Origin of the sequence: Megasphaera coli (genome assembly GCF_900095855.1) — a bacterium.
In the GTDB taxonomy this organism is placed as follows: domain Bacteria; phylum Bacillota; class Negativicutes; order Veillonellales; family Megasphaeraceae; genus Megasphaera; species Megasphaera massiliensis_A.
On sequence record NZ_FMIY01000002.1, the window covers coordinates 230,687 to 288,357 of the forward strand.

At 51.9% G+C, this 57,671-nt stretch carries 50 protein-coding genes and 5 tRNA genes (2 of these 55 running past the window's edge); 49 read left to right on the forward strand and 6 right to left on the reverse strand.

Annotated elements, in window-relative coordinates; translation table 11 throughout:
* Positions 1 to 4,307, forward strand: the 3' portion of a protein-coding gene (locus tag BQ2674_RS01520; protein WP_075572111.1) for an ESPR-type extended signal peptide-containing protein. Its footprint begins 88 nt before the window's first position; only the last 4,307 of its 4,395 coding nucleotides appear in the window; its start codon lies beyond the left edge, outside the window; the stop codon is at positions 4,305 to 4,307.
* A 701-nt stretch (positions 4,308 to 5,008) separates the two neighbouring features.
* Positions 5,009 to 10,054, forward strand: coding sequence for an ESPR-type extended signal peptide-containing protein (locus BQ2674_RS08560; RefSeq protein WP_075572112.1), 5,046 nt, complete (start codon positions 5,009 to 5,011; stop codon positions 10,052 to 10,054).
* 72 nt (positions 10,055 to 10,126) lie between these two features.
* Here BQ2674_RS08560 and BQ2674_RS01530 read toward each other — a convergent pair whose 3' ends face one another.
* A complete protein-coding gene (locus tag BQ2674_RS01530) occupies positions 10,127 to 11,311 on the reverse strand; it encodes an acetyl-CoA C-acetyltransferase (RefSeq protein WP_075572113.1) in 1,185 nt (394 codons plus the stop codon).
* Positions 11,312 to 12,079: 768 nt separating this feature from the next.
* On the opposite strand from BQ2674_RS01530, the gene BQ2674_RS01535 reads away from it, so the two are divergent.
* The 14 genes from BQ2674_RS01535 to fumC all read left to right on the forward strand — a co-directional run bounded on the left by BQ2674_RS01535 (position 12,080) and on the right by fumC (position 24,480).
* On the forward strand, positions 12,080 to 12,691 hold the full coding sequence (locus BQ2674_RS01535; protein ID WP_143696388.1) for a hypothetical protein: 612 nt from the start codon (positions 12,080 to 12,082) through the stop codon (positions 12,689 to 12,691).
* Complete coding sequence (locus tag BQ2674_RS01540) at positions 12,688 to 13,920, forward strand: deoxyguanosinetriphosphate triphosphohydrolase family protein (protein WP_075572115.1); 1,233 nt, start codon at positions 12,688 to 12,690, stop codon at positions 13,918 to 13,920. The genes BQ2674_RS01535 and BQ2674_RS01540 overlap by 4 nt, the downstream gene beginning before the upstream one ends.
* A gap of 459 nt (positions 13,921 to 14,379) precedes the next feature.
* A complete protein-coding gene (gene infC, locus BQ2674_RS01545) occupies positions 14,380 to 14,883 on the forward strand; it encodes a translation initiation factor IF-3 (protein ID WP_075572116.1) in 504 nt (167 codons plus the stop codon).
* A 15-nt stretch (positions 14,884 to 14,898) separates the two neighbouring features.
* Positions 14,899 to 15,096 (forward strand): 50S ribosomal protein L35, encoded by a 198-nt coding sequence (gene rpmI, locus BQ2674_RS01550; RefSeq protein WP_075572117.1) that lies wholly within the window; start codon positions 14,899 to 14,901, stop codon positions 15,094 to 15,096.
* A 44-nt stretch (positions 15,097 to 15,140) separates the two neighbouring features.
* Positions 15,141 to 15,491 (forward strand): 50S ribosomal protein L20, encoded by a 351-nt coding sequence (gene rplT / locus BQ2674_RS01555; RefSeq protein WP_075572118.1) that lies wholly within the window; start codon positions 15,141 to 15,143, stop codon positions 15,489 to 15,491.
* A 71-nt stretch (positions 15,492 to 15,562) separates the two neighbouring features.
* Complete coding sequence (locus BQ2674_RS01560) at positions 15,563 to 16,822, forward strand: diaminopimelate decarboxylase family protein (protein ID WP_075572119.1); 1,260 nt, start codon at positions 15,563 to 15,565, stop codon at positions 16,820 to 16,822.
* Positions 16,823 to 16,859: 37 nt separating this feature from the next.
* A complete protein-coding gene (locus BQ2674_RS01565) occupies positions 16,860 to 17,321 on the forward strand; it encodes a hypothetical protein (protein ID WP_075572120.1) in 462 nt (153 codons plus the stop codon).
* Between the two features lie 210 nt (positions 17,322 to 17,531).
* Positions 17,532 to 18,026 carry a 5-(carboxyamino)imidazole ribonucleotide mutase gene (gene purE, locus BQ2674_RS01570; RefSeq protein ID WP_075572121.1) on the forward strand — a complete coding sequence of 165 codons (495 nt, stop codon included), beginning with the start codon at positions 17,532 to 17,534 and terminating at the stop codon, positions 18,024 to 18,026.
* Positions 18,027 to 18,046: 20 nt separating this feature from the next.
* A complete protein-coding gene (gene purF, locus BQ2674_RS01575) occupies positions 18,047 to 19,474 on the forward strand; it encodes an amidophosphoribosyltransferase (protein ID WP_075572122.1) in 1,428 nt (475 codons plus the stop codon).
* Positions 19,452 to 20,525: a phosphoribosylformylglycinamidine cyclo-ligase gene (gene purM, locus BQ2674_RS01580; protein ID WP_075572123.1), complete on the forward strand. Its 1,074-nt coding sequence runs from the start codon at positions 19,452 to 19,454 to the stop codon at positions 20,523 to 20,525. Before purF ends, purM begins: the two co-directional genes overlap by 23 nt.
* Complete coding sequence (gene purN / locus BQ2674_RS01585) at positions 20,518 to 21,129, forward strand: phosphoribosylglycinamide formyltransferase (protein ID WP_075572124.1); 612 nt, start codon at positions 20,518 to 20,520, stop codon at positions 21,127 to 21,129. Before purM ends, purN begins: the two co-directional genes overlap by 8 nt.
* 15 nt (positions 21,130 to 21,144) lie before the next feature.
* Entirely contained in the window at positions 21,145 to 21,750 is a 606-nt protein-coding gene (locus BQ2674_RS01590) for an IMP cyclohydrolase (RefSeq protein WP_075572125.1), read from the forward strand.
* Complete coding sequence (purD, locus tag BQ2674_RS01595; RefSeq protein ID WP_075572126.1) at positions 21,750 to 23,027, forward strand: phosphoribosylamine--glycine ligase; 1,278 nt, start codon at positions 21,750 to 21,752, stop codon at positions 23,025 to 23,027. The genes BQ2674_RS01590 and purD overlap by 1 nt, the downstream gene beginning before the upstream one ends.
* Positions 23,028 to 23,088: 61 nt before the next feature.
* Positions 23,089 to 24,480, forward strand: a complete 1,392-nt coding sequence (fumC, locus tag BQ2674_RS01600) for a class II fumarate hydratase (protein ID WP_075572127.1) — start codon at positions 23,089 to 23,091, stop codon at positions 24,478 to 24,480.
* 29 nt (positions 24,481 to 24,509) lie between these two features.
* On the opposite strand, the gene BQ2674_RS01605 is transcribed toward fumC, so the two are convergent.
* Positions 24,510 to 24,908: a thioesterase family protein gene (locus tag BQ2674_RS01605; protein WP_075572128.1), complete on the reverse strand. Its 399-nt coding sequence runs from the start codon at positions 24,906 to 24,908 to the stop codon at positions 24,510 to 24,512.
* 155 nt (positions 24,909 to 25,063) lie between these two features.
* On the opposite strand from BQ2674_RS01605, the gene pgeF reads away from it, so the two are divergent.
* Positions 25,064 to 25,876: a peptidoglycan editing factor PgeF gene (gene pgeF / locus BQ2674_RS01610; RefSeq protein WP_075572129.1), complete on the forward strand. Its 813-nt coding sequence runs from the start codon at positions 25,064 to 25,066 to the stop codon at positions 25,874 to 25,876.
* 152 nt (positions 25,877 to 26,028) lie between these two features.
* Positions 26,029 to 27,963, forward strand: coding sequence for a heavy metal translocating P-type ATPase (locus BQ2674_RS01615; protein ID WP_075572130.1), 1,935 nt, complete (start codon positions 26,029 to 26,031; stop codon positions 27,961 to 27,963).
* On the opposite strand, the gene BQ2674_RS01620 is transcribed toward BQ2674_RS01615, so the two are convergent.
* A complete protein-coding gene (locus BQ2674_RS01620; RefSeq protein ID WP_075572131.1) occupies positions 27,893 to 28,588 on the reverse strand; it encodes a DUF4405 domain-containing protein in 696 nt (231 codons plus the stop codon). The genes BQ2674_RS01615 and BQ2674_RS01620 overlap by 71 nt on opposite strands.
* A 148-nt stretch (positions 28,589 to 28,736) precedes the next feature.
* Between BQ2674_RS01620 and typA the strand changes: the two genes are divergently transcribed.
* The 7 genes from typA to BQ2674_RS01655 all read left to right on the forward strand — a co-directional run bounded on the left by typA (position 28,737) and on the right by BQ2674_RS01655 (position 37,021).
* Entirely contained in the window at positions 28,737 to 30,545 is a 1,809-nt protein-coding gene (typA, locus tag BQ2674_RS01625; RefSeq protein ID WP_075572132.1) for a translational GTPase TypA, read from the forward strand.
* Positions 30,546 to 30,650: 105 nt separating this feature from the next.
* Entirely contained in the window at positions 30,651 to 31,604 is a 954-nt protein-coding gene (locus BQ2674_RS01630) for an L-lactate dehydrogenase (RefSeq protein WP_075572133.1), read from the forward strand.
* Between the two features lie 29 nt (positions 31,605 to 31,633).
* The gene (locus BQ2674_RS01635; RefSeq protein ID WP_075572134.1) at positions 31,634 to 32,587 is read left to right on the forward strand and encodes a lactate/malate family dehydrogenase; all 954 of its coding nucleotides are present in this window, start codon (positions 31,634 to 31,636) and stop codon (positions 32,585 to 32,587) included.
* Between the two features lie 224 nt (positions 32,588 to 32,811).
* Positions 32,812 to 34,185 (forward strand): short-chain fatty acid transporter, encoded by a 1,374-nt coding sequence (locus tag BQ2674_RS01640; protein WP_235828784.1) that lies wholly within the window; start codon positions 32,812 to 32,814, stop codon positions 34,183 to 34,185.
* A gap of 26 nt (positions 34,186 to 34,211) precedes the next feature.
* Positions 34,212 to 35,171, forward strand: a complete 960-nt coding sequence (locus BQ2674_RS01645) for a 3-hydroxyacyl-CoA dehydrogenase family protein (RefSeq protein ID WP_075572136.1) — start codon at positions 34,212 to 34,214, stop codon at positions 35,169 to 35,171.
* A gap of 217 nt (positions 35,172 to 35,388) precedes the next feature.
* Positions 35,389 to 36,501 (forward strand): OmpA family protein, encoded by a 1,113-nt coding sequence (locus BQ2674_RS01650; protein ID WP_075572137.1) that lies wholly within the window; start codon positions 35,389 to 35,391, stop codon positions 36,499 to 36,501.
* Between the two features lie 196 nt (positions 36,502 to 36,697).
* Complete coding sequence (locus BQ2674_RS01655) at positions 36,698 to 37,021, forward strand: hypothetical protein (protein WP_075572138.1); 324 nt, start codon at positions 36,698 to 36,700, stop codon at positions 37,019 to 37,021.
* 51 nt (positions 37,022 to 37,072) lie between these two features.
* Here BQ2674_RS01655 and BQ2674_RS01660 read toward each other — a convergent pair whose 3' ends face one another.
* Genes BQ2674_RS01660 through BQ2674_RS01670 form a run of 3 tightly spaced genes read right to left on the reverse strand, consistent with a single transcriptional unit; the run spans position 37,073 to position 41,304 of the window.
* Positions 37,073 to 39,622: a homocysteine S-methyltransferase family protein gene (locus BQ2674_RS01660; protein WP_075572139.1), complete on the reverse strand. Its 2,550-nt coding sequence runs from the start codon at positions 39,620 to 39,622 to the stop codon at positions 37,073 to 37,075.
* Positions 39,623 to 39,668: 46 nt separating this feature from the next.
* Positions 39,669 to 40,415, reverse strand: coding sequence for a vitamin B12 dependent-methionine synthase activation domain-containing protein (locus BQ2674_RS01665; protein ID WP_075572140.1), 747 nt, complete (start codon positions 40,413 to 40,415; stop codon positions 39,669 to 39,671).
* Positions 40,416 to 40,425: 10 nt separating this feature from the next.
* Positions 40,426 to 41,304, reverse strand: coding sequence for a methylenetetrahydrofolate reductase (locus BQ2674_RS01670; RefSeq protein WP_075572141.1), 879 nt, complete (start codon positions 41,302 to 41,304; stop codon positions 40,426 to 40,428).
* A gap of 217 nt (positions 41,305 to 41,521) precedes the next feature.
* Between BQ2674_RS01670 and BQ2674_RS01675 the strand changes: the two genes are divergently transcribed.
* The 24 genes from BQ2674_RS01675 to BQ2674_RS01790 form a co-directional block, all read left to right on the forward strand.
* A tRNA-Asp gene (locus tag BQ2674_RS01675) sits at positions 41,522 to 41,597 on the forward strand.
* A 5-nt stretch (positions 41,598 to 41,602) separates the two neighbouring features.
* Positions 41,603 to 41,678, forward strand: a tRNA-Phe gene (locus BQ2674_RS01680).
* Between the two features lie 5 nt (positions 41,679 to 41,683).
* A tRNA-Gly gene (locus BQ2674_RS01685) sits at positions 41,684 to 41,758 on the forward strand.
* Between the two features lie 5 nt (positions 41,759 to 41,763).
* Positions 41,764 to 41,837 (forward strand) — tRNA-Cys (locus tag BQ2674_RS01690).
* Between the two features lie 20 nt (positions 41,838 to 41,857).
* Positions 41,858 to 41,946: transfer RNA gene (locus BQ2674_RS01695), tRNA-Leu, on the forward strand.
* Between the two features lie 139 nt (positions 41,947 to 42,085).
* Positions 42,086 to 42,805 (forward strand): segregation and condensation protein A, encoded by a 720-nt coding sequence (locus tag BQ2674_RS01700; protein WP_075572142.1) that lies wholly within the window; start codon positions 42,086 to 42,088, stop codon positions 42,803 to 42,805.
* Positions 42,783 to 43,361 carry an SMC-Scp complex subunit ScpB gene (gene scpB / locus BQ2674_RS01705; protein WP_235828785.1) on the forward strand — a complete coding sequence of 193 codons (579 nt, stop codon included), beginning with the start codon at positions 42,783 to 42,785 and terminating at the stop codon, positions 43,359 to 43,361. The genes BQ2674_RS01700 and scpB overlap by 23 nt, the downstream gene beginning before the upstream one ends.
* A complete protein-coding gene (locus tag BQ2674_RS01710; protein ID WP_075572144.1) occupies positions 43,330 to 44,061 on the forward strand; it encodes a pseudouridine synthase in 732 nt (243 codons plus the stop codon). The genes scpB and BQ2674_RS01710 overlap by 32 nt, the downstream gene beginning before the upstream one ends.
* The gene (locus BQ2674_RS01715; RefSeq protein WP_075572145.1) at positions 44,058 to 45,299 is read left to right on the forward strand and encodes a BaiN/RdsA family NAD(P)/FAD-dependent oxidoreductase; all 1,242 of its coding nucleotides are present in this window, start codon (positions 44,058 to 44,060) and stop codon (positions 45,297 to 45,299) included. Before BQ2674_RS01710 ends, BQ2674_RS01715 begins: the two co-directional genes overlap by 4 nt.
* Position 45,300: 1 nt before the next feature.
* On the forward strand, positions 45,301 to 45,972 hold the full coding sequence (gene cmk, locus BQ2674_RS01720) for a (d)CMP kinase (protein WP_075572146.1): 672 nt from the start codon (positions 45,301 to 45,303) through the stop codon (positions 45,970 to 45,972).
* Positions 45,969 to 46,577 carry a lysophospholipid acyltransferase family protein gene (locus BQ2674_RS01725; RefSeq protein WP_075572147.1) on the forward strand — a complete coding sequence of 203 codons (609 nt, stop codon included), beginning with the start codon at positions 45,969 to 45,971 and terminating at the stop codon, positions 46,575 to 46,577. The genes cmk and BQ2674_RS01725 overlap by 4 nt, the downstream gene beginning before the upstream one ends.
* Positions 46,577 to 48,559, forward strand: coding sequence for a bifunctional 4-hydroxy-3-methylbut-2-enyl diphosphate reductase/30S ribosomal protein S1 (locus BQ2674_RS01730; protein WP_075572148.1), 1,983 nt, complete (start codon positions 46,577 to 46,579; stop codon positions 48,557 to 48,559). The genes BQ2674_RS01725 and BQ2674_RS01730 overlap by 1 nt, the downstream gene beginning before the upstream one ends.
* A gap of 65 nt (positions 48,560 to 48,624) precedes the next feature.
* Entirely contained in the window at positions 48,625 to 49,944 is a 1,320-nt protein-coding gene (locus BQ2674_RS01735; RefSeq protein WP_075572149.1) for a DUF512 domain-containing protein, read from the forward strand.
* 12 nt (positions 49,945 to 49,956) lie between these two features.
* Positions 49,957 to 51,285, forward strand: a complete 1,329-nt coding sequence (gene der, locus BQ2674_RS01740) for a ribosome biogenesis GTPase Der (protein WP_075572150.1) — start codon at positions 49,957 to 49,959, stop codon at positions 51,283 to 51,285.
* Positions 51,285 to 51,908 (forward strand): glycerol-3-phosphate 1-O-acyltransferase PlsY, encoded by a 624-nt coding sequence (plsY, locus tag BQ2674_RS01745; RefSeq protein ID WP_075572151.1) that lies wholly within the window; start codon positions 51,285 to 51,287, stop codon positions 51,906 to 51,908. Before der ends, plsY begins: the two co-directional genes overlap by 1 nt.
* 90 nt (positions 51,909 to 51,998) lie before the next feature.
* Positions 51,999 to 52,556 carry a 16S rRNA (guanine(966)-N(2))-methyltransferase RsmD gene (rsmD, locus tag BQ2674_RS01750; RefSeq protein ID WP_075572152.1) on the forward strand — a complete coding sequence of 186 codons (558 nt, stop codon included), beginning with the start codon at positions 51,999 to 52,001 and terminating at the stop codon, positions 52,554 to 52,556.
* A gap of 2 nt (positions 52,557 to 52,558) precedes the next feature.
* Positions 52,559 to 53,050 (forward strand): pantetheine-phosphate adenylyltransferase, encoded by a 492-nt coding sequence (gene coaD / locus BQ2674_RS01755; RefSeq protein ID WP_075573321.1) that lies wholly within the window; start codon positions 52,559 to 52,561, stop codon positions 53,048 to 53,050.
* Positions 53,051 to 53,064: 14 nt separating this feature from the next.
* Positions 53,065 to 53,529 carry an ATP synthase subunit B family protein gene (locus BQ2674_RS01760; protein WP_075572153.1) on the forward strand — a complete coding sequence of 155 codons (465 nt, stop codon included), beginning with the start codon at positions 53,065 to 53,067 and terminating at the stop codon, positions 53,527 to 53,529.
* 104 nt (positions 53,530 to 53,633) lie between these two features.
* Entirely contained in the window at positions 53,634 to 54,446 is an 813-nt protein-coding gene (locus BQ2674_RS01765) for a TrmH family RNA methyltransferase (protein ID WP_075572154.1), read from the forward strand.
* A 7-nt stretch (positions 54,447 to 54,453) separates the two neighbouring features.
* Positions 54,454 to 55,206 (forward strand): nickel pincer cofactor biosynthesis protein LarB, encoded by a 753-nt coding sequence (larB, locus tag BQ2674_RS01770; RefSeq protein WP_075572155.1) that lies wholly within the window; start codon positions 54,454 to 54,456, stop codon positions 55,204 to 55,206.
* A gap of 3 nt (positions 55,207 to 55,209) precedes the next feature.
* Complete coding sequence (gene larC2, locus BQ2674_RS01775) at positions 55,210 to 55,653, forward strand: nickel pincer cofactor biosynthesis protein LarC2 (RefSeq protein ID WP_075572156.1); 444 nt, start codon at positions 55,210 to 55,212, stop codon at positions 55,651 to 55,653.
* Positions 55,646 to 56,584 (forward strand): ribonuclease HIII, encoded by a 939-nt coding sequence (locus BQ2674_RS01780; RefSeq protein ID WP_075572157.1) that lies wholly within the window; start codon positions 55,646 to 55,648, stop codon positions 56,582 to 56,584. Before larC2 ends, BQ2674_RS01780 begins: the two co-directional genes overlap by 8 nt.
* Before the next feature lie 6 nt (positions 56,585 to 56,590).
* Positions 56,591 to 57,439, forward strand: a complete 849-nt coding sequence (locus tag BQ2674_RS01785; protein ID WP_075572158.1) for a ChbG/HpnK family deacetylase — start codon at positions 56,591 to 56,593, stop codon at positions 57,437 to 57,439.
* 21 nt (positions 57,440 to 57,460) lie between these two features.
* Positions 57,461 to 57,671, forward strand: the 5' portion of a protein-coding gene (locus BQ2674_RS01790) for an NAD-dependent epimerase/dehydratase family protein (RefSeq protein ID WP_075572159.1). The gene runs 722 nt beyond the window's last position; 211 of the gene's 933 nt are visible here — the first part of the coding sequence; the start codon lies at positions 57,461 to 57,463; the stop codon falls past the right edge of the window.

Sequence of the window (57,671 nt, forward strand, 5' to 3'; positions counted from 1 at the left end):
CTTATAGGCTCTCCGAAAGCAAGGCATTGCTTCGGGTGGTTGTCTGTACGATGATGATGACCGGCTGTCTGCTTCCTGTAGCTATTCAGGCAAATGTAGTACAAGGACCGGGGGCGTCTGCCGCCGGCAGTGAATCTGTAGCTGTAGGTGATAATGCCAAAACAGAGTCTACGAATAAAGGCGGCGTTGCCATCGGTTCTAATGCTCAGGCATTGGGTGAAGATATGAATGCTGAAGGGTCAACATATTCGGCCGGCACGATTGCTATCGGCATGAATTCAAAAGCTACTGCCAACAGTGATATTGTTATTGGCCGCAACGCAAAGACTATACAGCCGGATCCCTCTTTTCCGCATAAGCAGATCAAGGACGGCTCTATTGTAATCGGTTCGGAATCGGTCGCTTACGGTAATACCGGCGATGTGATCATCGGTACGCGGGCGGAAACGAATATCAAGGTCAAGATGGATAATATTGCACACGGTACTAATACCGGCCAATTGCAATATGGTCAGGGCGTAGCGATCGGTAGCGGTTCCAAAACATATGGTACGCAGGCTTTAGCTATAGGTGCGGATACAAGGGCGATTGGCAATTCATCCCTGGCCATCGGCGGCGACGATATCAATATGGCGCGCAGTGTATTGGAAGCCGCAGTTCCTCAGCTGATCCCCGGTAACGGCATTCAGAAGACTTTCCTCCGAGAAATGAATGCGATCGGGATGGATAAAAGTAAATTAGGCAGTGCCGAGTTGAATACGTCCGGGAAGTACGCCAATACGGCTGCTTTAGGAGATGCCACGACAGCTATCGGCATGATGAGTGAAGCTTTCGGGACGGGTTCTACAGCAATCGGTATAAACTCTATGACCAAAGGCGTTGCCAGCACCGGTATCGGGATCATGGCGAGAAGCTGGGGGAAAAATTCCGTATCAATGGGAAGTCAGGTAGGCGCTTACGGAGATAATTCGGCTTCCATCGGCGTCTCGAATAACGTCGGCCTGGATATGACAAACGGAACCATATCCGGTGAATCGTCTGCCGCCTTAGGGGTTCAGAATACTGTTTACGGCAATAGTGCTTATGCCATCGGCGGAAAAAATACCATCGGCTCGGCTACCGTGACGGAAACGGAAGTGGCAAACGGTAACGATAAAGATAAAATAAAGACTGTAACTGCCGGTACGGTAAAAGGGAATAACTCAGGCGTTTTCGGCTATAATAATACAGTAGCCGATGATAATTCCTATGTTATAGGCAATAATAATGCAATAAAGAAAGAAGGCACGGCAGTCAATGCGACGAATGCCTTTGTCATAGGCAACAACAGCAAGGCTTCCGATGAAAATACAATCGCTGTAGGTTACAAAACGACGGCGTCCGAAAAAGGGAGCATGGCCTTGGGAGCAGAGGCGAAGGCAAGTGCCTCTAAAGGAGATGTCGCACTGGGATCCGGCTCGGAAACGGCAGCTGCCGTAGGAACGGCTTCGGCAACTATCAATGGAGAAAACTATAACTTCGCGGGAACCAATCCGGGATCCACCGTAAGCATAGGTAAAGCGGGAACGGAACGTACGCTTACGAATGTAGCTGCAGGCCGTATTTCCGGCACCTCTACCGACGCTATCAACGGCAGTCAGCTCTATGCGGTGACGAATGCGCTTGATAAAGGCGTCGTTTATGCAGGAGATGTAAAGGAGGCGGCTGCACCTGCCAATATATTCACACGGCGATTAGGTGAACAAACGAATATTGTCGGCGGCATAACGGATGTATCCAAGCTGACTGATAATAATCTGGGGGTTGTTTCCGACGGGAACGATACGCTGACTGTAAAGTTGGCCAAGGATCTTACGGGGTTGAATACGGTCAATGCAACGACGCTTAAAGCCGGAGATACTATGATAAACGACAACGGCGTCACTATCAATAACGGCCCTTCCGTTACAAAAAACGGGATCAATGCGGGCAATAAACAAATTACCAACGTAACCAGCGGCGGAACGACAGATACCAATGCGGCCAATATCGGCGACGTAAAACAGGCGGTCAATAATATTACAAATACATTGACAACAAAAGGATTGAATTTCAAGGGCGATGATGCCGCCGTTATCCATAAAGATCTGGGCACACAGCTGGATATCAAGGGCGGTGCGACAGGAGATTTATCGGATAACAATATCGGAGTCGTGTCCGAAGCGGGTGCCTTGAAACTAAAGCTGGCTAAAACATTGTCAGGACTGACGAGTGCACAATTTATAGACGGCGGCAAAACGACGACGATCAACGGCGGCGGAGTGACCATTACCCCGAGTTCGGGAGACCCGACGAAGACGGTAAGTTTGACAGACGGAGGTTTGAATAACGGCGGAAACACGATCACCAACGTGGCTGCCGGTGTCAATGATACGGATGCGGTTAATGTAAAGCAGCTGAAAGATACAATTACAGCGAACAAGACCGTCTTGAAGGACGGGAAGAATACGACCGTCACAGGCAGCGGGACTTCCGCCGATCCGTATAAGGTAAATCTGAACGACCATGTGACGCTGGGGACGGATCCGGCCAAGAAGATTGATATAAACGGAGAAACGGGAATTATCAAAGCCGGTGACAAGGTAACTATTGACGGTACGAAAGGGAACATCACTTCCGGCAAGGTGACCGTCAACGGAGAAAACGGAACGGTCAACGGGCTGACCAACAAAACCTGGGATCCGAACAACTTCACCAGCGGACAGGCCGCCACAGAAGACCAGCTCAAAGCAGTAGACCAAAAGATTACCAATACGTCCGAAGAACTGACGAAAAAAGGAATGGACTTTGCCGGTAATGAAGGCGAATTCCACCGGAACCTGGGAGAGAAAGTCACCATCAAAGGAGAAGGGACCAAAGCTGCCTCCGAATACTCCGGTGAAAACATCAAAACCATTGCCGATGCGAACGGTAATATCACCGTCAAAATGGACAAGAACCTGAAAACCGAAACCATTGTCGCTACAGGTAAAGACGGCAAAGACGGCAAAATCGGTATCAACGGGAAAGACGGCAAAACGACAAATATCTCCGTTACCCGTGACGGCAAGCCCGGAGTAGACGGTGCACCGGGTACGACCACGACCCGTATCGTATACCAGAAACCGGACGGAACCAATGAGGAAGTTGCTACCCTGAATGACGGCATGAAGTACGGCGGCGATACGGGAGCAGTCATCAAGAAGAAACTGAACGAACAGGTGAACGTCATCGGCGGCATTACAGATGAAAGCAAACTGACGACAGAAGATAACCTCGGTGTCGTATCCGATGGCAATAACAACCTGAAAGTCCGCATGGCCAAAGACCTGAAAGGCCTCAACAGCGTGACCACCAACACCCTGACTGTGGGAGACGTGAAAATCGACAACAGCGGTATCAACGCAGGGAATAAGAAAATCACCAACGTAGCAGCCGGAGACATCTCCGCCAACTCCACCGACGCCGTCAATGGAGGGCAGCTGTGGAAAACAAACCAGACAATCAACAATATAGGAGGAGCAGTCAATGAACTTGGCGACCGGATGGACAGAGTAGGAGCAGGAGCGGCAGCATTGGCAGCACTCCATCCGCTGGACTTCGACCCGGATGACAAGTGGGATGTGGCAGCCGGCTACGGTAACTACAAAGACGCTCATGCGGTAGCGGTAGGAGCATTCTATCGTCCGAATGAAGATACGATGTTCAGTGTAGGAGGCTCCTTCGGAGGAGGAGACAACATGGTGAATGCCGGAGTCAGCGTGAAGCTGGGACAGGGCAACCATGTATCTACATCACGGGTAGCTTTGGCTAAGGAAGTAGAGGACTTGAAAGCGATTGTCAAGGCGCAGAGTGCTGAGATTAAAGCTATGCGTGGAGCCATGCAGTCGGGGGTAACGGGTATGAAGGATGTTAATTTCCCTGATGTACCGAAAGACCACTGGGCATACTCTTATGTAAAATCATTAGCGGACAGAGGTCTTTTGGAAGGCTATCCGGACGGAGAGTTCAAGGGAGACCGTTCAATGACCCGCTATGAATTTGCGGCTATTATTTACCGTGCACTGCAGAATGGCGCGCCTATTGACAGCAACATGGCAAAGGCCATCGGTGAATTCGACCCCGAAATTAATCGAATAAAGGATTTGGACCGCACTCGTGTTGACCGTATTTCAGGCAAGGATAATGACCGTCATAAGGTGGAACGCGTCCGTGTCAATAATGAAAGCAATAAAGAAACGGGTGATTACCGCGATATATACGGTTCCCATATTTCACCGGAAGCGTAAGCCGGAACGGCAAGCAAAACAGGCATAAGGAAATAGTTTAAGAAACATAAAATACGGTATCCGTCAGATGTGATGGGTACCGTATTTTTATGTGAATGAGACGGTAAGACGTCATCAGAGTAATAGATTCTTCACTTTGTGTCACTATTCCGCTTTCTGTCTTTTTCATACAGCATTCTTGTCTCGTTCAGAATGACGAGGCATGGAAGTCGTCATAATGAGGGGGGCGGCAATCGTCATCCAGAGCGAAAGCGAAGGATCTGCTGCCGTAATGAGGAAGACGGAAATTATATCCTCTTTTACGATTTGAGTCATTGCGGCAAGCGAGTACCTTCCACCACTAACGTGGTCTGCCGGATTCATGGGAATAGTTGGCGCCAATTTGACAAGAAAGTCGCCAACTTGATTTGTCTCCAAAGGTTAGAATATTTTTTTGTGAGTCAACTTTTGAAATTCGATGACTGAAATTGCAAGGATAGAAATTACAAACAATCTTTGCTATAATATTTATGTTATATTAGTGAAAAAAATTAGTGAAAAAAGAGTTTTATGCAATGGTTCATGCTACGGGATTTGTTCATTAAAATCGGAAGTTGATTTGTGTGACAGGGAGAGGTGAGACGAAGCGCGAAGGGGAAACAGCGTCAGGAAAATATAGTGGCTCTTTTATATTTTTATTTCTTTAATATTGGGAGGAAAGTATGAACAGAATTTACAAGATTGTATGGAGCAAGGCAAAAAATGCCTATGTGGTAACGTCGGAACTGGCGAAGAACCACACAAAAAGCGCTTCGGGGAAAGCAGTGAAAGCGGCGCTGGCGGCTGCCGTGGGGATGGGGCTCCTCATGGGCGGCTACACGGCAAGCGCAGCGGATAATACACCCGGTGCCGGTAGTGGAGTAGCTGTCGGTACGGGCAGTAACGCGCCGAAAACGGAAAATGTGGCTGTCGGAAAAGGGGCAACAATTAAGTATTCTAATGGTGCTAGTGCTGCTACCGGGGATGTGGCTGTCGGAAGTGATGCCGTTATTGATAACTATGCCAGCCAGGGGGGCAGTGTTGCTATCGGTAAAAATGCAAAAATAGAAAATATGACTGGGAGGCAGGAATCACTATTTGCATTGGGGCAAACAACCTATCACTCTGGAAATTTTTGGGGAACACTACAAATTCCCGACAATCCGGAGAATGTGGCAGGAAGTATAGCTATTGGTGATAACACCTATGCACGGACGGGGAGCATTATGATTGGTTCTCATAATTATAGAGGAGATATAGGAGACCAATCTGTAGATACATCTAAAACAAAAGACTATGGAGTCAATATTAATGCAACCACTTTAGGAACGAATAGTTTTAATCAAGGAGCTTTTTCTACCGTTAGCGGTGCTTACTCCATTATTTCCGGTAAATATGATGGAAGCGGTTTCTCCTCACATGTTGGACAGAATTTTGGCGCCACGATTACCGGTTCTCTGAACAGCATTGAATCTGCTACTGCTTCTTCCGCGTATTCCGGCGTGGCGAACAGCATTGTCGGTACAGCGAACAGAACGGCTAATTCTAACGGTTCCCTCATCTTCGGCGCCGGTAATGAAATCACCAATTCCATTACCAATATTTCCGCTCCTTCCGGCAATAGTACTTCTGCCAAGGATCTGGCTGACAAGCTTCGTGCATCGGTGAAATCATCCAACAGCGGCGGTGCCACTCTTGCCATCGGCGGAGGAAATACAGCGGATTGGACCCAGCTTTCTCAAATTATTGGTGTGAACAATACGTTGAAAGGTACATCTGGGGCTATTAGTAAGTTTAACATGATTGATGGCTACAAAAATACCGTAACAAAGGCTGAGCACGTGTCCGTAATCGGCTCCGAGAATACCGTTGAAAACAGCAAGAGCCAGACCGTCATCGGGGACAGCAATAAGATTACCGATAGAAATGCCGGTACGGTTTCCGGGAAGCAGGAAGAAAGGACGAAAAATGTGTCCGACCTTGTCATCGGCAAGGGAAATAAAATTGAAGGCAACAGTACCTATATGAAAGGGTATGAGAGTCTGACCGTCATCGGGAATAATAATGAAATGGTCAATCCCGGCGCGGGTATCGTGATCGGGGATAACCAGAAAGTTGGGGCGATTAAAGAATCTGTTGTTATCGGTTCCATGACACCGGAAGAAAAGGCCGATTCCGATATCCAGCAGAAACATGCCAGCGTCGTTGTCGGGTATCACGCCCAGAGCGGGACCAGAGACGGCGGCGGAATGAATGTGGCTCTTGGACATGGCGCAAAAGCTTATGGCTGGCAGGAGACCGTGACAGGGATCAAATCCATTGTGGAGGCAGGCGATTCCGGCCTTGACGGCTATCTGGCTTCTGTCTATGGCGGTCTTAATACCGTAGCGTCAAATAAGGCGGACCAGAATGATGGGATGGCAAACACTGTTGTCGGTACCCTGAACAAAACAGAAGGCGCCAATGGGGCGCTCGTTTTCGGCGCGGGCAATAGCGTTACGCATTCTTTCGGGACGGCGCCGACCGATGAAAATGGAAACAGTATGAACGAATATTGGGATGATACCATATCATTTCATGGACAGGAATATGCCGGCGGAACCGGACAGCTAAGTCATGATGAGCTCAGGAAAGCAATGGGATTAGCCATGTCGACCGGCGGCGGTTCTGTGGTCACCATGGGGAACGGAAATACTTCAGATTATGCTGTCCATTCTCAGATCATCGGTTCCGGAAATATCCTTACCGGTACAGCAAATACACCCAGCATCAATAATACGATTAACGGATATGGAAATACAGGCAGGAATGTGGAACGTATGTCTATGATGGGTACCGGGAATAATATGTCAGGCAGTACGGCCGATGTAGTGATTGGGGATTATCACCATATGGACGGTGGTAAAAACAATGTAATCCTTGGATCCATGGCTACGGAAAAGAAGACTGTAGAGAAAACGTATACGAGGAAAGATGCTTCGGGCAATGTTATTCTTGAAAAGAAATATAAGGTGATGGAAAATGTACCGATTAAATCGCATACGGCGAACATAAGCAATGCGGTGATGCTCGGCTACAATACGGATGTGGAAAAAGACGGCGGCGTAGCGCTCGGTGCGGATTCGATTGCCTCTGTCGACAAGGGCGTTGAAGGCTATGACCCGGCTGCCGGTAATCATGCCAATGATACGACAGGCACCTGGAAAGCGACAGCTGCTGCTGTTTCTGTCGGTAAAGCGGCAGATCCGACCGGGGCGGCAGGCTCTCCGGCAATCACCCGCCAGATTACAAATGTGGCGGCCGGTACACAGGACACTGATGCGGTGAATGTGGCACAGCTGAAAGCGGTACAGACAGCCGCCGATGCCTCGAAAGTGCATTATTATAGCGTGAATGATAAAGGATATCATGTAGGCAACTATAATAATGACGGCGCAAAAGGCGGCATGGCGCTGGCTGCCGGTGCGGGTGCAGCAGCCAATGGTACAGCTTCTACCGTGACAGGCGCTTTCTCCCGTGTGGACGGCGATGGAGTCAACGGTTTTACGAATGGCTTCCAGGGGGCAACCTCTTCCGTTTACGGCACATTCAATGTTGTCGGGGCAAAGAACGGCGTAAAATTTGACGGTGTGGCAAACAGCATCGTCGGTGTGGCAAATAAGACGGAAAATGCCAATGCGGCCCTGATCTTCGGTGCTGGCAACAAAGTAACAAATTCCTACAGACCGGTTACGGGAAGCGTGAGCACGCTGTCACAGGCTATGCAAAAAGCGCTTAACACAGGTGATAATAGCGATATGATCACCGCTTTGGGTGAGATGACCAAGACCAGCGGCGGAGCAGTGCTTGCCATCGGCGGCGCCAATACGGCCGACTACGCGCAGCTGTCCAAATTGGTCGGGGTTGGCAACACACTGACCGGTACGAACGGGCATGAAAGCCTCTACAACATGATTGATGGGTATCTGAATACCGGCAAAAATGTCAATCATGTATCCGTCATCGGCTCCGAAAACACGGTGGAAGACACGGATGATGCCCTCGTGATGGGCAACAAACGAAAACTTTCAAACCACGCCGACAACAGCATCGTTCTGGGCTCCGGAGACAGCACCATTACGACGAGCGTGGCAAACGCCGTAGCCATCGGCCATAATGCCAATGTGACCGCGGCCGGCGGTGTAGCTCTCGGCTTCGGCTCCATAGCTTCTACCGCAGCCGGTGCCGCAGGCTATGATCCCAAGACCGGCGGGGCTTCGTCCGACGCGTCTGCGACATGGAAGGCCACACAGGCGGCCGTTTCCGTCGGTGATGCGGCAAACAATGTGACCCGTCAGATTACGGGCGTGGCGGCAGGTGCGCAGGATACGGACGCCGTCAATGTGGCGCAGCTGAAGCAGGTTCAGTCAACGGCGACGACGGCCGCGAATATGGAAGTAAAAGGCGGAAATAATGTGACTGTCGATAAGACGACTGCCGGCCCCGATAACCATACAGTCTATACGGTTAATTCCAAGGACACGTATACGACGGGCGGCACGTATGATGCGGCAACGAAGAAGCTCAAATTCACGCAGAATGATCCGTCCAAGAATTATGAAGTTGACGTAAGCGGTCTCGTAGGTGCCGGCGGCAGCGGTAATCTGACCTTTGCGGGAGATTCGGGCAGTCCCGTCACCAAGAATTCAGGCGAAACGCTCGGTATTACCGGCGGTGTCAGTGAAGCGGATACGGCTTCGGCGAACAATATCGGCGTCATTGCCAAGGACGGCAAGCTGAACCTGAAGCTTGCCAAGAACATCGACCTGGGCAGTGACGGCAGCGTCAAGACCGGCAATACGAAGGTCAGCAATACGGGCGTGACGATTGCCGGCGGCCCGTCCATGACGACGACAGGAATCGATGCGGGCGGCAAGAAGATCACCAATGTGGCGGCCGGAGAAGTCAGCAGCACTTCGACGGATGCCGTAAACGGCAGCCAGCTCCACGCCGTAAAGAATGACGTACAGAACATCACGAACAATGTGACGAATATCAGCGGCAAAGTGAACAAGCTGGACAACCGTCTTGACCGCGTCGGCGCGGGAGCGGCGGCATTGGCGGCTCTCCATCCGCTGGATTTCGATCCGGACGACAAGTGGGATTTCGCAGCGGGTTACGGCAATTACCGCGGTGCCAACGCCGTGTCGGTAGGTGCTTTCTACCGTCCCAATGAAGACACGATGCTGTCCGTCGGCGGCAGCTTCGGCGGCGGTGAAAACATGGTCAACGCCGGTATCAGCCTGAAGCTGGGTCAGGGCAATCATGTATCCACCTCCAAGGTGGCTATGGCCAAGGAAATCAAAGATCTGCGCCAGGAAGTAGAACAGCTGAAAGGCGCTCTCGTTAAGATGTCGCAGGGACAACAGCTGGATACTACGAAGATGAAGCTCTTCCCGGACGTACCGGAAAACCATTGGGCTTATGAATATGTAGCCACCTTAGCCGGCAACGATGTGGTGGAAGGCTATCCGGACGGAAACTTCGGCGGTGACCGCATGATGACCCGTTATGAATTTGCAGCTATCGTGTATCGTGCTATGCAGAGAGGCGTCAATGTAGATGCCCGTATGCTCGCTGAGTTTGAACCTGAATTGGAACGGTTCCGCGTAGATACGATTGCAAAAGATAAAGCAGGCAATCCGTCAATTGAACGGGTTCGCGTTATTTCCAAGAAAGATAAGAAGTAAATATATAACATAAAAGAAGAGCTCCGGCCGGAGCTCTTCTTTTATGTTGCTTAAATACTGTTAAAAACAAGCTTATTTTACATTTTCCACGATGCAAGCCGTGCCTTGGCCGCCGCCGATGCAAAGCGTTGCCAGACCGTATTTGCCGCCTTTTTCTTTAAGGCCGTAGAGCAGGGTGACGAGGATACGCGCGCCCGATGCGCCGATGGGGTGACCGAGGGCGATGGCACCGCCGTGAATGTTGACTTTAGCCATGTCGAAGCCGAGCTCTTTGCAGCAGTATGCGGCTTGTGCGCCGAATGCTTCGTTAGCTTCGATGAGGTCAAGGTCGCTGCCTTTGAGACCTGCTTTTTCAAGCGCTTTGCGGGAAGAAGGAACAGGACCCGTGCCCATGATGGCGGGATCGACACCGGCGGAAGCGTAGCTCGTAATCGTTGCGAGCGGTTTAATACCGAGTTCTTTCGCCTTGTCCGCAGACATGACGACTACTGCAGCGGCGCCGTCATTGATACCGGAAGCGTTGCCGGCCGTAACCGTGCCCCCGTCTTTTTTGAAGGCCGGCTTTAATTTGCCGAGACCTTCGGCCGTTACGCCTTCACGCGGGAATTCGTCCGTATCTACGACGATATCGCCTTTTTTCGTGTGAATGACGACGGGAACGATTTGATCTTTGAAGGCACCGCCTTTAATAGCGGAAACAGCTTTTTCCTGAGAAGCGGCAGCCAATTCATCCTGTGCCTGGCGGCTTACGCTGAATTTTTCGGCAATATTTTCAGCAGTGATACCCATATGGTAGTTGTTGAAAGCATCCCACAGGCCGTCTTTGATCATTTCATCGACGATTTTGCCGTCGCCCATACGATAGCCCCAGCGTGCTTTCTGTACGAGATAGGGTGCCTGAGACATGTTTTCCATACCGCCCGCCACAACGACGTCAACATCGCCGGCTTTGATCATCTGTGCCGCCAGCGATACGCAGCGGAGACCGGAGCCGCAAACCTTATTAATCGTCATTGCCGGTGTTTCGACAGGCAAACCAGCTTTGATCATCGCCTGGCGGGTCGGGTTCTGGCCGAGACCTGCCTGCAATACGTTACCCATAAGGACTTCGTCGACAGTTTCCTTGGAAATGCCTGCGCGTTTAATCGCTTCTTCGATAACGATTGCGCCGAGCTCGACAGCAGATACGTCCTGGAATGCTCCGCCGTATTTTCCGATTGCCGTACGGCATGCACTTACGATTACAACCTCTTTCATGAATACCACCCCTTCATATAATGTTCGGTACTGATTGATAAATATAGAAATGTGAAATGAGTACGTTCATTTTATTACAAATGTTCGTGATTTCACAATCTCTATGTATATAGTATATGCTTTTCTCTATAAAAACAAGGGCGAAATTTAGTTGATTTATACAGAATAGTCATTGATATAGAGATAACTTGCCGTATAAGTCATAGCTAAATATGGCCGTAAATAAAAAGAACGCCCTCGCGTGAAGGCGTTCTTTATGCTGTATGTGTTAGAATAAGTTTACGATGAAGCTATAGCTCATCAAAATGCCTAACGAAATAATCAGCTTTGCATTATCACCTAAATGTGTCATCGTAAATCCCCTCCTTTTAGAAGTTACAAGTATAATAAAGTTCGTAAATGAACTTTCTTTATCTGCTTATATAGTAGCAGAATTGCAAATAAAATCAACAGCCTAAAAAGTTATTGCCGGCGCCTGTATATGTCATTAATGCATGGAAGTTGACGGTAATTTAGATAAATAAAGGGAATATGGACAACAGAATTTTTTGATGAAATAGAAATAAAGAGAAACCAATAGAATTTTAAGTAATAAAAATTTATATAGTATGAGTAAAAATAGACTGTTTAATTATTTTAAGAAAACACTTAAAAATATATTGAGGAAAAAGAAACATACTTCCGACTTTAAATAAGAGCTTTTCTCATCTCGACAGGATAAGCGCCTGACCGTATAATAAGGAATAAGAAAAATGAGGAGACATGGACATGAGTTTTTTGAACGGCTTATTCGGCAGAACTTCGCTGGAGCCGATGGATACACGCATATATGATGATGCCGCGGCACTTTTTAACAGTGCTGCCGCACAAAACGAGACCGCAGACGGGGAAGAAAAGGCAAAAATTTCGTCCGGATCCGCGTGTGACGCACTTCCCGGCGCGACAGGGCCTTTCGGCTCCAAGTACAACCCTGTTCCCGTAAACGGACTCTTCGGAGCTTGGGCTTATATGTCGCGGCTTCGTTCACTGCGGACGGGAAATGCCGTCTTTTTCCACCTTGCCGTGCGTCATGACGGCGAAGCGCTTTTTGAAGTAATCAGCCGCAGCGGCAACGAGGTGTTTGATCTTTGGTTCAGCCTGTACCATCCGCGGCAGTCCCGGAATGTGCCGGACGGCTATATATTGGAAAAAGAAGCCGTTTTTCCGCGCGGGATTACGACGACGGCGGCGGATTTTCCGGCGGCGCTGTACGGGAAAATAAAAAAAGAAACGAAGCGGCGGCTCCATGTGGAGGTGGCCGATAAGAACAGTAAGTATATAGATGTTGAGCGGGCGCAGGAAAATTTGCGCTCTTTGCGCTCGGAAAGGGATGAACTATGAAACACGCTTTTGCGTCCGTGCGGATGGACGAAACCCATCCGCATTGGCAGTTTGCATCGGCGCGCAAAGGGAAATTATATGCGCGGGACGGTGATTTTCGCACGGAATTCGGCAGAGATTACACGCGCATTATCCACTCTCTCGCCTACAGCCGGCTGAAGCATAAGACACAGGTTTTTTTTACGACGAAAAACGATCATATATCGACACGTATTGACCATGTCAACCAGGTAAATTCCGTGAGCAGTACTATCGGCGTGTATCTCGGTCTGAATTGTGAGCTCATCAGCGCCATTGCTCTCGGCCATGACCTGGGGCATTCCCCCTTCGGCCATCTCGGCGAGCGGGTGCTGCAGGAAATCAGCGAAAAAGAATTGGGGCGACGCTTTTGGCATGAACAACAGGGGCTGCGCGTAGTAGACGACATCGAGACGCTCCTCGATCCGGCCGGGAAAACACAAAACCTCATGCTGACCTATGCCGTCCGTGACGGCATAATCAGTCACTGCGGTGAAGTACGGTCAACCGTGCTGAGGCCGCGCGGGGAAGCTTTGGAACTGGAGAAAATACCCGGTCCTGGCCGATACGATCCTTATACGTGGGAAGGGTGTGTCGTCAAGGTGGCCGACAAAATCGCCTATTTGGGCAGGGATATTGAAGACGCCGTGCGGCTGCGCATTTTAAAAGAAAACGGCAAGCCCCTGCGTGAACTTCTGCGCGAGCTGAACAGTCACTTTCGGGCGGACATGCAGTCCGTTACGAATACGTCCATCATGTACCCGCTCATTACGGATATTTGCCGTGAAAGCACGCCGGAAAAAGGTATTGTCCTGTCTGAAGGGCATATCAGGCTGATGGATACTGTCATGCGTTTTAACTATGAATATATTTATAAGAGCAAGCGCCTGGAAATCTATCACAACTATGCGCGCCTTATTCTTGAATCCATTTACAAGCTGCTCCGGGAATGCTATGCCGGCGGCAACACGATGGACAATATCAGGCGCCTTGCCGAAGACTACCCGACCTTGGGCCGGCACTTTGAAAAGCGGATGAAAAAATACTCCGACATAGGCCGTGCGGAAGGGGATACGCGTGAATACGGCAATACCGTTATTTACCGAATCGACACAAGTGAGGACGATTATAAGACGGCCTGCATCGATTACATTGCCGGCATGACCGATACATACGCGGAAAAGATTTTTGATGAACTGACTACGTTTTAGCACTTTCCGCGAAATAGCTGCTCAAGTTTGCAATGTCCGGGAAATTGTGTATAATATAAAAAGAGACAGCAAGCGTTTCGTGACGCCAGGCTCGTCTCCAAGTTAATGAATTTGAAAGAACGGCCCGGCGTTATGTTATGTCGGGCGCTTTTTCATGGGCCAATTATTTGGCAGCCATGATTATGGTGGCCACTAAGATTGACGAGCCTGACACGCTTACTATCTCCTTATTAAGGGTAGCATAAAAATGGCCCGACGGCTCGCAATTTAATGAAAAATTAATGCTTGACACGGTGCAGGTGGGCTGATACTATTTATATATCGTTGATTAAGCAGGAGCGGTCCGCTTCTCACCTTACATGGCGCTTGAGTTACTAAGGTTACCGGCCAGGCAGATATGAGCGGACAGCTATGTTGTTCGCTCTTTTTTTGCGGAGGTGAAAGATTATTAGTAAGGAATTGCGCGTGAACGAACAGATCAGAGCGAAAGAAGTGCGTCTGGTCAGCGACACGAATGAACAGCTCGGTGTCATGTCTTTGCGTTCGGCTCGTCAAATTGCGGAAGAACGGCATTTGGATTTGGTCGAAATTGCCGCTGCCGCGACGCCTGTCGTATGTCGCCTCATGAATTACGGCAAGTACCGGTATGAGCAGCAGAAACGGGAAAAGGAAGCAAAGAAGAAGCAAAAGGTTCTTACCTTAAAAGAAGTAAAGCTGCGCCCCAATATTGAAGATCATGATTTTTATGTGAAAATGAAGGCGGCACAGCGTTTTCTTGACGAAGGCAATAAGGTAAAGGTCACGATTATGTTCAGAGGCCGTGAAATGAGTCATCCCGAATTGGGTGAAAAGCTGCTCGTTCGCTTTGCCGATGAACTCAAAGCTGTCGCACACGTTGAAAAGACACCCAAGATAGAAGGCAGAAACATGACCATGGTCATCGCTGTCAACAAAGCGAAGTAAGAGGAGGATATTATAATGGAGAAATTGAAAACCCGCAGCGCTGCGGCAAAACGGTTCAGTGTAACAGGCACCGGTAAATTCAGAAGAGCAAAGGCGTATAAGAGCCATATTTTGGAAAAGAAATCGCCCAAACGGAAACGCAATCTGCGTAAAGCCGCTTTCGTAGCCAAGAGCTACAGCGACGCGGTTCGCAAGATGTGCCCGTTTATTTAATACATATACGATTACAGTTACAGTAAACCCGGGAGGAATATATAATGGCTAGAGTTAAAGTCGGCGTTACGGCACACGCCCGTCACAAGAAAATCATCAAATTGGCAAAAGGCTATCGCGGTACGCGCAGCCGTCTCTTTAAAAAAGCAAATGAAAGCGTAATGAAGGCACTTTCGTATGCACTTCGCGACCGCCGCGCCAAGAAGCGGGAATTCCGTAAATTGTGGATTGCCCGTATCAACGCGGCATCGCGCGCAAACGGCATGAGCTACAGCCGTTTCATCTGCGGCTTAACCAAAGCAGGCGTTATGGTCAACCGCAAAATGTTGGCCGATCTCGCCGTACACGACGCGGCTGCATTCGCCAAGCTTGTCGAAATGGCAAAGGCACAGTAAACGGCGCATACGGAACGCACCTGTAAAGGGTGCGTTTTTTCGTCAACGCGCAGGAAAGGGAGTTAACAGGAATGAGTGAAAAGAAAATCCCCTTCACGGAGGCGGAAATTCGTGAAATTATCAAGACATATCCTACGCCTTTTCATATTTATGATGAACGGGCGATTGTTGATAATGCACGTAAATTCCTTGCCGCCTTTGCGTGGGCGCCCGGTTTTAAGGAGTATTTTGCCGTCAAGGCGACACCCAATCCGCATATCTTAAAATTGCTGCAAGCCGAAGGCATCGGTGCCGACTGCAGCTCCATGGCGGAGCTCCTCTTGTGTGAAAAGATCGGCATTTCCGGCGAAGAGATTATTTTTTCGGCCAACGACACACCGTATGAAGAGTTTGCCAAGGCCATGGAAATGGGCGCTCTCATCAATTTGGACGATATTACGATGATCGATTATATGGAGCGGCGGGGTCCCTTGCCGGCCGCTGTATGCATGCGTTATAATCCGGGGCCGCTGCTGAAAGAGGGGAACGCTCTCATCGGTATGCCTGAAGAAGCGAAATACGGCATGACGCGCGGCCAGATTTTTACGGCCATAGACATGCTGCGCCGAAAGGGAGTGGCCCGTTTCGGACTGCACACGATGGTCGTGTCGAACGAATTGGCCGAAGCGAACCTCCTTCATACGGCTGGGATGATGTTCGACCTTGCCGTGGAAGTACAGGATAAACTCGGCGTAAACATTGAGTTTATCGACTTCGGCGGCGGCATCGGCATTCCCTATCGCCCCGAAGATAAAGACGTCGATTGTGCCGTCCTCAGCGCCGGTATTCGGCGGAGTTTTGAAGAAATTATGGTGCCGCACGGCCTCGGCGAGGTTCGCCTTGCCTTTGAATGCGGCCGTTTCGTTACGGGGCCGTACGGTTACCTCGTCATGACGGCCATTCATCACAAGGATATTTGGAAACACTATATCGGTACGGACGCGTCCATGGCGGATCTCATGCGGCCCGGCATGTACGGCGCCTATCATCATTTGACGGTTATGGGTAAAGAAACGGTGCCTGCCGATCATGTGTATGACGTGACCGGTTCCCTTTGCGAAAACTGTGATAAATTTGCCGTTGACAGAAAGTTACCGCAAATTGATGAAGGCGATATCCTCGTCGTTCACGATACGGGCGCTCACGGTCATGCCATGGGCTTTAATTACAACGGCAAGCTCCGTTCGGCGGAGCTCCTGCTCCGCAAGGACGGGGCGGTCACGCAAATCCGTCGCGCCGAGACTATGGATGACTTGTTTGCAACCTTGGATTTTACGTCCTTCAGGAAGTAACGGGGGAACGTATTGCAGCTTTACGAAGGAGAGACGTATGATCAGTTTTTTTGATGCAGTCACGGCCTTTCAACTTATGATGATTCTTTCCCTGGCAGCCGGTCTTGCGTACGGGCGGAGAAGGGGGCGGCTTCCCGTCAGGGCGGCAGTACTGCACAACGCCATGTACCTCGTGTGGGCGCTTGTGGTTACGGCCTTTTTTGCGGCGAGCCTTGCCGTTTGGGCCGTGTCCTTTTTCGTCCTCTTTTTCCTTTCTCACGCCCTCTGCGGCAGACGGCGGCAAGGCGCGTGGATCAACACGGAACGGGTTGTGCACGTTCGGTCGGGGGCCTTTTTGTTTCTCCCGGCGGCGGCACTCCTCTTCGGCGGCATGCAGGTACTGGCCTATTATTTACCCCTGTGCGTATACGCTCTGCCCTATGAAATCGGTACGGCTGCGGCAGGCGGTCTGTTTTTGGGACTTCTCTTTTCCTATACGGACAGGGAATTGCAGGTATAAAGCTTGTTTGACAGCTCCGTTCTTTGTTGATACAATAAAATTGTATTTTTGTTATTTTACCGGTAGGGAGATGCGGCATGATATCAATGATGAAGGACATCTGTATACGTTCTTTTTCTTGCCGTGCCTGCAATATGCCGTAATGTAAAAATCCCGGAAGGTGACGTATGTCGCTTTCGGGATTTCTTTGTTTCGGGGAGGAGCATTTTTATGAAGGTCGGGGTAATAATGGGCAGTGATTCCGATCTGCCCGTTATGCAGAAAGCCTTGGATGTGTTTGCCGAGTTCGGCGTGGAATGCGAGGTCATTCTCGCGTCGGCTCACCGCACACCGGATGCGGTCAAAGAGTTTGCCGAAGGAGCGGAAGCGAGGGGCATCGGCTGTATCATCGCCGGCGCCGGTATGGCGGCTCATCTGGCAGGTGTTGTCGCAGCCTTTACGCCCCTGCCCGTTATCGGTGTTCCCTTGGCGGGAGGGAACCTGAAGGGAATGGACGCGCTTCTCGCCACGGTGCAGATGCCTTCGGGTATGCCGGTTGCGACCGTTGCCATTAACGGCGCCGGGAACGGAGCCCTCCTGGCACTGCAGATACTGGCTGTCGGCAATGCGGCGCTGCGCGCAAAATACAAAGCCTATCGCAAGCATATGAGTGACCAAGTCGCAGCAAAAAATCTGAAATTGCAGGAGCAGCTGAAAAAATCCTGATAAACGGCCGGAGGGAATATATGCAGTACGATCCGATATGGGATAAAATTCATGAAGAATGCGGTGTCCTGGGCATTTACGACAAGACCGTGGAGATACCGCGATATATCTATTGGGGGCTCTTCGCCCTGCAGCACCGCGGGCAGGAAAGCGGCGGCATGGCCCTTACGGACGGGACGGATATTCATACGTACCGCGGCATGGGACTCATCAGCTCGGTCTTTGAAAAAGGCGTGCCCGAAGAAGACGGACATATCGGCATCGGACATGTCCGCTATTCGACGACGGGCTCCAATAATCCGCGCAATATTCAGCCTCTTGCCGTGTATACGGCTATGGGTGAAATCGCCCTGGCCCATAACGGGAATCTGACGAATACGCGCCTTCTGCGCGAAGCTCTGGAGGATTCGGGTGCCACCTTTCAGACCACTATGGACAGCGAAGTCATTGTCAATCTCATCGGCCGCAGTAAGAAAAAGACCTTTGAAGAGCGTATTATAGACAGTGTGAAACAGATTCGGGGCGCTTATTCTCTCGTTCTCATGACGAAAGAAAAGATGTACGGTGCCCGCGACCCGTACGGCTTCCGTCCCCTCTGTATCGGCCGGACCGGGACGGGCGGTTGGGTCCTCGCTTCGGAAACGTGTGCCCTGGACGCCATCGGCGCCGCCTTCGTGCGTGACGTGAAGCCCGGCGAATTTATTGAAATCGGGGAGAACGGCCTGAGGTCGGTTATCTTTGCCGCAGCGGACCGTAAGCAGGTCTGTTCCTTTGAATACATTTATTTTGCACGCCCCGACAGCATTATAGACGGGCAGGACGTCTATCAGGCGCGCCTTAACATGGGCCGGGAAATGTGGAATGAAACGCGCTATGATGCGGATCTCGTCATTTCCGTTCCCGACAGCGGCACGACGGCGGCCATCGGTTATGCCATGGCGTCTGGGATTCCCTTTAACCACGGTCTCATTAAGAACCGTTATATGGGACGGACCTTCATCAAGCCGAACCAGAAGCAGCGTGAACTGGCCGTGCGCATGAAGCTGAACGTCGTCAAGTCGGTCGTCGGGGGAAAACGTATCGTCATGGTCGACGACTCCATTGTCCGCGGCACGACGAGCGGCATTATCTGTAAGCTTCTGCGTGAGGCGGGGGCGAAGGAAGTCTACATGTGCGTATCGGCGCCGCCCGTCAAGTACTCCTGTTTTTACGGCATCGACACGTCCGTGCGCAAGGAGCTCATTGCGGCAGGCCTCAACGTGGAAGAAATTCGCAAGTATATCGGTGTAGACAAGCTGCATTTCATTTCTGAAAGCGGTTTGGCAAGGGCCATGCCGGAGGTGCCGAAGGAAAATATGTGTCTTGCCTGCTTTAATAACGATTACCCTACGGACATTCCCGTGACCGGTGAGGAAGGAGAAAAGTATGCCCTCGAAGGAAAATGCTAAGGAACGGTTGACCTATGCCGCAGCCGGCGTCGATATTGATGCGGGGAACAAAGCGGTTGAACTGATGAAACACTCCGTAAAGGCCACGTACCGCCCGGAAGTGCTCGGCGATCTCGGCGGCTTCGGCGGACTCTTTTCGCTTATGAACAGTAAGATTAAGAATCCCGTCCTTGTCAGCGGCACGGACGGTGTCGGCACGAAGCTGCGCCTGGCCATTATGATGGATAAGCACGACACGGTCGGCCAAGACTGCGTCGCCATGTCGATTAACGATATTCTCGTCCAGGGAGCGGAACCGCTCTTTTTCCTCGACTATATCGCCGTGGGCAAGCTCCATCCGGAGCAGGCGGCGACCGTCGTCAAGGGTGTTGCCGCGGCATGCGCCGAATCGGGATGTGCTCTCTTGGGCGGCGAAACGGCGGAAATGGCCGGCTTTTATGCTGACGGCGACTATGACCTGGCCGGTTTCGGCGTGGGTATCGTAGACAGGGAGAAGATCATTACAGGTGAAACCGTCGATGTCGGTGATGTTCTCATCGGTTTGCCGTCGACGGGCGTTCATTCCAACGGCTTTTCGCTCGTGCGGAAAATTATTTTCGAGCGCATGGGCATGAAGCTTGACGACTATGTTCCCGAGCTCGGCATGTCCGTCGGCGAATGTCTGCTCACGCCGACGCGCCTTTATCCGCGGCCGTGCCTGCCGCTTATACGAAATTTTACGATTAAAGGGATGGTCCACATTACGGGCGGCGGCTTTTATGAAAATATTCCCCGCGTACTGCCGGACGGCATCGGTGTGGAAGCGGATGTTACGACATGGCCGCGCCTGCCTGTATTCGATCTCTTGCAGCGAGGAGGCAATGTGGATTGGCACGAAATGTATCGGACTTTCAACATGGGCATCGGCATGATACTCATCGTTGACGCCGCCGACGCGGACGCCGTCATGCATGACCTGGCGAAACGCGGCGAGCCTGCCTATATTATCGGCAGGACCGTGCGCGCCGATAAAGAACGCGTTACCCTTACGGGAGGCCCCTTCCATGCGTAAAAAGCGAATCGTCGTCTTCGCCTCCGGCAGAGGCTCCAATGCGGCGGCGCTGCGACGGGCCATACTGGAAGGGAGTATTAAGGGCGAGCTCGTCGGCGCCGTTTGCGATGTGGCCGATGCGCCTTTCATAAAGACCGCTTCGTCCTGGGGCGTTCCGGTCATTGTGGCGGAGCGCAAGGGCTTCGTGTCGCAGCAGGACTTTGAGGCTTATATAGCCGCGCGTATTGAGCCGCTCCGGCCCGACTTGCTCTGTCTTGCCGGATTTATGCGGCTGTTGAGCGGCGATTTCATAAAGCCTTATGCGCACCGCATCATGAATATCCATCCGGCACTCCTGCCGGCTTTTAAAGGGCTGCATGCCCAGCGGCAGGCCGTGGAAGCGGGTGTAAAGGTTGCCGGCTGTACGGTGCACTTCGTCGTGCCCGACATGGATGCGGGCCCCATTATTATTCAGGAAACCGTGCCCGTACGCGATGACGATACGGAAGATACGTTGGCGGCGCGGATTTTGACGAAAGAGCATTCGGCCTATGTGCGGGCCGTATCACTTTTTTGTGACGATAAGCTGGAAATTACAGGCAATAAGGTACACATCAGAGATTAACGGGGAGGACGGGCAGTGAAAATAAAACGGGCATTACTCAGCGTTTCCGATAAGACGGGAATTACAGAATTAGGAAAAGAGTTGGCTGCACTGGGTGTGGAAATTATCTCTACCGGCGGCACGATGAAGACGCTGCAGGCTGCAGGTATTCCCGTAAAGGCCGTGCAGGACGTGACGGGCTTTCCGGAAATGATGGACGGCCGCGTGAAGACCTTGCATCCGAAGATTCACGGCGCCATTTTGGCCATGCGCGATAATAAGGAGCACGTGAGAGCCATGGCGGAGCACGGCATTGTACCTGTCGACTTGGTCGTCGTCAACCTCTATCCTTTTGAAGCGACTGTGGCCAAACCGGACGTGACCTTGGCCGAAGCCGTTGAAAATATTGATATCGGCGGTCCCTGTATGGTGCGGGCGGCGGCTAAGAACAACAAGTTTGTCGCCGTCGTGACGAATCCGAAAAAGTATGGACAAATCATTGATATTCTGAAAAAAGACGGCGAATTTTCCGATTCCTGTCGGTTGGAGCTGGCACGTGAGGCGTTTGCACATACTGCCGCTTACGACGCGGCCGTTACGGCCTATTTGACGGAAGCCGCAGCGAAAGGAGCATCGTACTGATGAACGTAGGTGTTATCGGCAGCGGCGGCAGAGAACATGCCCTCGTGTGGAAGCTGCACCAAAGTCCGTCCGTGGAAAAGCTGTATGCCGTTCCCGGCAGTGCGGCCATGGCGGATCTGGCCGAGTGTGTGCCCTTGCCCGTGTCGGACCTGGCAGGTATTACGGATTATGCCGTGCGGCAGGATATAGATCTTCTCGTCGTCGGGCCGGAAGTTCCCTTGACCGAAGGCATTGCGGATCTGGCGGAAGAAAAGGGAATTGCCGTTTTCGGGCCGTCAAAGGCGGCAGCACGGCTGGAAGGTTCCAAGAGCTTTGCCAAGATGCTCATGAAAAAATACGGTATACCGACTGCGGACTATGAAAGCTTTACGGACGGTGCGGCCGCAAAAGCGTACATAAAAGAAAAAGGCTCGCCCATCGTTGTCAAAGCGGACGGCTTGGCTGCCGGCAAGGGCGTCGTCGTCGCCATGACGACGGCCGAAGCTCTGGCGGCCGTAGATGCCATGATGGAGGATAAGATTTTCGGTGACTCGGGCGGCCGCATTGTCGTTGAAGAATACATGAGCGGTGAAGAGGCGAGCATTCTTGCTTTTGTCGACGGCAAAACGATTGTGCCCATGCCGGCCGCACAGGATCACAAACGTATTTTTGACGATGACAAGGGGCCCAATACGGGCGGCATGGGTGCTTATGCTCCCGCTCCCGTCGTGACGGAAGCCATATATGAAGAAGTGACGGAACGGATTTTGAAGCCGACCGTTGCGGCCCTTGCGGCAGAAGGCATACTCTATCGCGGCTGCCTGTATGCCGGGCTCATGCTGACGACGGAAGGTGTGAAGGTTGTCGAATTTAACTGCCGCTTCGGCGATCCGGAAACGCAGGCCGTCCTGCCCCTTATAGACGGCGATTTGGCGGAAATTATGTATGCCTGCGCCAGAGGGAACCTTGACGCCGCACAGGTACGCAGTCATGACGGCGCGGCATGCTGCGTCGTTATGGCGTCCGCAGGCTATCCCGAATCGTCTCACAGGGGCGATGTCATCAACGGCCTTGACAAGGCGGCCGCACGGAAAGATACGGTTGTCTTTCACTCGGGTACGGCCGTCAGGGACGGAGTATATGTGACAAGCGGAGGCCGCGTTCTCGGCGTGACGGCACTGGCCGGATCGCTGCGGGAAGCCGTCGATAAAGCCTATGCCGCCGTAGGAGATATTTCCTTTGACGGGCAGCAGGTGCGTTCGGATATCGGCAAAAAAGGATTGGACCATTTGCAATAACGGAAACGAACCGCCCGGCAGGAGCCGCAACGGTCCGTTTTTAACAGGAGGGGTGAAGACTGTGAATTATCGAGTTGAAACGGATTCCATGGGAGAAATAAAAGTACCTGCGGAAAAGCTGTGGGGCGCCCAGACGCAGCGCAGCCTGGAAAATTTCCAAATCGGCACGGAAAAGATACCCGTTGAAATGGTACGTGTCTTTGCTTATTTAAAAAAGACGGCGGCCCTTGTCAACTCGGTTTTGGGGCAATTGGATGAGGCGCGGGCACAGGCCATTGCCGCCGCCTGTGACGACATCCTTGCCGGCCGGTTGGACGGCAATTTTCCGCTTGCCGTCTGGATGACGGGGAGCGGCACGCAGTTCAATATGAATATAAATGAAGTTGTCGCCCGCAGGGCCATGGATATTTTATCGGAACGGGGAAGGCCCGTGCAGGTTCACCCGAATGATCACGTCAACCGCTCGCAGAGCTCAAACGACACCTTCCCGACGGCTATATACGTGACGGGCATCCTCCTGATTCGCCGGCACCTCCTGCCGTCACTGGCGGAGCTTCATAAAAAACTGAGCCGTAAGGCGAAGGAGTATAAAAACGTCGTTAAAATCGGTCGGACCCATTTGCAGGATGCTACGCCTTTGACGCTGGGTCAGGAATTCAGCGGCTGGGCGCGCATGTTGGAACGCAACAGGGAAATGCTCGAACACGGTTGTGATTTCCTGCGCGATCTCGCCGCAGGCGGTACGGCCGTCGGTACGGGCATTAACTGCCCCGACGGGTATGCCGGACTTTTTGCGGAAAAGCTGAGTGAATTGACGGGCGAAGTCTTCCGGACGGCACCCAATAAATTCCAGGCCCTGACGAGCAAGGACGAGCTCGTCGTCGTTCACGGCATGCTGAAAGCCTTGGCCTGCGACCTCATGAAAATAGCCAACGATATTCGCTGGCTCGCGTCGGGACCGCGCTGCGGCATCGGTGAGCTGATTATCCCTGCCAACGAGCCGGGCAGCTCCATTATGCCGTCCAAGGTCAATCCGACGCAGTGTGAAGCCGTGACGATGGTTGCCGTCCAGGTCATGGGCAACGACGCGACCGTGGGCATTGCCGCCAGCCAGGGGAATTTTGAACTGAACGTGTTTATGCCCGTCATGGCCTATAATCTGGTTCAGTCCGTGCGCCTTCTGGCGGATGTCATGAAATCCTTCGGCAATCACTGTATTGACGGTATTGTACCCAATTACGGACAAATTGAGAGAAATCTTAACCGCTCCCTTATTTTGGTGACGGGCCTCGTACCCCTTATCGGTTATGACAAGGCCTGCGCCATTGCCGAAAAAGCGGCCGCCGAGGGCCTGACTCTGCGCGATGCGGCTGTTGCAAGCGGCTTTGTGAGCGGCGCAGACTACGATAAACACATGAATCCCGCCGACCTTGCCGGCATCGGCAAAGGTTGACAGGATCCATAAGTAATAGACGGGAGCTGTTATTTTTTCAGCTTAGCCTGCGCCTTTTCCACAAAGGGCGCCGACTCAATTATAAACCGTTCGTGTACGGCTTCGCCGACGGAACCGGCTTCATCGAAGCCTTCGATTTTAAAGGTCAGTTTGCGCCGGTCCTGTTCGACCAGAACGGCTTTTGCCGTTACGGTCATGCCGATGGGGGTTGCCGACGTGTGCTTAATGTTCATCATAATGCCGACCGTGCTGCAGCCTTCGGGCAATTGTTCGTGAACGGCTACGACGGCTGCGTGCTCCATGAGGGCGACGAGGGCCGGTGTGGCATAGACCGGAGCCGTGCCGCTGGCGTACTTGATGGCCGTGTTATTTTCCGTAACGGTTTCCTGCAATTCTGCAGATGAATGTTCTTTTACTGTAAAATCCATGGTGTGAGCCTCCTTAAAACTATGTTGTATATGATTAACTATATCATTTTCCCCGGCTTTAGGGAACGGATTTTTTTGAAAAGAGCGCCGGCCGCTTCGGTATAATAAGAGCATAAGCTCTCAGCTGGCGGATGGCGTGAAGGAGAAAGACAATTATGCATATAGAAGAAAAAGACGGCGTCCCGTTTGTACGCTTTTCCATTTTTGCCGGACATGACCTCGCCGCGGCCGTATCCACCCGTTGCGGCGGCGTCAGTACAGGTGGGTTCGCTTCTTTAAACATGAGCTTTTCTACAGGCGACGCTCCGGAAAAAATTATCGAAAACAGGCGGCGGTACTTCCGTGCCGTCGGTGTCGATACGACCGATTACGTCGGCTGTAATCAGGTGCACGGCACGACGGTCGTACGCGTCGGCCATACCGACCGCGGCAGAGGGGCGGAGAGTAAGGAAACGGCAATTCCCTCTTGCGACGGCTTGATCACGAATGAACCGCAAACGGCGTTGACTATGAATTTTGCCGACTGTACGCCCCTTTTGTTTTACGATCCCGTCCGCAGGGCCGTCGGCCTCGCTCACGGCGGTTGGCGCGGTACGGCCGGTAATATTGTCGGTGTCATTGTCCGGGAAATGACGGAAAACTTCGGCACGAAGCCGGCGGACATCTTGGCCGCCATCGGCCCGGCTATCGGCCCGGAGCGGTTTGAAGTGGGGCCGGAAGTGATTGAAACCTTTGCGGCGCTTTTTATGCCGGAGGAATTGAAAACACTTTACACGGAAAAGAGAGACGGAAAATATCTCTACGATTTGTGGCGAACGAATGAGCTTCTCATGCTTCGTGCCGGTATTTTGCCGCATCATATTGAACGAACCGATATTTGTACATACACGCGGAACGACCTTTTTTATTCGTACCGCAGGGAGAAAGGCCATACAGGGCGCCACATGGCACTCATGGAATTAAAATAAGAACGGAAAGGCCGTACTGTCCGAATTGGGGCAATACGGCTTTTATTATGCCCGTCCGGCACACATAGTATATTGACCTGTCTTTAGAAATTTAGTATAGTTAATTTAATGAATAAATGAAAACTTGTTCATATAAAATAGGAGAGATATTTATGATGAAAGGACAAAAAGGAATTTTCCTCCGCATAGGAATTACGGTTTTTCTCATATTCTTTGCCGGCGTGGCGGACTTGAATCCCTTAACATCCATGATTTTGTACGCCGCAGCCTATTTCATTATCGGTCATGATATTCTGCGCGAAGCGGCAGAGCGCATAAAAGACGGTGACGGCCTGGATGAATGCGTGCTCATGGCTGTCGCCACCTTGGGTGCCTGGGGATTGGCTCTCTATGAAAACGACGGATATACGGAAGCCGTGGCGGTCATGCTCTTTTACCAAATCGGCGAACGGTTTCAGAGCTACGCCGTAGACAGGAGCCGCCGCAATGTTACGGCTCTCATAGACAGTCACGGCGAGTATGTGCACGTAGAGAAAGAAGACGGGTCTTGGGACGATGCTTTGCCGGAAACCGTTCCTGCAGGCTCGGTTATCGTCGTCAAGGCGGGCGAGAAAATATTGCTCGACGGCAGAGTTCTTTCCGGGAGCGGCAGCCTGAATATGGCTGCTCTTACGGGTGAAAGTCTGCCGCTTGACGTAAAGCGGGGCCAAGCCGTGCTGAGCGGTTCCGTCAACCTGCAGGGCGTTTTGCGTGTGGAAACGACTAAAGGCTATAACGAATCGACGGCAACGAAGATTTTGCGGCTTATAGAAGAAGCGGGCGCCCGCAAATCCCGGGCGGAACAATTCATTACGCGCTTTGCCCGTGTCTATACGCCGGCAGTCGTAGGCTCGGCAGCCTTATTGGCCCTCTTGCCGCCCTTATACGGCCTTATTGTAAACGGTACGGCGCAGTGGTACGTGTGGGTTTATCGGGCTCTGATTTTTCTCGTCATCAGCTGCCCCTGCGCCCTTGTCATCAGCGTACCCTTAACCTTTTTTGCCGCCGTAGGCAGAGCCGGCAAAGAGGGTATCTTGATTAAGGGCTCGCAATACGTGGAAAGATTGGCTCATGTAAAAACCGTCGTTTTTGACAAGACGGGGACCTTGACAAAAGGAAAGTTTGATGTTGTCGCCGTTCACCCGTCCGGGCTTGCCGCTTTAGGTGACGCCGTGAGCGGCGGCACGGAGGAAGAGCGGTTGCTTCATTTGACGGCTCACGTTGAATCCTTCTCGGCTCATCCTATTGCCGAAGCCTTGCGTATCGCTTACGCTGCCGCCGGAGACGGCTGTGCCGTGGCGGGCGGTGAGGAAGTGGCCGGCAAGGGCATGCGCGCCGTCGTCAACGGCCATGCTGTATGCGTCGGTAACGGCGCTTTTATGGAAGACTGCGGTGCAGCCCCTGTTCACTGCGGCTGTGAGGGCACGATTATCCATGTCGCCGTAGACGGCAAGTATGCCGGCCATATCGTTATCTCGGACGTCGTGAAGCCTCATGCCGCCGTAGCGGTTAAAGCTCTCAAAGAAAAGGGCATAAGGCGCCTTGTCATGCTTACCGGTGACGGTTCCAAAACGGCGGCGGCCGTCGCCGACGAGCTGGGAATTACTGAAGTATACAGTGAGCTCTTACCGGCCGATAAGGTACGTATAGTGGAAGGATTGACGGCGGATCTGCGGCAGCCGGTTGAAGCGCTTGCCTTTACAGGTGACGGTTTGAACGACGCGCCCGTTCTCGCTCGTGCCGATGTGGGCGTTGCCATGGGTGCCCTCGGTTCCGATGCGGCCGTGGAAGCGGCCGATGTGGTTTTGATGGACGATGACCCGCTGAAGCTGGCAGCCGCTGTCAAGATTGCACAAAAAGGCATGGTTGTCGTCAAGGAGAATATAGTCTTTGCCATAGGCATTAAAATTTTTGTTCTTCTTCTCGGCGCCGCCGGCACGGCGACCATGGGCTTCGCCGTTTTTGCCGATGTGGGTGTTATGGTCTTGGCCGTGTTGAACGCTTTGCGCCTGCTTTTTGTAAATACATTGCCGCAAGAAAGCCGATAGATGCGAAGAGAATCATCATGGCAATGTAATCGGCAAAAAAGTAAAGGAGCGGCTCTTTCTTGTTGAAGGCGGCGAACTGCACCGTCAGAGACATGTATGACCAAAGATCCCGTTTTATAAAGGCGCGGACGCCGTAGAGGCTGATAAGACAGGCTGCGGCGCGAAGAAAACGGGAAACGGCTGGAGGAACAGTTACGTTGAAGACGCTTTTCAGGCTGCCGCGCAGGCGGTTCCATTGAAAGCCCAAGTGAAGGCTCAAGAGAACGAAGCCCCAGTAGGCGACAGGCAGGTGAACGAGTCTGGCAGTTGCGGCGCTGCCCGTTATATGCAGGGCCGGAACGATCTGTCCGTCCATGATGAGTCCGCTTACGGGCATGGCGAACATGACGCCTATGAGCAGAAGATTAATGAGGGTGCTTACGCTGCGCAGCGGCGTATAGCTCCCTTTTGCCATATTTTTCAGCCAGCGGCGGTTAATGATGTGGTGGATTATAAAGAGGAGGACCATGGTCAGGCCCAAGTAAATGTGTGTCGCCTTGCCGACGAGGATGTATGACATGAGAATCGGCAGAATGACGATCATGAGTATATCAATGACGACGGCGACCATACGGCTCGGTTTCATGAACGGCTCCTTTTGCAATAAAAGTTTTTCTTATTATAGCCACGGCAGCACTCCTTGGCAATGGCGAATTTTCTAGTAAAGTACAGTCTTTTGTGCTATAATGGCGAGGTTAATTGAAGTGAATTATTGCAAATAGGAGAGAGAATATATGGAACGTAAGGATATTCGTAATATTGCCATTATAGCTCATGTCGACCATGGAAAGACAACACTTGTCGACGCCATGCTCAAGCAAAGTCACGTTTTCCGCTCAAACGAAAAAGTGGCCGAACGGGTTATGGATTCGGGCGACATTGAAAGGGAACGGGGCATTACGATTTTATCTAAAAATACATCGGTCATGCACGACGGCGTTAAGATCAACATCGTCGACACGCCGGGCCATGCCGACTTCGGCGGTGAAGTGGAACGTGTCCTCAACATGGTCGACGGCGTCCTCCTTCTGGTAGATGCCTTCGAGGGACCTATGCCGCAGACGAAATATGTACTGCGTAAGGCGTTGGAGCAGAAGCTCAAGCCCATTGTGGTCATCAATAAAATAGATAAGCCGGAGGCGCGTGTGGAAGACGTGGAAAATGAAGTGCTTGAGCTCTTTATGGAGCTGGAAGCGGATGACGAGCAGCTGGATTTTCCCGTTATTTACGCCAACGGCCGCGACGGCGTGGCCAAGACGGACATGGCCGACGAAGCGACGGACCTGCAGCCGCTGTTCAAGGCTATTATCGATCACTGCCCGTGCCCGAAGGGCGATTTGGAAGGACCTCTGCAGTTCATGGTCACGACCCTGGACTATGACGACTATGTCGGTAAAATTGCTGTAGGCCGTATCGTCCGCGGCACGATGAAGCCGAATCAGAACGTCCTGATCGTCGACGGTGAAAGCCAGCGCAAGGCGAGAATCAGCCGTATTTATACGTATGAAGGCCTGCAGCGCGTAGAACGGGAAGACGGCGCGTCCATGGGCGATATTGCCTGCATTGTCGGCATTCCGGATATTAAAATCGGCGAAACCGTGGCGGATTCGCTGAATCCGGAAGCATTGCCGAAAATCGATATTGATGAACCGACGTTGGCCATGATTTTCTATGTCAACGACAGCCCCTTTGCCGGCCGGGAAGGGGAGTATGTAACGAGCCGTCATCTGCGCGATCGCCTTTTCCGCGAAGTACAGACCAACGTCAGCCTGCGCGTCGAAGAAACGGGCAGTGCCGACGCATTCAAAGTGTCGGGCCGCGGCGAGCTTCATATTGCCGTTCTCATCGAAGAGATGCGGCGTCAGGGCTATGAAATGCAAATCGGCAAGCCCAGCGTTATTACAAAAGAAATTAACGGACAAAAATGTGAACCCCTGGAAGCCCTCACGATAGATGTGCCGCAGGAATTTATGGGCTCCGTTATGGAAAAACTTGGTACGCGCAAGGCCGAAATGGTCAACATGATCGATCTGGCCGGTTACACTCGTCTGGAGTTTATCATTCCCGCCCGCGGCCTCATCGGTTTCCGCAGCGAATTTTTGACGGCCACGAAGGGAAACGGCATTATGTACCACGTCTTCCACGGCTATGCGCCATGGAAGGGTGATATTCCCGGCCGTACGCGCGGCAGCCTCGTCGCTTTTGAAACGGGTGAAACAACGGCGTACGGCATTTACAATCTGCAGGATCGGGGCACCATGTTCATTACGCCGGCTCAGGACATTTACTTGGGACAGGTTATCGGCGAAAGCAATCGCGACGTCGACATCGATGTCAACCCGTGCAAGAAGAAACACCTCAGCAATACCCGTTCTTCCGCGTCCGACGAGGCGCTGCGCCTCGTGCCGCCGCGCATTATGAGCCTTGAACAGGCCCTGGAATGGGTGAACGATGACGAGCTTGTTGAAGTTACGCCTAAGAGCATTCGTCTGCGCAAGGCTATTTTGGACAAACACGACCGCAAAAAGGCAGCTCGTAAATAGAATCGTTCTCAATCAGATCATGACAAAGGCGGACGGCGGTGATATGATAAGGGTACAGCCGTTATAAAAGAGGATGAAGGTGTGTTAACGGAGGGGGGAATATATATGAAAAAGAGAACGGTAGGCGTTATCGGCGCAGGCCACGTAGGCGCGCACGTTGCCTTTGTCTTGGGCATGCGCGGCGTTGCGGACGCAGTCAAGATTTGTGATAAAAATGAACAGAAGGCAATCAGCGAACGGCAGGATTTGATGGATGCCGTCATGTTCATGCCTCATCGCGTGGAATATATCCTTGCCGGGTATGAAGAAATGGGTGATTGCGATATCATTATTAACGCTCTCGGCAACATTGACCTCGTCGCGACGGGCAGCCGCGATGACGAAATGGGCTTTACGGTCCCGGCTGTAGCCGATTGTATTCCTAAAATTATGGCCGGCGGGTTTGACGGTATCTTTGTCAATATCACCAATCCCTGCGATGTCATTACCGATTTGATTCAGAAGCTCAGCGGCTTGCCGGCGAACCGCGTTATCGGTACGGGTACGGGCCTCGACACGTCCCGCCTCGTCAGCGCCATTGCACAGCAGACCGGTCTGGATCATAATTCTTTCACGGCTTTCATGTTCGGCGAACACGGCAACTCGCAGATCACGCCGTGGTCACTCGTAAAGTTTGCCGGCAAGCCTTATGAAGAATTGGCCAAGCACGATGAACGGTTCCGTTTCGACCGGAAAGAATTGCAGGAACGGGCTATTAAGGGCGGTTGGGTCACCTATTCGGGCAAGCATTGTACGGAATACGGCATCGCTTCTGCGGGCGTGACTGTTGCGGATGCTATTTTGCATGATAAACGGGCGATTATGGCGGTGAGCGTCAAGCTGGACGGTCAATACGGTGAAACCGGTATCTATTGCGGCGTCCCCGCCGTCATCGGTCAAAACGGGGCCGAACAGGTTATGGAATACACTCTTACTGCAGAGGAAATGAAAGACTTTAAAGAATGCTGTAAAAAGATTCGCACAAACATTGCCAAGGCGGCTGCACTTTCAGATAAATAGAATATATTATAAACGAAGGGGGATTTACTATGAAAAAGAGAATTGTCGGTGTCATCGGTGCCGGTCACGTAGGCGCGCACGTTGCTTTTGTCCTGGGGATGCGCGGCATTGCGGATGTAGTTAAGATTTGCGATACGAAAGAACAGAAAGCGATCAGCGAACGGCAGGATTTGATGGATGCCGTCATGTTCATGCCTCATCGTGTAGAGTATGTATTGGCAAATTACGAAGAACTTAGCGATTGCGACGTTATCATCAACGCCTTGGGTGAAATTGAGCTGCTTGCCACTTTTGACCGCGACGATGAAATGGCTTTCACCATTCCGGCCGTAGCCGAATGCATTCCTAAAATCATGGCCGGCGGCTTTGACGGTATCTTTGTCAATATCACCAATCCCTGCGATGTCGTTACTGACCTGATTCAAAAATTGAGCGGCTTGCCGGCGAACCGCGTTATCGGTACGGGTACGGGCCTCGACACATCCCGTCTCGTCAGCGCCATTGCGCAGCAGACCGGTCTGGATCATAATTCTTTTACGGCTTTCATGTTCGGTGAACACGGCAACTCGCAGATCACGCCGTGGTCTCTCGTAAAGTTTGCCGGCCAACCTTACGAAGAATTGGCCGAGCACGATGAACGGTTCCGTTTCGACCGGAAAGAATTGCAGGAACGGGCTATTAAAGGCGCTTGGATTACCTTTGCCGGCAAGAATTGCACGGAATACGGCATTGCATCCACAGGAGCCTGCGTTACGGACGCCATCTTGCATGACAAGCAGGAAATCATGGCGGCGAGCGTCAAACTGGACGGCCAATACGGTGAAAGCGGCATTTATTGCGGCGTCCCCGCCGTTATCGGTCAACACGGCGTAGAACAGGTTATGGAATACACGTTGACGGCAGAAGAAATGAAGGATTTTAAAGAGTGCTGCCAAAAAATTCGCACGAATATCGCCAAAGCGGAGAAATTATTGGCAAAATAATAGTATAATCAACTTAACAAAAGGGCATATCCGGCGGGGTATGCCCTTTCGGTCTGTAAGGGGGAAGCCATGATAATTTCCTTGAAAAGTATATAAGAAAGGTATAAAATAAAAAGGGAGTTTTATTGTACTCATAATTCCGAATAGCTGTCGTAATGGACAGGAAAAAATTATTTTTTTAGAGTATTTTGTTAAAAAAATCATGAAGAAGGGGGATGTTACAGTTGAAAACGCAGAGTAAAAAGCAGTTTACCGATTATTTTACCGATTTTGCCCGTAAATGGGTACCCGACTCGTATGTCATCGCGTTGGTATTGACGATTATCGCATTTATCATGGCTCTTGTTCTTACGCCGTCAAGCCCGTTTGATATCGTTATTTCCTGGGGGAAAGGGTTCTGGACCTTATTGGCCTTCGCCATGCAGATGTCCTTGATTGTCATTACGGGGTATGCATTGGCAACGACGCCCGTGTGTACCAAGTTGATTTCTTCAGTATGCAGTAAACCGACGTCCGCAACGTCAGTATATGTGTATGCCGTCATTTTATCTGCTGTCGGTTTTTATTTGAATTGGGGATTCGGTCTTATTTTTGCCGCCTTGATTTGTAAGAACCTTGCCGTACAGGCGATGCGAAAGAACATCAAGATCGATTACCGCTATTTATGCGGTGCCGCGTGGACACCGTTCTATATTTGGCATATGGGTCTTTCCGGCTCGGCTCCGTTGCTGGTGGCAACGGCAGATCACTTTATGGTCAAGGAGATCGGTATTATCCCTATTTCGCAGACGATCTTCCATCCTTATAACCTCATTCTGACAGGTGTCTCCGTTATTGCGATCATCATCATGTTCGGCTTTGTCTTGAAGCCGAAGGATGAGTCGAAGATGATTTCCATTGCGGAATGGAATCCCGAATTGGCCGTTATCGAATCACCCGATAAGGAAGAAAAACCTGTTATCAAAACGCCGAGCGAATGGGTTACGTATACACCCTGGTGCTCCTATCTGGTAGGGCTCATGTTCCTGACGTATTTGTATTATCACTTCTTCGTTCTCGGCAAGTCTTTGGATATCAATGTTTTGAATTTCCTGTTCCTGACCCTGATCATATGGCTTTACGGTACACCTGCCGCCATGCTGAAGGCCGTTAAGGCTTCGACTCCCGCTGCGTGGGGCGTTATTCTTCAGTTCCCCTTCTATGCGGGCATCTTCGGCATCATGAAGTACACGGGACTCGTCGACACGATTGCTGCCGGTGTTATTAAGCTCAGCACGGCAACGACTTTCCCGGCTATTGCAGCCGTTCTGACCGGTTTTATCAGCTATTTCATTCCGTCCGGCGGCAGTAAATGGGTCATTGAAGCACCTTTTCTGATCCCTGCCGGCCAGGCGTTGGGAATTCCCGACGCGCAGACCATTATCGCCTACATGTTCGGCGGCGACTTGACCGCGTTGATACAGCCGTTCTTCGCCGTACCTTTTATGGCCGTATGCGGATTGGAATTTAAAGATTTCGTAGGGTACAGTTTTGTCGCCTTTATCGTCTTGGGACTCATTATGATATTAGGCTTGACCTTTATTCCGTTTGCAATGTAATTACAGAGAAAGAAGGGAATCGTCACATGAAACAATTGCAGGACATTAAAACGGTTTGCAACCTCGGCTGCGGTACGATGGGATTCGGCACGGCTATCGCTTTTGCGAAAAGCGGTTACGAAGTAAACATGTTCGGCCGTAAAGATGCCAGCATCGAACGGGCCATGAAAAATATCCATCTGACCCTTGAAGTCATGAAGGCGAATGACTTGTTGACCGAAGGAGAGGAAAAAGAACTCCTCAGCCGTATCCATGGGGTCACGACCTTGAAGGACGCTGCCGCCAATGCGGATTTCCTTATTGAATCCGTAGCGGAAGATGTATCGATTAAGCAGACCGTATATAAGGAAATGGAAGACTATCTCGGCGAAGATGTTATTTTCGCAACCGATTCGTCCGGTCTCAGCCCGACGGAAGTGGCTTCCGTGCTGAAGCATCCCGAACGGTTCGTTGTCGCTCATTTCTGGAATCCGCCTCACCTTATTCCTCTTGTCGAAGTAGTACCGGGAAAACAGACAACGCAGGAAGTTGTTGACATTACGTGGCAACTCATGGAAAAAATCGGTAAGAAACCGGTAGCTCTCTTAAAAGAAGCGCCGGGCTTCGTCGGCAACCGCCTTCAGTTTGCACTGCTCCGCGAAGCGCTGTACTGCGTAAAGGAAGGAATTGCTACGCCGGAAGCGGTTGATACGGTGTGCAAATACAGCATCGGTCGCCGCCTTTCCGTAACGGGTCCCCTTGAAACGGCAGATTTGGGCGGCTTGGATATTTTCTATAACATTTCGGCATATCTCAATGCGGACTTGGCTGATGACAAGGACGGATCGGCAATCATGAAGAAATGCGTCGATGAAGGCAATTTGGGTGCCAAGACGGGCACGGGTCTCTACCCGTGGAAGCCGGAAGAATTGGCTGAAATCAAGAAAAAACGGGAAGAAATCTTGATTGAATGGCTGAAGAAAGATGCAGCAGGAGAAAAATTTTAAACCTAAAGTAAAACAAATGGGGGCTGGCCGTTGTTCGGTCGCCCCCGTTTATATATGAAAAAGAGCGGACAAAATATATTGAATATTGCGAAAAGGTAATAAACGGATGATAGAACGGAATAAGGAAACGTATATATTATAGTCTTGAACGTGATATACTTACATGCAAGCAATCTTATCTTAATTTTATTTTAAAATAAAAAGAGGAGATGTCATTATGTTAAAAAAATCAATGCTTTTGGCAATGGTTGTTACGGCGTGCACGGCAACGGTTGCTTTCGCTACACCGCAAACGCAGTGGGAACAAGGACAGTGGCAGATTGATGCCGGTGCGTGGAATCCCAAGATGGCCTTTGACGCAAGTCACTGGATGGCAGGACTTTCGTCTTACAGTAACGGTACGAAGTGGAATTTCCAGGGCGGCGTGCAGTACGGTTTGACCGATAAATGGGCGCTTCAGTACCAATACTACGGCTTAAAGACCAAAGAAAAGGGGATTGTCGACAATACGACGAACGGTGACGCTCATGAAGTAAATCTCGTCTATTCCATCAACAAAAACTTTGCCGCCTATGCGGGGTGGAATCGCATTAACAATGACATCGGCGATCCGGACGGTACATGGAGCGATACGAATAACATTGCTCAAATCGGTATAATCGCCAAAGCGCGTCTTGCCAAAGGCCTTGATATCTACGGCAAAGCCGCCGTCGGTACGAAACGTACGGCTCTTTGGGAAGCGGGCCTCGGTTACAGCATTACGCCGGATCTTGATATCAGCGCCGGTTATCGCTACGTAAATACGAAATGGGCCGATAAAGGTGACGTTGTCGGTATGCCTTTGCGTGACGACGCCAACATTACGTACAAAGGGTTCATTGCAGGCCTGTCCTATCGCTTCGGCGGCGGGCATGAAAAAGAAACGCCCGCACCGGAACCGGTATATCAGCCGCGTCAGCCGGAATACAAGCCGGAAGCGCCGCAGCCTAAGAAAGACTACTATGTGGACAGCATTCATTTCGGCTTTGACGAAGATCAGCCCTTGCCGTCGGAACAGGCCAAGCTGGATCACTTTGTACAGGTTGCAAAAGAACATCCGCAAGACGGGTTCAAGCTCATCGGCAATACGGACAACAAGGGGACGGACGGCTATAATGACGACCTTTCCAAGCGCCGCGTGACTAATGTGGCAACATACGCCGTGAATCAGGGTGTGTCGAGCGAACAGCTGATGCTCGGCTATGAGGGCGAATCGGATCCGGTCAGCACAAACGATACCGATCAGGGTCGTGCCGACAACCGCCGCGTTGATATTTGGCATCATCGCTAGAATAGTTGTTGAGACTCTGCATGAGCCTTGAGCGGTTCGTGATGAATGTTATTTGTATATAGGAAAAGAACTGCTGCGGCAGTTCTTTTTTGTGCCCTGTGCCGGAATTTGTGCTATACTGACAGCAGTGAAATTTTTAACATAAATCTGATGTCGGAAATATCGGTATAAATACAAGAAAGAGGGGCAGAGCAATATGAGTGAAAATGAGAAGGCCATGAGTGAAGTTAAAGAAGATGTAAGCGAACGGGCCGTGAAGCGGGTATTAAGGGAAGAGCGGGAGAAAAAGCTTATCCTTATTTTTAATGTCGTCATTTCGATTATCGGGGTAACGCTCTTATACACGGCATGGATAGATAAGCGTCTTGCATCGGCCATTATTCTGGCTTTGCTGCCTGCCAACATCGCCCATAAAAAGGGACGCTCCTATCGGCTCTGGTATGTATACGGACTCCTGCTGTGGATATTTGCGATCGTCCATATTCTTATCTTAAAGAAGGAAGAGCCGGACCGCACCTAGTCTGTAAAAAACACTTTCGGAGGTAAATCTCTCTGAAAGTGTTCTTTATTTTTATCCATTCAATTGTCCCGCCGCTACGAGTTCGTCTGCGTAGCGGACGGTGGACATGGCGTCTTTGCCGTAGCAGTCGGAGCCGATGGTGTCGGCGTATTGCTGTGTCATGACGGCGCCGCCGACGACTATCTTGCAGTCCGGCTTATTTTGGCGGAGAAGTTTTATGGTTTCTTCCATATTGACGACCGTTGTCGTCATGAGGGCCGAGAGTCCCACGAGGCGGACATCTTCTTTAAGCGCCGTTTCAACGATGACGTCGGGCGATACGTCGCGGCCCAGGTCGATAACTTTATAGCCGTAGTTTTCCAGGAGAACCTTGACGATATTTTTTCCGATATCGTGAATATCTCCTTTAACGGTGGCGAGGATGACTTTACCTTTTGTTTCCTGCGGTGTGTCCTTCATGGCTTCTTTGACGACGGCGAAGGCCGCTTTGGCCGCTTCGGCCGCCATGAGGAGTTGGGGCAGAAAGAGCGTTCCTTTTTCAAAACCCTTGCCGACAATGTCCAGTGCCGGGACAAGGTCCTTATTAATAATGTCCAAGGCGCTTCGCGTGAGGAGTGCATTTTTTGTCGCCTCCGCCGCCGGGTTCGGCATGCCCCGCTCAATGGCATCCATGAGTTTCGTCGTCTTTTCCGGCTTTGTCTCTATGTCTTTGCCGCCTCCGCCCGTTGCCGTTTTTCCTGCCCCGGCTTTTGCGGGCAGCTTTGTTGACGGGACGGCTTTAAGCTCCCCCGGGTCGATGTCGAGAGCCGAGAGGACTTTCAGCTTGTATGCGTTTATAGTTTCTTCTATGCGCCTATTTACGGGAACGTAGTCCTGATATGCGGCAATAAAATTGTTGAAATTGACGTCCTGATTGGTCAAAGCGCAGAATGCGCGGTACGCCTGCATCATGGCGGCATTGTTCGGGTTAATAATTGCCGCGGCCAAGCCGTTTTGCAGGGCCATCGTAAAGAACGACGATGTGATGAGTTCCCGTGCGGGCAGGCCGAAGGAGATATTGGAGACGCCGAGGATTGTGTTGCCGCCCAATTCGTCGTGAATGCGTCTGACCGCTTCCAGTGTAACGAGGGCCGAACCCGCATCGGAGGAAACGGTCATGCAGAGCGGGTCGATGATTACGTTTTCTTTGGCAATCCCGTAGGCCGCGGCAGTGTCGTAAATCTTTTTGGCTACAGCTACGCGTCCGTCCGCCGTTTCGGGAATGCCCCTTTCGTCGAGTGCGAGGCCGACGACAACACCGCCGTATTTTTTGACGAGCGGAAATACGGCTTTCATTATTTCTCCTTTGCCGTTTACGGAATTGATGAGGGCCTTGCCGTTATACATACGCAGCGCCTTTTCCATGGCCGTCGTGTCGGACGTGTCGATTTGCAGGGGTAAGGGAAGTATAGTCTGGAGTTTGCCGATTACCTCCTGTATGAGTTCAACCTCATCCGTTTCGGGTGAGCCTACATTGACATCAAGGACGTGGGCGCCGGCGCTTTCCTGTTCCAGTCCCTGTTCGGCAATGTAGTCGATATCACGATCGATGAGGGCCTGCTTGAACCGCTTTTTGCCTGTCGGATTGATGCGTTCGCCGATAATGACGGGAACGGCGTTGCCGCCGATGGAGACGGTCCGGCAAAAAGAAGAAATGACCGATTTGTGTTTTGCCGTTGGCCGTGTAAAGGGTAAAGGCCGTACGGCGGCGACGGTTTTTTTTATGTATTCCGGTGTCGTGCCGCAGCAGCCGCCGACGGCGTTGGCGCCGAGCGAAGCGATTTGCGTCATTATCTGAGCAAACTCGTCGGCCTTTACGTTGTACTCCGTCCGACCGTCCACCACTTCAGGCAGTCCCGCATTGGGATTGACGAGGACCGGAACGGATGCGGCCGCAACGAGGCGTTTGACGACGGGAATCATTTCCGCAGGCCCGAGAGAACAGTTGGTGCCGATACCGTCGACTCCGAGTCCTTCCATCGTAGCTACAATGGATTCGGGCGTGCCGCCTGTGAGCATTTTGCCTTTTTCGTCAAAAACACACGTAAGGAGGACGGGGAGGTCGCAGTTTTCTTTGGCCGCCAAGACGGCGGCTTTGGCTTCGTACGAGTCGTTCATTGTTTCGATGAGAACAAGATCCGCCCCTTCGCGGGCGCCGATGCGGACGATTTCCGCAAAAATGTCGACAGCCTCTTCAAAGGGGAGGTCTCCCATCGGCTCAAGAAGCTTTCCCGTCGGTCCGATGTCGAGAGCTACGTACGCATCAGCATCCCGACTGACTTCATGGCGAGCTTTTTTGGCCAGGCGCACGGCGGCGGAGACGATATCGTCAATGTTGTCCGGAAACTTGAGGCGGTTTGCGCCGAACGTGTTGGTATTGAAAATATGGCAGCCTGCATTCAAATACTCCTTGTGCAGGTCTACAACAGCTTCCGGCCGGATGAGGTTCCATGTTTCCGGCAGCTCACCCGGCTGCAGTCCTTTTTCCTGTAAAATAGAACCCGTGCCGCCGTCAAAGAAAAGCCACTCTTTGCCGAGGCGTTCTCGTAAACTTTTTTTCATTTCTGTCGTATCTCCCCCGATGTGAGCAAAAGAGACTCACATATATCTATTTACGGTATTCACAATCGTATTTGTTGCAGTTGCGGCATTTTGCGGTACGCTCGTCTTCCTCGCTTACAGCGTCGCCACCGACAGCCTCCTTTGCGGATTTTCCCGTTGCCGTCAACGGATTGACGACGGCTGCAAGGTAATCCCCTTCGTTTTCGGAACTACTTTCCCGTGTACAGCCGATGAAGGCCGTTACGGATTTGGACGGAACCATGAGCAGTGTGTCCGTCAATGTAATACCGCAGGTCCTGGGCAAGCTCAAAATGCGGGAAAAGTCCTTTTGCAGAGCGATGGGAAGGTCACCGTATCCCGGTGAAAAGCGGGGTCGCAGCTTATAGCCCCGTTCCCTTTCGCGCGCACGCAAATCACCGTTCAGTTCGGTTACGTAGGACTCGATGAGTTCCGCTCCGGCTGCCTGGCAGATAAGCGCGTCCGCCATATTGCTTACTTCGCCGCGTTTTATGAGGCGGTCGATACCGATGCCGACAGTAGCGGCAAACATATAGGCTTCGTCGCAGCCTGCAAGATTTCTGCAGAGGTCTTTGGAACGAATTGCAAGTCCCGCAATATGTACCGTATCCGGATCCGTAACGACGACGGGAAACTTCCGCCGCGTCGTCCGTAAGGTTATGGTTTCAAGCATGCGGACCACGCAGTCTTTTACGCGATGCTTTATTTCCTCCGGAGGATCCGCGCCGCGGAAGCCGAGATAACGGTATATTTCTTCCAATCGCGGTGTAAACATGGGCAGTACCTTATTTTGCGTTGCAATAGTCGACAACGGGACGGACATTGGCCATAATGGCTGCAGCCACGTCCGGGCGGTTCATGGAATAGACATGAATATGCTTGATGCCGTTGGCAACGAGATCGATAATTTGTTCGGATGCATATATAATACCGGCCTGCTTCATCGCTTCCGGCGAGTCGCCGAATCTATCCGTAATCGCCTTGTACCGCGCCGGCACGGTCGTGCCGGACATGGCGACGGAGCGGCCCAGAATCTTCGTGTTCGTAATAGGCATAATGCCGGCCAGAACGGGGACGTCAATACCCGCTTCGCGAAGACGGTAAAGAAAGTTATAAAAGACGGCATTGTCGAAAAACATTTGAGTCGTCAGAAAATCGACGCCTGCGTCTATTTTATATTTAAGATTGCGAATATCCTCTTCCTTGCGGGCACACTCACAGTGGCCGTCAGGGTAGCAGGCACCGCCGATACACATGGACGAATCGAACTGTTTAATATGCTCCACAAGCTCGGATGCATGCGTATAATCCGTGCAGACCGTACCGTCTTGGGGCATATCGCCGCACAGCGCCATGATATTTTCAAAACCTGCCGCCTTGAATCTTTCCAGCATGGCCTGCACCTTTTCCTTCGTGCTCGACACGCAGGTCAGGTGGGGCAGTACTTCCATGTGACAATCCGATTTAAGCGCCTTGGCGATGTGGACGGTGAAGTCCGACGTGCCGCCGCCGGCACCGTACGTGACGGACATGAAGTCGGGCACAAGGCTTGCAATGGCTGCAGCGTTTTTTTGCGCGGTTTCAAGTATTTCTTCCGTCTTGGGCGGGAATACTTCAAATGACAGGGTCACGTTTTTACTGTTCAGAATATCGATGATTTTCACAGAGTAAAACTCCTTCATAGTATAATATCTTTATTACAGGCCTATTGTGTACCTCATTATAACAATAAAGATGTAAAAGGCATAGCCTTGCAGGGAATGATAACCGTTTTTACGGTTTTTCGGCAGCAGGCGGGCCGAGAATTCGGTGTTGCCAAAGGTGGCGTATCATGCTATAATTCTTTTTGTTCGGACTCCTTACCGGCTCCGGACGGTATACGGCCTCGTGGTGTAGCGGTTAACATGTCGCCCTGTCACGGCGAAGATCGTCGGTTCAAATCCGATCGAGGTCGCCATATTTGCTCAGGTAGCTCAGTCGGTAGAGCAGGGGACTGAAAATCCCCGTGTCGGCGGTTCAATTCCGTCCCTGAGCACCACACATGCGGAAGTAGCTCAGTGGTAGAGCACCACCTTGCCAAGGTGGGGGTCGCGAGTTCGAGCCTCGTTTTCCGCTCCAATTATGGCGGCATAGCCAAGCGGTAAGGCAGAGGTCTGCAAAACCTTCATCCCCAGTTCGATTCTGGGTGCCGCCTCCATAAGCTTCTTTGTTTGTCATGCCGAGGTGGCGGAACTGGCAGACGCAACGGACTTAAAATCCGTCGGATAGAAATATCCGTACCGGTTCGATTCCGGTCCCCGGCACCACATTAAGCTGTAACAGGATAGTCGGTTCGGGCATTTCGGGCCGGGAATTCTTTACGGCAGCGAAGGGAGTGTAACAGGATGCAACTTCATTCTGTTACACTCTTTTTAAGTTGTTCGAAAGACGGCCGGAAGGGACAATATGGAAGAATATCGTTATAAAGTGTCCGATTTTGAAGGACCTTTGGACTTGCTCCTTTATTTGATTGAAAAGAATAAGGTCGATATTTATAATATACCCATTGCGGAAATCGCGGACCAGTTCAATGCTTATGTCGCGCAAATCGAAAGCTTCGACGTAAATTACGGCAGCAAGTTTTTTCTCATGGCGGCGACGCTGCTGCAAATAAAGTCGCGTAACCTCCTGCCGAAGACGGAGGTAACGGGCGATGAGGACGATGATGATCCGGAAGAAGATCTGGTACGGCGCCTCGTCGAATACAAACGCATGAAGGAGGCGGCCCTCATTTTTGCGGATTTGAAGGAAAAGCGGCAGTACTTTATGAGCCGTGAACGGACGCCTTTTGCGTACGAAGCGAAGTTTTCCGGCGTCATAGAAAAGGATGCCCTGTTGCGGGCGTTTCAGATCGTCCGCAAGGCTATGCGCGAGAAGGAGCCGCCGCAGACCGTGCATATTGAGCGGGAAATCTGCAGTGTTGCCGAATGTACAGAGGCGGTTACGAATCTGCTCCGCAAAGCGCGGGAACCGCAAACGGTGGTCGCCGTCTTTCGGCGTTGCCGCACGCGCTTGGAATTGGTCATGACCTTTTTGGCCGTCCTGGAACTCCTGAAGGTCGGCCGTTGCCGAACCGTGTCGGACGGAGAGGAGGGGAATACGCTTGCTTTACAGTACGTCGGATGAAGATACGGCTCTCCTGGAAGGGCTTCTCTTTTTAAGCGGCCGGCCTATGAGTACTGATGACATCAGTATTCACATGCAGTGGCCCCGTAAGCGGGTGGAAGCGGCTGCCGCGTCTTTGGAGCGGCATTTGGCCGAAGATATAAGCGGCATTTCCCTTATGCGTCTTGCCGGCGGCTATCAGTTGGCAACGAAGGGGGAGCTTTACGAAAAGCTGCACTGGCGCCGGGAGAGCGTTAAAGAGCTGTCGCCTGCGGCCATGGAGGTCTTGGCCATCGTTGCATTCAAGCAGCCCGTGACGAGGGCGGAAGTCGAAAAAATACGGGGAGTTTCGTCGGAACGCCTGATGGCTGTTTTATTGCAGCAGGATTTAATTGCGGATCTGGGCAGAAAGGACAGCCCGGGCAGACCTATTTTGTACGGTACGTCGCCTTATTTTTTGGAATGCCTGGGTATTGATTCGATAGAAGATTTGGCGCAGCACATGCCGGTGTCGGAAGGAGAGCGCACAGAAGGAGGGGAAGCGGATGAGCGAACGGTTACAGAAGGTAATGAGTAATTGCGGCGTCGCGTCGCGGCGGGCGGCGGAAGAGATGATTGCCGCAGGGCGCGTGCGCGTAAACGGTGTCGTGATTAAGACGCCCGGAGTTAAGGTGAATCCGGAAAAGGACATCGTCGTCGTTGACGGCAAGCGCTTGGAAAAGCCCGTGAAGCAGTACTATCTCTTCAATAAGCCCAAGGGCGTCATTACGACCGTGAAGGACGAGCGGGACAGGACGACGGTAATGGATTATTTCCGCAAAGTGAAGGGACGCATTTATCCCGTAGGACGCCTCGACCAGAATACGGAAGGCCTCCTGCTTATGACCAATGACGGCGAGCTGGCCAACATCCTCATGCATCCCGGGCGCCTTGTCGATAAGACTTATGCCGTTCGCGTAAAAGGGCGTGTAAGCGATGTAATATTGAAAAAGCTGGCTGACGGCATTCCGCTTGACGACGGCATGACGGCGCCGGCCGTCGTCACGTACAACGGCTTTGATGACAAGACCGGCATTACGGAGATGGAAATTACCATTCATGAAGGGCGCAACCGGCAGGTGCGGCGCATGTTTGAATACTTCGGCTTCCGCGTACACAACCTGCGGCGTACGCAGTATGCCTTCCTCACGCTGAACGGCGTAAAACGCGGTGCCTATCGCCGCCTTACGCGTGAGGAAATTAGAGGTTTATATAAGTATAAACAGGAGCAGCCGTGAAACACGTACTTATTGTCGGCGCCGGCGCCGCCGGAATTATGGCGGCTCTTGCCGCCGCGGAAGCGGGCGCGAAGGTGACGGTTTTTGAAAAAAATGATATTGTCGGCAAGAAAATGGGAATTACCGGCAAAGGGCGCTGTAATTTGACGAATACCTGCCCGATGAGCGAATTTATTGCACGTACACCGGGAAACGGTAAATTTCTTTTCAGTGCGTACGGCCGCTTCAGCAACACGGACCTTAGGGCCAAGCTTCGCCGGTGGGGCCTGGAGACCGTAGAAGAACGGGGCGGCCGTGTTTTTCCGGTATCGCAAAGCGCCGTGGAAGTGCGCAAGTTTTTCTACCGCGTTTTACGGGACAAGGGCGTGACCCTGTGTTTAAACGAAGCGGTTGAAAGTATTTATGAAGAAAACGGGCGGTGGTTTGTCGAAGCGGCGGCCGGAAAGACAGCCGGTGATGCGTGCATTATCGCTACCGGCGGCGTGTCCTATCCCGTCACGGGTTCGACCGGCGACGGGTACCGATTTGCGGTCTTGCAGGGACATACGCTGAAGGAACTGAAACCTTCTCTCGTGCCCTTTGTATCTCCTCATAAATGGGTGCACGATTTGTCGGGATTATCCTTGAAAAACGTGGAAGCGACCTTGTGGAAGGGAAGGAAGAAAATAGATTCCCGTTTCGGTGAAATGATTTTTACTCATTTCGGCGTATCGGGGCCTGTTATCCTTCTTCTCAGTACGGCTGCGGCACATAAGGGAAAGGCTGAATTTCCCATGGAACTCGTTATCAACCTGAAACCGGCTTTGTCGGAAGAGAAAATGCTTGCACGATTGAAGCGGGACTTTGAAAAATACGAGCGAAAGCAAATGGAAAATGCCATGCGGGACCTTTTACCGCACCGGCTTATTCCCGTCGTTCTGGCCCGGGCCGGCGTGGCGGCGGATTTGCAGGCAAGTCAGCTGCCGGCGGCGGCACGCCGGCAAATCGCCTATGTTCTGCAGAACCTGCAGCTTACCGTAACGGGAACACGGCCCATTGAAGAGGCTGTCGTTACGGCAGGCGGCGTAAGTGTAAAAGAAATTTCACCGCAGACCATGGAGTCGAAGCTTGTGCCTCATTTATACTTTGCCGGCGAAGTCATGGATATTGACGCCCTTACGGGCGGATACAATTTACAGGCCGCTTTTTCTACGGGCTATGTGGCCGGGACGGCGGCGGCTTTACAAGAGGACGAATGAGATGAAAAAAATCAGTGTGGCCATAGACGGGCCGGCCGGTGCAGGTAAGAGCAGCGTTGCCAAACTCGCTGCCAAACGGGTCGGTTATTTGTATATCGATACGGGCGCCATGTACCGTGCCATAACGTGGCAAATGCTGCGGAAAAAGACGGACATTCAGGATGAAGGCGCCGTAAGGCGTCTCCTCGATACGACGGATGTCGTCTTGGAGACGGGGAACGCGGATCGTGTCTTCGTTAATGCGGCCGACGTGACCGATGCCATTCGTGAGCCCGAGGTGACGGGACAGGTGTCCGCCGTAGCCGCTCTTGCGGCGGTGCGGCAAAAATTGGTACAATTACAGCAACAGATGGCGGCCGCAGGCGGCGTAATTTTGGACGGCCGCGACATCGGCACGGTCGTCTTGCCGCAGGCGGAATTAAAAGTATTTCTGACCGCGTCCATTGCATCGCGTGCTAGGAGACGTTGGTTGGAAATGAAAGAAAGAGGACGTAAAACGACGACGCTTGCCGATATGGAACGGGATATTGCGGTTCGCGATCGGATGGACAGCGAACGGGAGATCTCGCCGCTCCGCGAAGCGGAGGATGCCGTTCATGTCGATAACAGCGATATGACACTTGAAGAAACGGCCGACGTTATTTGCCGATTGATTGCGGAAAGGGAAGTATGAGGAATTTTTGGTATTCGGTTATTCGTTCCATGTTCAATATCATTACATATATTTGGCTCGGCATGAAGGTTTACGGCAGAGAACATATTCCGCGTGAAGGCGCCTTTATTGTAGCCGCCAATCATGCGGGATATTTCGATCCGCCCCTCTTGGGAACGGCGATGAACAACAGGCTCATTCATTTTATGGCAAAGGAAGAGCTCTTCCGCAATCCCGTTATGGGATGGTTCCTGCGTTATGTGCATACCTTTCCCGTCCGCCGGGGACGTATAGACCGAAAAGCGGTTGCCGAGTCTTTGCGAGTCCTCAAAGAAGGGCACGTCCTCGGTATATATCCGGAAGGGACGAGCCGCAATACGGGCAGCCTCGGCAAGTTTCATGAAGGCATGGCGGCCATTGCTTTAAAGGCGAAGGTGCCCATCCTGCCGGCGGCTATCGTCAATTCGGGAACGCTGCCGAAAAAAAGCGGTCCCGTCTGCGTGGCTTTCGGCGAACTGATCATGCCTGAAGGGAATCCGTCGGACAAAGATACGGTAAACGCATTGACTGAAAAAGTGCGCGACATCATTGGAGGAATGTTGGCCGAACACGGAGGGAAAAGTTGATGAAAGTGCATATTGCGGCGGCCTGCGGCTTTTGTTACGGCGTGCGGCGTGCCGTAGACCTGGCTTCCGCCGCGGAGCCGGGAACGAGCACGCTCGGGCCGATTATTCATAATCCGCAGGTTGTTGAAACTCTCGCCGCAAAGGGTGTGGCCCCCGTCACAACGCTTGACGACGTGGCCGACGGTGCCAACATCTTGATTCGTTCCCACGGTGTCGGACCGGATGTATACGAAAAGGCGGAGAAAAAACATTTGCATGTTGTCGATGCGACATGCCCTCATGTCAAAAAGGCACAACAAGACGCCAGGAAAGTTATTAATGCAAAAAAAGTATTGATTATAATAGGCGAAAAAGACCATCCTGAAGTAATTAGTATTTCCCAATGGGGTGGTAATCGTGCTATTATAATAGATAAGGTTGAAGAAGCGAAGGAGATTCCCTACTGTGAAAGTATGGGAGTCGTAGTGCAGACGACGTTTTCGCAGACGCGGTTTAAACAGATTGAATCTGTATTGGCCGAAAAGACAGGACACCTTGACGTGTATATGACGATATGCACGGCTACGAGACAGCGGCAGGAAGCGGCTGTTGAGCTGGCACGAAAAGTTGACGCCATGATCGTTATCGGCGGGAAAAACAGTGCCAATACGGGGCGCCTTGCACAGGTCTGCGCCGAGCAGGGTTGTCCCACATACCACGTTGAGACGGCGGCGGAGCTGGACTGTTCCCGTTTTACAGGTATGCGTGATATAGGCGTTACTGCCGGTGCTTCCACACCGGACTGGATAATACAGGAGGTTGTTAAGATGATGGAAGATTTGCAAACTGAAGGCACAGAGGTAATGAGTGAAGAGTTGTTGGATCAGTATGACTATGAAGAAAATCCGAAGAAGGGCGACGTGGTAAACGGCACGGTTATTTCTGTGAATGATGATGCAGCCTATGTTTCCATCGGCACGAAAGCGGAAGCGGTTTTGCCGAAAAAAGAAATGGCCGTACCGGCACCGGAAAAGGCAAGCGACTTTGTCAAAGTAGGCGATCAGCTGACCGTTGAAATTGCCAATAATATCAAAGAAGAAGGTTCCATTGTCGTTTCGTTGGTACGCATGAAGAAGGTGGAAGACTGGAAAGAAGTGCGTGCCGCTTATGAAGCGGATGAGCTCATCGAATGCGTCGGCAAAGAAACGAACAAGGCCGGCCTCGTCGTTACGATTAAATCGCTGCGCGGCTTTATTCCTCTTTCCCAAGGGGATGTACGCTTTGTAAAATCCCTCGACTACCTCGTAGGCAAGACGTTTACGGTGAAGGTTATCGACATGGACGAACGGAAAAACCGCCTCGTCCTCTCCCGTAAAGCCGTGTTGGAAGCGGAACGGGAACGGAAACGCGCAGAAGTATTGGCTACCATTCAGGAAGGCTCCGTCGTTGACGGCACGGTTGTTAAAATCATGCCCTACGGCGCGTTTATCGACATCGGCGGCGTAGAAGGACTTCTGCACATTTCCGATATTTCATGGAAGCGCATCAACTCCGTCGACTCCGTCCTCACTGTCGGTGAAACGATTCAGGTGCTGGTGCAAAAATTCGATGAAGAACGGGACCGCATTTCCCTTTCTTTGAAGGCATTGCAGAAAAATCCGTGGATTGCGGCTATTGAAAAATTTGAAGTCGGCGACGTCGTTAAGGGGGAAGTCAAGAAACTCCTGCCTTTCGGCGCTATTTTGGCAATCGATCCGGAACTGCAGGGCCTCCTGCACGTTTCCGAACTGACGGATAAGCGCGGCGCCGTCGTAAAGGATTTGGTCAATGTAGGCGATGTATTGGATGTAAAGATTATCGGAATCGATACTGATAAAAAGAAGATATCTTTGAGTGTTCTTGCGGCACAGCAGGATGAAGCGGAGCGGGAAGTCAGAAATTATTTGGCTAACGAGCAGGATGACCGGGAAGGTACCATTGGAGACGCTGTAGAAGATAACTAAGTTCACACCGGAGGGTAATCGATATTCCGCGATTGCCCTCTTTTTCTTATTCTGCGAGGTTTTATATGGAAAAACAGGAGACAAAAGCAGTTATCGCCAATGTGGAAGCGGGCAGTCGCGCTGAGAAGCAAGGGCTTCGTGCAGGTGACACGATTGTCTCCGTAAACGGGCAAAAAGTGGGCGATTTAATTGACCTGAATTTTGCTCTTGCCGATGAAGAAGTACGTCTTGTCGTTCGTGACGGCGATTCTTTCCGGGAGTGTTACTTTCAAAAACGCTTTGGTGAAGATATCGGCATTACCATGGAGTCGGCCGTTTTCGACCACATACGGCAGTGCCGCAACAACTGCATTTTTTGCTTTATTGCGCAAATGCCGCAGGGGATGAGAGCATCTCTCTATGTAAAGGACGATGACTACCGCATGTCCTTTCTTACGGGCAGCTTCATTACGCTCTCCAATTTGTCGGAAGCGGACGTCAGGCGTATTACGCAATACCATCTTTCCCCGCTTCATGTGTCCGTTCATACGACAAACGGCGTCTTACGCAAGCGTATGATGCGGCAGGAGCGGACGGAAAATATATTGGATCAGCTGCGGCGGCTGACGGATAATGACATTTCCCTGTATTGTCAAATCGTGCTCGTGCCGGGTTATAATGACGGTGACGAGTTTACACGTACCCTGGAGGATTTATATGCTCTCGGTCCTAATATACTCGGTGTTGCCGTCGTACCCTTGGGGACAACGAAGTTTCGCCCGGCCTGCGACGAACTGCAGCCTGTAACAAAGGAAATTGCCGCCGATATTATCAGACGCGCCCGTCCTTTTATAAAAGAAAACAGAGAAAAAGGCGGCGGCAGCTTTGTCTATTTGGCTGACGAATTTTACCTCAAAGCCGAAGAAGCCGTGCCGCCCGATGAATATTACGACGGCTATGAGCAGATTGAAGACGGCATCGGCATGCTCCGCTATTTCGAGCGGCAGTGGCATGACTGGGGAGGGAAGGTCCGCACGGCGTATGAAAAGCCTCTGCGTCTGGCCCTCTTTACGGGCACTTTGGCTGCCGATTTTTTACGCGGCCTGGTTGATGAGGTGCGCATGGAAAACTTGGAAGTTGACGTCATTCCCGTTGAGAACAGGTACTTCGGCACACAAATAAACGTGGCCGGCCTCTTGACGGCAGGCGATATGGTAAACGCATGGCAGGCCCTGCCGGAAAAATACGACGGTCTGATTATACCGGGTACGGCGCTGCGTAAGGGTGAAGAGCTCTTCCTGGACGACGTTACGCTGCGGGCGTTTACCGAGAAAATCGGTGTTCCCGTCGCGGTCAGCGAGTTTGCGCCGCAGCTGAAAGAACTGCTCTATCACTGGAAAGAATAAAAGGAGATATATATGTATAAACCTTTAGTTGCCGTCGTGGGACGGCCGAACGTGGGTAAGTCCACGCTTTTCAATGCCATCGTGAAAAAGCGGGTATCCATAGTCGAAGACATTCCCGGCGTCACGCGCGATCGCATTTATTTTGATGCCGAATGGCTCGGACGCGAATTTACGCTCATCGACACGGGCGGCATTGAGTTTGTCGATTCGGACAACACGATTTTCACATCCATGCGCTATCAGGCGGAATTGGCTATCCGCGAAGCCGATGTCATCCTTTACGTCGTCGACGGCAAGACGGGCATTCAGCCGCAGGACCTGGAAATCGCCGCTCTTCTGCGTTCGTCGGGAAAACCCGTCATCCTCGTCGTCAATAAGATCGACAGTGTGGAACAGGAGATGAATATATATGAATTCTACGGCCTCGGCCTTGGCGATCCCGTCGGCGTGTCCGCCGTCAACCTCATGAACCTGGGCGATCTTCTCGATGAAGTATTGAAACATATTGAATCCATTCCGCCTGCGGAAGAAGACGAAGATACGGTGCACGTCGCCCTCGTCGGCCGGCCGAACGTGGGCAAATCGTCTCTGACGAACGCTTTGCTCGGCAAGGAACGGGTTATTGTCAGCGACATTGCCGGCACGACACGCGATGCCATAGATACGCGGTGGCACCACGACGGTACGGACTTCGTTCTCATCGATACGGCCGGCATGCGGCGCAAGGGAAAAATCAATTTGCCTGTAGAGCGGTACAGCGTCGTCCGTGCACTGCGCTCCATTGACCGCTCCGACGTAACCGTTCTCGTCCTTGACGCCGTCGAAGGCGTGACGGAACAGGATAAGAAAATTGCCGGCTACATTCACGAGTCCGGCAAAGGCTGCATCATTATCGTCAATAAGTGGGATCTCATTACGAAAGACAGCAAGACGCCTCTTCGCTATACGGAAGACATACGCCGCGAACTCGCCTTTTTGCAATACGCGCCCATTCTTTACGCGTCGGCCCTTACACACCAGCGCATAGACCGCTTGGCGGATCTTGTCAAGTATGTTTCCGAACAGCGGCATATGCGTGTAGCTACAGGCGTTTTAAATGAACTCATTGCGGATGCGCAACTGACGAATCCGCCGCCGGCCAAGGGCGGCAGGCCTCTGCGTATTTACTACCTCACACAGGCTTCCGTGGCGCCGCCGACGTTTGTCCTTTTTGTCAACACGCCTGAACTGCTCCATTTCTCGTATAAGCGGTTTATAGAAAACAGACTGCGTGAAACCTTCGGTTTTGAAGGAACTCCCATTCGTATTGTGACGCGCGGTAAAAAAGGAGAGGACGGCTAGTGGCAACTCTTGTTTTCGTACTTCTCGCCTATATCATCGGTTCCGTGCCGAGCGGCCTCATTATAGGCAAGGTTTTTTATCATACGGACTTGCGTGACTACGGCAGCAAGAATATCGGCGCAACCAACGCCTATCGCGTCCTCGGTGCCGTGCCGGGACTGGCCGTCCTCGCGTCGGACATGGGTAAGGGACTCTTGGGCGTGTATCTCGGCAAGACGGCGGGCTTGGCCTTTGGGCCGGACGATCCGAGCTGTGTGGTGTATTTCATGATAGCAGGCGGCCTGGCGGCTCTGGCCGGCCATTCCTGTTCCGTTTTTCTGTGCTTCAAAGGCGGCAAGGGCGTGGCAACGGGGCTGGGTGTACTGCTCTTTCTGGCACCGTGGGAGACGGCCGTCGTCTTTGTCGTCTGGTGCGTCATCGTGGGACTCACGCGGCTTGTCTCCTTAGGTTCCGTTACGGCGGCTGTCCTTGTACCCGTCGTCATGTGGCTTTTCGGGGAGCCCGTGCCGCTTATTGTTTTCGGCGCGGCGGCGGCTCTTTTTGTCGTCGTCAGGCACAAAGAAAACATACGCCGTCTCGTGCAGGGAAAAGAACTTAAAGCGGAACATCTTGGAAAGAAATAAAGATAGTATGTCAAACCGTGCAAATTACTGATTTCCATTTGATATAAGCGTAAAATTGTGTATAATGATTGTGTACAAGCAGGTGGTTATGTGAGGATTATTTCGGGCAGCGCGGGGGGACGGACATTAAAGTCGCCGCGCGGCATGCTGACCAGGCCTACTTTGGACAGCACGCGCGAAAGTCTGTTCAATATATTGGCGGCAGGCAGGTCCTTCGTCGATACGCGTGTATTGGACATCTTTGCCGGTACGGGCGCCCTCGGCCTGGAGGCCATAAGCCGCGGTGCGGACAAGTGTGTTTTTATCGACGTGCGCACGGGTAAGCTCATACGGGAGAATGCCGCCTTGTGCGGCTTTACAGGCGCAGTTACGGTCCTGTCACTTGAATGCGGCCGTGCCTTGGCAGCACTCAAAGGCGAACATTTCGACTACATTTTTGCCGATCCTCCATATGATAAAAATTTGGTAAACACTACGCTCAGCGAAGTTTTTGCCAATAAACTCCTCACTTCTGCGGGTCTCTTCATTATGGAGCACAGTTGCCGCGAGGATATTGAGCCGAGTAAGGTATATCGGACTGTTAGAGAAAAGAAGTACGGCAAAGAAACGCGTATTTCTTTTATTGTCAATTCGCGGGAAGGGGAATGATTTTGCGAATCGGTATCTGTCCGGGAAGTTTCGATCCCGTGACGAACGGGCACGTAGATATTTTTGAAAGAAGCAGCTGCCTCGTGGACAAGTTGATTATCGCCACTTTCGAAAATCCCGTAAAAAAACCTCTTTTTACGATGGCGGAGAGGGAAGACTTATTGCAACAGGCTGTGCAGCATATTCCCAATGCGGAAGTCACGAGCTTTCAGGGGCTTTTGAACGAATACGCCGTAGAACGGGGCGTAACCGTTATTATTCGCGGCTTGCGGGCCGTGACGGACTTTGAATACGAATTTCAACGAGCATTGTTGATGAAGCATTTGGAGCCGGACATTGAAACGGTTTTTATTATGACGAAAACGGACTATTCCTATCTCAGCTCATCGGGCATACGGGAACTTGCCTGTTTCGGCGGGGAAGTAGACGGTCTTGTGCCTGACGCAGTGGCAAGACGTTTAAAAGAAAAGTTTAAAGACAAATATCAAGTATAGGGGTGTGGGGTCAGATGAATTCAGAGAAATTATTGGAAGACTTGGAAAGTATCGTTATGAATGCGTCAAAAATGCCTTTTACCAATAAAAAGGTTGTTGACGAAGAAGAACTGTTGTCCATTGTCGACGAATTGAAGGGCGCCATGCCCGATGAAGTGGAACAGGCACAAAAGGTGTTGGCCGAACGGGATAAGATCATTGCCGATGCGCAGCGTCATGCGGACAGCATGGTGGCACAGGCAAAAGATTACATTGCCAAGCTGACGGAGGAAAGTGAAATCGTGCGGCAGTCGCAGGAACAGGCCAATCAGATTATTCAAAATGCCAACCGCTCTTCGGAAGAGTTGAAAAACAGCTCCATCACCTATGCCGGCGACGTATTGAAGTATGTAGAAACCACGCTGGAAAAGACCTTGTCCAGTATTAAACAGAACAGAGAAAGCTTATTGCAGTCGAATCGTCAAGATACGAATAAATAAGTGCTTGCGTACCAAGGGGATGTAGCAGAATGTGAAATAACCCATTCTGTCACATCCCCTTATTGGCTATGCAGCCTTTTAAGAGTTACCGTGAAGGAGCAAGGATGCAGGATATTACATCGCGCGACAATCGGCTTATACGGTTGGCCCTGTCGCTGAAGCAGAAAAAACACAGGTATGAAGAGCATAAGCTCCTGGCCGAAGGCATGCGCCTTGTCGGTGACGCCTTGGCAAATGGCATACGCGGCGGCATCTGCCTCGTAACGGAAAAAACGGCTGCCGGACCGGATTTTGCCGCTCTTTATGAAAAGGGCCGGGCCTTGGGCTGGAAATTTTTTCGCACATCCGCCGGGGCATACGACAAAATAAAGGAAACGCAGGCAACACAGGGCATTACGGCCGTTTTGCCGTTTTTTGAATATACACTGCAAGACCTTATCGACATAGAGCCGTACAAGGCCGTCTTGTACTTGGAGTGCATTCAGGACCCGGGCAACTTGGGTACGATCATCCGTACGGCGGCAGCAACCGGTGCGGGTGCCGTCCTGCTCAGCGAGAACAGCGTTGACCTGTATAATGACAAGACCGTTCGCAGTGCCATGGGGGCCATCTTCAAGGTACCCGTCGCCCAAGGCGTTATGCGAAATGACTTGCAGGATTATTGTAAAAAAACAGGGCGTCGCCTTCTTATGACGGCAGCCGATGCAAAGACCGTGTATACGGATATAGACTGGCACCGGCCGTCAGTTGTTGTCTTCGGTAATGAAGGAGCCGGATTGTCCGCTGAAATGATGGAGCAAGGTGAGGAATTCCTTGCCGTTCCTATGCGGGATGACACGGAATCGCTTAATTTGGCCGTAACTGTCGGCGTTGTCCTCTATAAAGCGTGGGAGCAGGCCGGATTTAAGGAGCAGTGAATACCCTATGAAGAAAGAAGAGATATTGGAGGCTTATAAGAGCGGCAATTTGAATATGGAGGATGCTTTGGCGGCCTTGCAGGAAGAAAAAAGCGGCAAGAGCCTGAACCTCGGGTTCGCCGACCTTGATCTGGACAGAGACGGACGCTGCGGCTTTCCGGAAGTCGTCTACTGTGCCGGCAAGACCGTAGAGCAGTCCGTAGACATTCTGTCCGTCCTCATGAAACAGTACGACAATGTCATCGGCACGCGTGCGGCAGCCGCCGTGTATGAAGGACTGCGGGATAAGTTTCCTCAGATCCGTTACGATGCGGCGGCGCGCATGGTCTATCAGCATAAGAATACGGAGATGCGCAACGGCGAACGCATTATCAATATCATTACGGCCGGTACAAGTGACATTCCCGTTGCGGAAGAAGCGGCACTTACGGCGGAAATCATGGGAAACCGGGTACGGCGCATTTATGACGTAGGCGTTGCCGGTCTGCACCGCCTCTTGGCGAGGCAGGAAGAAATCAGGCAGGCCAATGTGAATGTCGTCGTTGCCGGGATGGAAGGAGCTCTGGCGAGTGTCGTAGGCGGCCTCGTCGGCAGGCCGGTCATCGCCGTGCCGACGAGTATCGGCTACGGTGCCAATTTCCACGGCCTGTCGGCACTTCTGGCCATGCTCAACAGCTGCGCCGCCGGCATATCGGTCGTCAATATCGATAACGGCTTCGGTGCCGGCAGGTTGGCGGCCATGCTTAATGAATTGAGGTAACACATGGAAACATTGTGGCAAGTAGAGACCAATATTGACGACATGAATCCCCAGTGGACAGGATACCTGTTTGAACGGCTCCTGGCAGCCGGTGTCAATGACGTATGGGCCGTGCCCGTTATTATGAAGAAGGGACGGCCCGCGTTGACCCTTTGCATTCTTTGCAGTCAGGCACTTCTTGACGAGGTAAGCCGCTTTATCCTGCGCGAGACCACGTCCATCGGTGTGCGGTATTTCCCTGTGGAGCGGCGTGTTTGCGAGCGGCGGGAAGTGCAGGTTGCCGTGGACGGCAGGACTGTTCGCTGTAAAATCAGCCTGTATGAAGGCGCCGTTACGACGATTTCGGCGGAATACGACGATTGCAGGGCTGCAGCCGCCGCAACGGGTATCCCCTTGAAAGAGTGGCAGAGAAAAGCAAAAGAAGAGGCGTATAAGCAATATGGATAAGGTACTGAAACAAGCCGTGACGGACATAAAAGAAAAATTGGCGAAAGCCCGGATCGATACGGATACGGGGCATGCCATCAACTACGGCTGGCAGCTCACGGGGCGGCGCGGCAGTGAGACCGTGCGCATTACCGTGTATAACGGAAAAAAAGGCATACGTCTTGTCGTCCAGGGCAAGACGGGGGCTTTAAAAGAAGCTGCAGAGCAGTGCTGCGGCGCAGGCGGTACTGTTGCCGGTACCGCAGCGGCGTGCGCGGTGCCGGGAACGGAGTTGAGACCGCCCGGAACAGATTGTTGGATCGGTGCCGACGAATCCGGCAAGGGCGACGTCTTCGGCCCTTTAGCGGCGGCGGCGTGTATGGTGACGGAAAAAGAAGCGCAAACCCTCCGTGCCTGCGGCGTGACGGACAGCAAAGCCCTGTCGGATACGGCTGTCGCCGACCTGGCCGGCAAAATAGAAGCGCTTCTCGGCGACAGGACTATTGTAACTGTATATATGCCTCGTGAATATAATCGCCGTTACGGAGAGTATAAGGAGGCGGGAAAAAATCTCAACCACCTCTTGGGAGGTCTTCACGGCGAGAACATTAAAAGATTATTGTCAATGCACAAATGTCCGTGTATAATAATCGATAAGTTCGGTAAAGACGAATATGTGCTCCGTGCCTTAGGAGATGCCGCCGTCGGCCGTACGGTTATCCAGGTGCCGAAAGGCGAACGGGATACGGCCGTGGCGGCCGCGTCCGTTTTAGCAAGACATGCCTTTGTATGTGCCATGGCCGGATTGGAAAAAAAGTACGGCATGTCTTTTCCCAAGGGAGCTTTTGCGGGCATTGACGGCGCTTTGCAACAGTTCCGAACTATGCATGGCGATGCCCTCTTTGAGAATGTGGGCAAACTTAATTTCAGGACCTTCGATTTTTTACGGTGACGTACGGTGAACAGAGTAATCATTAATGCCGATGACTTCGGAATTCACGGCGAAGTGAACAAGGCCGTTTATATAGGCCATACATACGGCATTCTTACGAGTACGAGCCTGCTCGCGCCGGGACCTGCCTTTACCGAGGCGGTGGACATGGCACGGCAGTGTCCCGGCTTGGGCACGGGGATTCACCTTTGCCTCGTCGGCGGCCTTTCGCCCGTACTGTCACCGCGGGAAGTACCTACTCTCGTCAATGAGGACGGCCTTTTTCCCGATAATTATATGGACTTTATTCGCGCCGTATATACGGGGAAGGTGAACTTTTCCGAAGTTTATGCCGAGCTGGCCGCACAGATTGAAAAAATTCTCGCTACGGGCCTGCCGGTTACACATGTAGACAGCCATCAGCATCTGCACGTTTTACCGCCCGTGTGGCCGGTCGTCACGGCCCTTATGAAGAAGTACGGTATCCATCGCCTGCGGCTGCCGCGAGAGCTCTACCGCTTTAAAATATTTACGGTTCCGCCGGGGCGCATGCTCGGCCGCGACGCCCTTACGTTTTTGGCCAAGCGGGCCGCACGGGACGCTGCAAGGCTGCATTTTTCCGGGACCGATTACTTTTGGGGCATGGCGGACGGCGGTCGCATGACGGAAACGAAGCTGTGCTGTCTGCTGGAGACCGTGCCTTTCGGCATTCATGAAATTATGATGCACCCCGGCTGCAAGGCGAAGGAATTGGGCAAGGTATTCAAGTGGGGATACCGGTGGGAAAGCGAGCTCAAGGCGCTTCTTTCCGAGCGCGTGCGCGCAATAGCGGAGAAAAAGAATATCGCATTTATCAATTACGGAGACTTGCTTTAACGGTCGCGGAGGAGAGTTCAGATGAATATACTAGTAACAGGCGGTGCCGGATTTATCGGTTCACACATAACGGATGCCCTCATAGAAGCCGGTCACAAGGTTGCCGTTGTAGACAATTTGAGCAGCGGCACGAAAGAATACATTAATAAGGCCGCGGCATTCTATGAATTTGACGTGCGTGACGGAGAGCGGCTTCTTTCCCTTTGCGAGGAGGAACAGTTTGATGCCGTTT

Excerpts from the sequence above, each read along its gene's own strand:
- BQ2674_RS01665 (WP_075572140.1), bottom strand. The coding sequence starts at position 40,415 with ATGTTTACACCGCGATTGGAAGAAATATACCGTTATCTCGGCTTCCGC.
- BQ2674_RS01565 (WP_075572120.1), top strand. The coding sequence starts at position 16,860 with ATGATCAGTTTTTTTGATGCAGTCACGGCCTTTCAACTTATGATGATT.
- rpmI (WP_075572117.1), top strand. The coding sequence starts at position 14,899 with ATGGAGAAATTGAAAACCCGCAGCGCTGCGGCAAAACGGTTCAGTGTA.
- purN (WP_075572124.1), top strand. The coding sequence starts at position 20,518 with ATGCGTAAAAAGCGAATCGTCGTCTTCGCCTCCGGCAGAGGCTCCAAT.
- der (WP_075572150.1), top strand. The coding sequence starts at position 49,957 with ATGTATAAACCTTTAGTTGCCGTCGTGGGACGGCCGAACGTGGGTAAG.
- BQ2674_RS01780 (WP_075572157.1), top strand. The coding sequence starts at position 55,646 with ATGGATAAGGTACTGAAACAAGCCGTGACGGACATAAAAGAAAAATTG.
- BQ2674_RS01530 (WP_075572113.1), bottom strand. The coding sequence starts at position 11,311 with ATGAAAGAGGTTGTAATCGTAAGTGCATGCCGTACGGCAATCGGAAAA.
- BQ2674_RS01735 (WP_075572149.1), top strand. The coding sequence starts at position 48,625 with ATGGAAAAACAGGAGACAAAAGCAGTTATCGCCAATGTGGAAGCGGGC.
- purF (WP_075572122.1), top strand. The coding sequence starts at position 18,047 with ATGCAGTACGATCCGATATGGGATAAAATTCATGAAGAATGCGGTGTC.
- BQ2674_RS08560 (WP_075572112.1), top strand. The coding sequence starts at position 5,009 with ATGAACAGAATTTACAAGATTGTATGGAGCAAGGCAAAAAATGCCTAT.
- BQ2674_RS01615 (WP_075572130.1), top strand. The coding sequence starts at position 26,029 with ATGATGAAAGGACAAAAAGGAATTTTCCTCCGCATAGGAATTACGGTT.
- BQ2674_RS01655 (WP_075572138.1), top strand. The coding sequence starts at position 36,698 with ATGAGTGAAAATGAGAAGGCCATGAGTGAAGTTAAAGAAGATGTAAGC.
- BQ2674_RS01540 (WP_075572115.1), top strand. The coding sequence starts at position 12,688 with ATGAAACACGCTTTTGCGTCCGTGCGGATGGACGAAACCCATCCGCAT.
- BQ2674_RS01760 (WP_075572153.1), top strand. The coding sequence starts at position 53,065 with ATGAATTCAGAGAAATTATTGGAAGACTTGGAAAGTATCGTTATGAAT.
- purE (WP_075572121.1), top strand. The coding sequence starts at position 17,532 with ATGAAGGTCGGGGTAATAATGGGCAGTGATTCCGATCTGCCCGTTATG.
- BQ2674_RS01620 (WP_075572131.1), bottom strand. The coding sequence starts at position 28,588 with ATGAAACCGAGCCGTATGGTCGCCGTCGTCATTGATATACTCATGATC.
- BQ2674_RS01660 (WP_075572139.1), bottom strand. The coding sequence starts at position 39,622 with ATGAAAAAAAGTTTACGAGAACGCCTCGGCAAAGAGTGGCTTTTCTTT.
- pgeF (WP_075572129.1), top strand. The coding sequence starts at position 25,064 with ATGCATATAGAAGAAAAAGACGGCGTCCCGTTTGTACGCTTTTCCATT.
- BQ2674_RS01765 (WP_075572154.1), top strand. The coding sequence starts at position 53,634 with ATGCAGGATATTACATCGCGCGACAATCGGCTTATACGGTTGGCCCTG.
- BQ2674_RS01730 (WP_075572148.1), top strand. The coding sequence starts at position 46,577 with ATGAAAGTGCATATTGCGGCGGCCTGCGGCTTTTGTTACGGCGTGCGG.
- purM (WP_075572123.1), top strand. The coding sequence starts at position 19,452 with ATGCCCTCGAAGGAAAATGCTAAGGAACGGTTGACCTATGCCGCAGCC.
- BQ2674_RS01635 (WP_075572134.1), top strand. The coding sequence starts at position 31,634 with ATGAAAAAGAGAATTGTCGGTGTCATCGGTGCCGGTCACGTAGGCGCG.
- typA (WP_075572132.1), top strand. The coding sequence starts at position 28,737 with ATGGAACGTAAGGATATTCGTAATATTGCCATTATAGCTCATGTCGAC.
- BQ2674_RS01535 (WP_143696388.1), top strand. The coding sequence starts at position 12,080 with ATGAGTTTTTTGAACGGCTTATTCGGCAGAACTTCGCTGGAGCCGATG.
- cmk (WP_075572146.1), top strand. The coding sequence starts at position 45,301 with ATGAAAAAAATCAGTGTGGCCATAGACGGGCCGGCCGGTGCAGGTAAG.
- BQ2674_RS01645 (WP_075572136.1), top strand. The coding sequence starts at position 34,212 with ATGAAACAATTGCAGGACATTAAAACGGTTTGCAACCTCGGCTGCGGT.
- BQ2674_RS01650 (WP_075572137.1), top strand. The coding sequence starts at position 35,389 with ATGTTAAAAAAATCAATGCTTTTGGCAATGGTTGTTACGGCGTGCACG.
- BQ2674_RS01605 (WP_075572128.1), bottom strand. The coding sequence starts at position 24,908 with ATGGATTTTACAGTAAAAGAACATTCATCTGCAGAATTGCAGGAAACC.
- BQ2674_RS01560 (WP_075572119.1), top strand. The coding sequence starts at position 15,563 with ATGAGTGAAAAGAAAATCCCCTTCACGGAGGCGGAAATTCGTGAAATT.
- larC2 (WP_075572156.1), top strand. The coding sequence starts at position 55,210 with ATGGAAACATTGTGGCAAGTAGAGACCAATATTGACGACATGAATCCC.
- BQ2674_RS01725 (WP_075572147.1), top strand. The coding sequence starts at position 45,969 with ATGAGGAATTTTTGGTATTCGGTTATTCGTTCCATGTTCAATATCATT.
- rplT (WP_075572118.1), top strand. The coding sequence starts at position 15,141 with ATGGCTAGAGTTAAAGTCGGCGTTACGGCACACGCCCGTCACAAGAAA.
- larB (WP_075572155.1), top strand. The coding sequence starts at position 54,454 with ATGAAGAAAGAAGAGATATTGGAGGCTTATAAGAGCGGCAATTTGAAT.
- BQ2674_RS01700 (WP_075572142.1), top strand. The coding sequence starts at position 42,086 with ATGGAAGAATATCGTTATAAAGTGTCCGATTTTGAAGGACCTTTGGAC.
- BQ2674_RS01630 (WP_075572133.1), top strand. The coding sequence starts at position 30,651 with ATGAAAAAGAGAACGGTAGGCGTTATCGGCGCAGGCCACGTAGGCGCG.
- purD (WP_075572126.1), top strand. The coding sequence starts at position 21,750 with ATGAACGTAGGTGTTATCGGCAGCGGCGGCAGAGAACATGCCCTCGTG.
- BQ2674_RS01710 (WP_075572144.1), top strand. The coding sequence starts at position 43,330 with ATGAGCGAACGGTTACAGAAGGTAATGAGTAATTGCGGCGTCGCGTCG.